Here is a 56,591-nt window from a genome sequence, read left to right on the forward strand (position 1 = left end):
GCTTGCCGCCGCCCGCGGCGTGCGCACCGCCGAGACCGGACGCGAAGTCGCTCAGCACCTTGACGGCTTCGACCTGGCTCGGCTGCTGGGGATCGGGGACGTACGTGTCGAAGCGCACCGCGTCGAAGCGCGGCGGCGGCACCATCTCGGCGACCAGACGGTCGGCGGGGACGTGCGGCTCGCGGGCGCAGAGCGACAGGGGCGCGGCTTCGGTTATCGGGCTGGTCGGCACAGTACCCAACTGTAAGGGCCATGTAAGACTGCACAGCATGCGACGCCTGTTCCCTGTGACCGACCAGACACCGCCCGCCGACATCCGGGAAGACCGGGAGTGGTCGCTCGACGAGTTGGCCGATGCCTACGCGTACCCCACCGGCGAGGAGCGGGAGGGCGCCTGGCTGCGGGCGAACATGGTCTCCTCGCTCGACGGCGCGGCCCAGCACGACGGCCGCTCGCAGCCCATCTCCTCCGACGCGGACATGCGGATCTTCGGCACCCTGCGGGGTCTCGCCGACGCCGTCGTCGTCGGCGCGGAGACCGTACGGCTCGAGGGCTACCGGCCCGCCCGTGCCCGGGAGGCCTTCGCCGACCGCAGGGCCGCGGCCGGCCAGGGGCCCGCGCCCGCGATCGTCGTGGTCAGCGCCTCGCTCGGTCTCGACTTCTCCCTGCCGCTGTTCACGGAACCGCTGGTGCCCACGCTCGTCCTGACCGGCGCCGCCGCTGCCCCGGACCGGGTCAGGGACGCGGAGAAGGCGGGGGCGGAGGTCGTCGTCGCGGGCGACGGGCCGGGTGTCGAGCCCGCGAGGGCCGTGCGGGCACTCGCCGAGCGCGGCCTGGTGCGGCTGCTGACCGAGGGCGGACCCCGGATGCTGGGCCAGTTCGCGGCGGCCGGCGTCCTGGACGAGCTGTGCCTGACGGTGTCGCCGACGATGACGGTGGGCGACGCCCAGCGCATCGCCGGCGGCCCGGCGCTCCCGGACCCGGCCCGCTTCGCCCTGGCGTCGGTCCTGGAGGAGGCGGGCTTCCTCTTCACCCGGTACCGGAAGGTGTAGGGGCCGTTCCGGGGCCGCCCGACCGGTCCGGACTGCGCCGGGCCCCGGGTCGCGCGACGGCAGCGCTGGTCGCGCCGCGCCCGGCGCGCCCGACCGATACGGCGGAGCGCGAGGCCGCGGCGCCGAGGCTGCCGGGTGCGCGAGGACCGCGGGTGTGAGGCCCGCCCCGCGCGGGCAGCCGTAGTCGGCGCAGCCGGTGGCGGACGGGGGCGCGAGGGCGGCCGTCGCGCGCCAGTGGCGCACGCTCGGCGGTGACAATCGCGGAATTTGTCGTTCCGCTTAGCTCCCGAGGGGCACACTTATCTCGCAGACCCCGTGCTGCCACGGGGGAAGGATGGTTTCCGCAGAAGGGCTCCTGAACGTGTTCACAAGCGTATTGATGATCGAGAAGCCCCTGACCTCGGAGGACGTGGAGTTCGTCACCACCCTGCACGGGGACGAGGCCGTCTCTTTCATCGTGCTGATGCAGCCGCGCGGTGACCAGGCCGACGTGCTGCTGCGCGCCATCGACGACGTCGCGCTCGGAGAGCTGAAGGAGGCCGTCCGGGAGGGCGAGGAGCCGGAGGGCGAGGCGGCCAAGGCCCCGGCCCAGCGCGGCCTCGACCACTCCCTGGCCGCCCTGCGCGCCGCGGGCTGCGAGGCCGTGGGCCAGGTCGTCGAGGACCACCCGCTGGACAAGCTGAAGGCCGTCGTCGACGAGGCCGGCGCGGACGAGGTGATCGTGCTGACCGAGCCGCACTACGTGGAGGAGTTCTTCCACCGCGACTGGGCTTCCCGTGCCCGGCACAAGGTCGGCGTGCCGGTGCTCAAGCTCTTCGCGCACAGCAAGTAGCGGACCGGGGGCCCGCCCGCAGGCAATAGGGTGGGCCCCTGCACGTGTACGCACACCACGGGAGACAGACACATGGCACCCGCCGTTCCCAGCGCCATGGAGCGCCCGCACTTCATCGGCATCGGCGGAGCGGGCATGTCGGGGATCGCGAAGATCCTCGCCCAGCGCGGCGCGAAGGTCGCGGGCAGCGACGCCAAGGAGTCCGCGACCGCCGAGTCCCTGCGGGCGCTGGGCGCGACCGTGCACATCGGCCATGCCGCCGAGCACCTGGCCTCCGACGCCAGCTGCGTCGTCGTCTCCAGCGCCATCCGCGCCGACAACCCGGAGCTCGCGCGCGCCGCCGAACTGTCCGTTCCGGTCGTGCACCGCTCCGACGCGCTCGCCTCCCTGATGACCGGGCTGCGCTCGATCGCCGTGGCGGGCACGCACGGCAAGACGACGACCACGTCCATGCTGGCCGTGGCCCTGACCGAGCTGGGCCTGGACCCCTCGTACGCGATCGGCGGCGACCTCGCGGGCCCGGGCACCAACGCCCGGCACGGCGAGGGCGAGATCTTCGTCGCCGAGGCCGACGAGAGCGACCGCAGCTTCCAGAAGTACGACCCCGAGGTCGCGATCGTCCTCAACGTCGAACTCGACCACCACGCCAACTACGCGTCGATGGACGAGATCTACGAGTCCTTCGAGACGTTCGTCGGCAAGGTCGTCCCGGGCGGCACCCTGGTCGTCGCGGCGGACCAGCCCGGCGCCGTCGAGCTGACCGCCCGCGTCCGCGACGCGTCATCGCTGAAGGTCGTCACCTACGGGGAGTCCGAGGGCGCGGACGTCCGCATCCACAAGGTCACCCCGCGCGGTCTGACCAGCGAGGTCACCGTCCTGCTGGAGGGCCGCCTCCTCACCTTCACCGTCTCCGTCCCCGGCCGCCACTACGCGCACAACGCTGTGGCCGCGCTCGCCGCCGGCGTCGCCCTCGGCATCCCGGCGCACAACCTGGCCTCCGCCCTCGGCAAGTACACCGGCGTCAAGCGCCGCCTCCAGCTCAAGGGCGAGGCCGCCGGCGTCCAGGTCATCGACTCCTACGCCCACCACCCGACGGAGATGACCGCCGACCTGGAGGCCATGCGCGGCGCGGCCGCCGACTCCCGCCTGCTCGTCGTCTTCCAGCCCCACCTGTTCTCCCGCACCCAGGAGCTGGGCACGGAGATGGGCCAGGCCCTCGCGCTGGCCGACGCCTCGGTGGTCCTCGACATCTACCCGGCCCGTGAGGACCCGATCCCGGGCATCACCAGCGAGCTGATCATAGACGCCGCGCGCACCGCCGGCGCCGAGGTCACGGCCGTCCACGACAAGGCGGCCGTCCCGGACGTGATCGCGGGAATGGCGAGGCCCGGCGATCTCGTTCTCACGATGGGCGCGGGCGACGTGACGGACCTCGGTCCGAAGATCCTGGCCCGCCTGTCGAACTGAGGGAGCGGTTGATGTCGTACGAGGTCGAGAAGCCGGACGAGCAGTGGCGGGCGGAGCTGAGCCCCGCCGAGTACGCGGTCCTGCGCCAGGCCGGGACCGAGCCCGCGTTCGTCGGTGAGTACACGGACACCAAGACGGTCGGCACCTACTCCTGCCGTGCCTGCGGGGCGGAGCTGTTCCGCTCGGACACGAAGTTCGAGTCCCACTGCGGCTGGCCGTCCTTCTACGACCCCAAGGACACGGACGCGGTCGAACTGATCGAGGACCGCTCCCACGGCATGGTCCGCACGGAGGTCCGCTGCGCCCGCTGCGGCTCGCACCTGGGCCACGTCTTCGAGGGCGAGGGCTACCCGACGCCCACGGACCAGCGGTACTGCATCAACTCGATCTCGCTGCGACTGGAGCCGGACGCGGACTAGCGCCCCTGCCCGGCGAACACTGCCGGTCGCGGCACTGACCGGGAGAAAAATCGGCTGCGCCGACTGCCGGGCCCGCCCAGACTGGGCGGGCCCGTTCCCGTCCCCGCGAACCGAAGGAACACTTCCGCGTGCAGGCCGCCGTCACCGTCACCCCCGCCCAGGTTCCCGAACTGCTGCTCGGGCTCGCCACCGTGCGGCCCGTCTTCCTGTGGGGCGCGCCCGGGATCGGGAAGTCGTCGCTCGTGCGGAGGTTCGCCGAATCGCTCGGGCTGGAGTGCGTGAGTCTGCTCGGGACGCAGCTGGCGCCCGAGGACCTGATCGGGGTGCCGCAGATCCGTGACGGGCGCTCCGTGTTCTGCCCGCCCGAGGCCATCGCCCGCGACGAGCCGTACTGCCTCTTCCTCGACGAGCTCAACGCCGCGTCCCTCGACGTCCAGAAGGCGTTCTACTCCCTGATCCTGGACCGGCGCATCGGGTCCTACGAGCTGCCCGCCGGCTCCATCGTCATCGGCGCGGGGAACCGCGCCACCGACAACGCGCTCGCGCGGCCCATCGCGTCGGCCCTGGTGAACCGCCTCACCCATGTGCATCTCCAGGCGTCGTCGGCGGACTGGCTGGTATGGGCGGGCGAACACGGCATCCACCCCTGGGTGACGGACTACCTCACCGACCGCCCCGACCATCTCTGGTCGCAGCCGCCCAAGACCGAGGAACCGTTCTCCACGCCCCGCTCCTGGCACATGCTCTCCGACGCCCTGCACTCCTTCGGTCCGGGCATCGACGAGGACACCCTCAAGGTCGTCGCCCACGGCACCCTCACGCCCGCACACGCCGTCTCCTTCTGCGGCTACGCCAAGATCGTGCGCCACACCTTCGGCATCGAGGCGATCCTCAAGGGCGACGCCTCCTGGCCGAACCGCCTTCAGGACCGGGACCTGCTCTACTACCTGGCCGAGGCGTTCCGGGGGCGGCTGGTGAAGGAGCTGCCGCGGCAGAAGGAGCACGTGTCGCCGTCGATGCGGCAGACCGCATACCGGGCCAAGTCGCTGCTCGTGCAGCTCGCCGAGATCTCCGTCGAGGTCGCGCAGACCGTCATCGCGGACGACACCGACGGGCAGCCGGTGCTCCCCTCCTGGTTCCTCGTCGAGGCCGCCCGCGACATGCCGCGGCTGGTGGAGGCCCGGCGATGAAGAAGGGCGCCGCGGGACAGCAGGGCGGCAAGCCCGACCCGGCCACCGAGGCGTTCGCCGCCGGGCTCGCCATGGTCAAGCGGAACCCGGCCTTCGCCGCCGTCGAGGCCGAGTTCTGCCGACAGGCCAAGTGCGCCGCCACGCCTGCCGGGGGACTTGCGGCCGTGGACTCCAACGGCGTCGTCCACGTCCACCCCACTCGGCGTGCCGAACCGGACGACTGGGCCTGGACCCTCGCGCACTGCCTGCTGCACCTCGGGTTCGGGCACGTGCCCGCGGCCAAGGACACACGGCGCGAGCAGCCCGACCGCTTCGAGCGGGCCGCACGCTGCACGGTGGTCAACCGCTTCCTGCTCACCTTCCCCGTGGGCCGCCCTCCCGGCCACCTCCCCGAGACGTATCCGGGCGGCGACGAGGCGATGCTCGCCGCCCGCTGGCGTCGCGACGGCATCCCCGCCGCCTACGAGCGGTGCGGCACCGCGGGCGAGCACCCCGACCAGGTCCTGGTGCCCTGGCAGATGTGGAACACCGCCCCGCCCGACTGGGAGACCGCCTTCGCCCACGCGCTCACCCGCAGTGTCTCCGCCGCCATGGACGTGGCGGGCGGCCGTCGCGACCGCGTCACCGGCGAGCGCGTGCCCCAGCGGCCCTGGGACCGTGCCCTGAACTGGTTCGTCTCCTCGTACCCCCTGCTCGGCGGCCTGGCGGCCGGCCTCACGGTCGTCGCCGACGCCGAACTCGCCCGCACCCAGGACATCTCCATCGCCGCCGTCAGCTCCGTCGCGGGCGAGATCTACATCAATCCGCTGCGCACCTTCACCGACGAGGAGTGGCGCTTCATCCTGGCGCACGAGATGCTGCACGCCGCCCTGCGCCACGGCGAACGCCGCGGCACCCGCGACCCGGTGCTCTTCAACGTCGCCGCCGACTTCGTCGTCAACGGCTGGCTGGTCCAGATGCGTGTCGGCGAGATGCCCGAGGGGCTGCTGTACGACCCCGACCTCAAGGACCTGTCGGTGGAGGAGGTCTACGACCGCATCGCCACCGACCTGCGCCGCCGTCGCCGATTGGCGACCCTGCGCGGCAAGGGCACCGGCGACATCCTCGGCGAGCCGCTGCCGCACCCGGACGCCCGCCCCTACGCCGACCTGGACGACTTCTACCGGCGCGGCCTGGTGCAGGGCTTCGACCTGCACCAGTACGGCGAGCGCGGTCTGCTGCCCGCCGGTCTCGTCCAGGAGATCCGCGCCCTGGCCCACCCGCCCGTGCCGTGGGACGCGCGACTGGCCCGCTGGTTCGACGAGTACGTGCCCCGGCCCGAGCCCGTACGGTCCTATGCGCGCCCGGGCCGCCGACAGGCGTCCACCCCCGACATCCCGCGCGCCGGACGGTACTTCCCGTCCGAGGAGACGCCCCGCTGCACCTTCGGTGTCGTCCTCGACACGTCCGGCTCGATGAACAGCGCCCTGCTCGGCAAGGCTCTCGGCGCGATCGCCTCGTACGCCGAGGCCCGTGACGTCCCGGCCGCCCGCGTCGTCTTCTGCGACGCGGCGGCCTACGACGCCGGGTACGTTCCCCCGGCGGAGATCGCCGGCCGGGTACGGGTCCGCGGGCGCGGCGGGACGGTGCTCCAGCCGGGCATCGACCTGATCCACCGCGCCGACGACTTCCCGGCGAACGCCCCGGTCCTGGTCATCACCGACGGATGGTGCGACACGTTGCGCATCCGCCGCGAGCACGCCTTCCTGATCCCGCAGGGCGCGTCACTGCCGTTCACGCCCCGCGGACCGGTCTTCCGGCTGACGTGACGCGGGCGGCCCGTCCGTTCGGTTCGTCTCAACGCGTGCCGCGCCCGGGCGTCAGGCCCGGGCGGCGGCGAACGGGACGAAGGCGGTCCAGGAGGCGGGGGAGAGGGCGAGGTGGGGGCCCTCGGTGTCCTTGGAGTCGCGGACGTGGACGGTGTCGGGGCACGCGGCGACCTCGACGCAGCTGTCGCCGGAGCCGCTGCTGTAGCTGGACTTGTGCCAGGAGAGGGCGACTTCGACGCAGCTGTCGCCCTCGCCGCCGCTGTAGCTGCTCTTGAACCAGGCCAGTTCGGGGGTGCTCATACCGCTCCTCGCATCTGCCGCAACAGGCTCAGGGAGTCCTCCAGGGTAAGAGCCTGTGACCGCATCCTGGCATACCGCATCTGGAGCATGCTGACCACTTTCGGGTCGGAGATGAACTGGCCGCTCTCCTGCCCCTCGCAGTAGCCGAGCCAGCGGTTGTCCGGGGTTTCCAGCAGTTGCATGGGACCGTGCAGACCGGCGTGGTCCTCGCGCACCAGCGGCATGATCTGCACCTCGATGTTGCGCAGTTCGGCGAGGGCGAGGACGTGGTCGACGAGCTCCAGCGTGACCTGCTTCCCGCCCGTGCGCCGCCGGAACAGGTGCTCTTCGAGAATGAAGCTGTACGCCGTGTTCGGCCGCTCCAGCAACCGCTGCCGATCCATCCTCGCCGCCAGCCGAGCCTCGATCTGCTCGTCGCCCAGCGGCGGCAACTGGTTCGTGAACAGCGTCCGCGCGTACGCCTCCGTCTGTAACAGCCCCGGAATCAACCGGCACTCGTACGTGTAGAGGCTCACCGCCTCCGCCTCCAGGCCCGCCCACTGGCGGAACCAGCTCGCCAGCCCGGGCCGCCGTGACAGGTGCCGTGCCGCGCCCCTGATCGTGCCGAACGCGTCCAGTACCTCTTCCGCCCGGTCGACGAAGTCCGCCGGGGGGAACCGCCTGCCCTGTTCGATCGAGGCGACCGTCGGCAGCGAGTACTGCACGCGTGGCGCGAACTCCTCCTGCGTCAGCCTCGCCCGCTTCCGGAAGGACTTGACCACCTCCCCGAAGGACTTCAGGCCGTCCGAGACCTCCGGCTCCCCGCCCGCACCGCCTGAACTGCCGCCTGTCGTCTCCGCCGTCATCTACGGCCCCCTCCCGCGCGTACCTGTGCTGAGCAACCCCGCAACTGCTCCATGGTCACGGTCAGTTACCCGTACTGTCCACCGCGCGTACCCGTACGCTGACTCAGCGTACGGGTTCCTGATCTGGGGGAACTGCATCGCGCCCGACACGGTGAGGGCCATGCACTCACCGCGCACACCGCAACTGCCGGGCACCGTACGTACTTTCGCCCAGCGCTTCAGCTCCACCCCGCTCGGCGCACGCCTCGCTCGTCACCTGACGCTTCACCAGCTGCACGCCTGGGGCTTCCCGCACGGCACGGAGACGTCCGACCACACCGCGCTGATCGTCGCCGAGCTCGCCGCGAACGCCGCGACGCACGGGCGCGTGCCGGGCCGGGACTTCGAGCTGAGGCTCACCTGCTCGCCCGGCACGCTGCGTATCGAGGTCTCGGACACCCGGGGTGAGCGGCGGCCGCCCGTTCCCGGCCGGTTGGCGGCGCCGGGAGCCGTCGCCGACAGCGGGCGCGGGCTGCTGCTGGTGGAGAGCCTGGCCGACCGGTGGGCGGTGCTCGACCGGGTGCCCGTCGGGAAGACCGTCCGGGCCGAGCTGGACCTGCCGTCGCGCTGACCCGCAGGCGGCCCTCAGGTGGGGCGGCAGAGCAGCGGCTTCGCCAGTTCGGCGCAGGGGCGGTGGCCCTGGGCGCGGAGGATGTCCTTGCCGACCTCGTTCGCCAGGTAGCGCAGGAAGCCGGCGGCGATCGAGTCGGCGGGCGGCTCCCCGTAGGTGTAGGCGAACTCGGTCTGCCAGTACGGGTACGCGCCGTCGTCGGCGCCTTCCAGCGTGGCCGCGTAGCCGTCGATCCGTACCCGCCGGAGGTCGTCGCGGGTGAGCGTGGCGCCGACCTCGCTGTGGCCGAGCGCCCCGGGGGTCGCGGCCACGGTGTCCAGGAGGGTGCCGGTGTCACCGACCTCGCAGCGGCCCGCCCTGCTCCCGTCCATGGCCACGCAGTCGCCTTCCGTGACCTCCATCAGTTCCTTGCCGCCGAGGACCTGCTGCACGAGCGTGGAGCGGGTACCGGAGCCGGGGTTGCGGCTCACGAGCTGGACGGGGAGATCGTTGCCGCCGACCTGCCGCCAGTCGGTGACGCGGCCCGTGTAGATCTCCCTGACCTGCTTCAGGGAGAGGTCCTGAACCCCGGCGTCCTTGTTGACCACCAGGGTGAACAGGGACAACGCGACGGGTCTCGGCAGCAGTTGCGGGCGGCGGACGCTCTTGACCCCGTCGGTGAACGCCAGCCGGTCGGGGAGCCCGGCACTGCCCTGCTGTTTCGCGCTCCGGCCGGCCGCGGCGAGCGAGTCGAGTCCGGCGACGCTGCCCTTGAAGGAGTTCTCGGTGATGGGGATGCGGGCGTCGGGACACGTCTTCTCGTACTGCTTCGCGGCCTCGCGGACGACGGGCGCGAACGCGGTGGAGCCGGAGAGGACCAGTGTCCCCTTGGCGCAGTCCAGCGGGGCGGCCCGGACCTCGTCCCTGGTGAACGTGGTCAAGGACTGGGCGGCCGCCACGAGGACCAGCATGGCGATGAACATCATGACGGGCTTCGAGGCGAGGACGTGGCTCGCGGTCTTCCTGATCGACCCGCCGTGCACCCCGCCCTTGATGCCGGCGACGACCACGGGGTCGGGGAACTCCGGAGCGGTGAACTCCGGCTCACGTTCCAGGACCGCGAGGACCTTGTAGTGGTTGCCGCGGTTGAGGGCCACCTTCGGGAGGGTGATGCGGCCGTCGATCACCTCGAGGCCGGGGGCCGCCTCGGCGGGGACACCGTCGCGCGGCGTGTTCACGAAGGACCGGCGCAGGTAGTCGTGGCTCATCTCGGTCACGACCATGCCGACGACCTGACGCCCCGGGAAGCGGACCTCTATGCCGACGTCGGCGGAGCCCTGCGAGACATAGTCGTCGGAGTCGATCAGGGTCCAGCCGCTGTTCTCGATGCGCAGCAGCGCGAACGAGGGATCGCGCAGCGAGGCGTCGTCCCGCTGCATCTGCCGCAGCACCCCGGCGTGCGGGGCCTCGGCCGCGTCCGGCGCGGTGGTGTCCATCTGGATCCGGTAGCCGAGCCGCTTGCGGCCCACGAGCGCGAACTCCCACGCCGCGGCCGCCACCGGGATGGCCAGACCGAGGATGGCGATCGTCGACTCCCAGGGAAAACCGTTCACCGCCGACTCCCGTACTGACCGGATCCAGATGTGCGCCAAAATTACGAGCGCGTCGGCGGGGGCTGCCACGGCTGCCGTGAGTCTTCGGGGCCTGTTCACCGGCCCGACTGCTGCCGTGACGGCTGTTCACCCGGAGTTGGCCGGGACGCGCGGGGGTCCTGTGCCGGGGGGCGCTCGTGGTTAGGCTGCGGAGCATGGGCATGGACAACGTGGCGCATCCCGGCCGGCGTCGTTTCCTCGGAGGGCTGTCCGCCGTCGCCGCGGCGACGGTGCTGCCCGCCTGCGGCACCGCAGAGGACCCGGGCACGCGGACGCGCTCGCAGGTGGCGGTCACACCCACGTCCCGCACCCGCCGGACGCGGCCGCTCTACCTCGGGACGTACACCTCCGTGGAGGGCGGCGGCAGAGGCATCGGCGTCGCCGTGTACGACGACAGGACGGGCCGTATCACCGGGACCGGGGTGGTCGAGGGTGTCGCGGACCCCTCGTATCTGGCCGTGCACCCCTCCGGCCGCACGCTGTACGCCGTCAACGAGCGCGAGGACGGAGCAGTGACCGCCGTACGGCTCGCGGACGACGGCAGGCACCAGGTGCTGGGGAGCCGCTCCACGGGCGGGGCCGCTCCCGCCCATGTGTCCGTGCATCCCTCCGGGCGCTGGCTGCTCAGTGCCAACTACGGGTCGGGCAGTGTCGCCGTCCATCCCATCGACGACTCCGGGGCGCTCGGCGAGCGCACGGACCTCGTCCGGCACGCGGGCCCGTCGCCGCACGCGCACCAGATCATCACCACACCCGACCGCGGCCACGTCCTCGCCGTGGACCTCGGCAACGACACCGTGTACACCTACCGCCTCGACACCAGGGCGGGGACGCTGACGGAGGTGTCCCGCGCGGCCGCGCGCCCGGGAGCCGGACCGCGCCACCTGACGTTCCACCCGTCCGGCCGGTACGCGTACCTCGCGAACGAGCTGGACAACACGGTGACGGTCTGTGCCTACGACCCGGCGAGCGGCACGCTGCGGCCCGGCGAGCCGCAGTCGACCGGCACAGGCCCCGGCACCAGCTACCCCGCCCAGCTCGTGGTCACCCCCGACGGCGCGTACGCCTACCACGCCAACCGCGGCCCCGACACCCTGACCCGCTATGCCGTCGAGGCCCGCGGCTCCCGGCTGCGGCTGCTGGACACGGTGCCGGTCGGCGGCGACTTCCCGCGCCAGATCGCGCTGTCGCCCTCCGGGGGTCTGCTGTTCGCGGCGAACCAGCGCTCCGGCACCGTCACCGTCTTCCACGTGGACGCGGGCACGGGCGAACTGCGGTCTGCGGGCGAGGCGTTCGAGTTCCCCACGGCGGTCTGCGCACTCCCGCTCTAGACGGCGTCCGGATCCGCCGGGGCGTCCCTAGGTTCTGGGCAGGGCCGCGACCGCCCACTTCGCCCGGGTCGACAGCTCGCTCAGGGAGCTGCGGAACTGCCCGGCGATCGTCTTCAGCAGGAGCTCGGCGTGAGCCATCGCCTCCCGTGCGAGGGCGTGGTCGCCCGCCTCGACCGCCGCGAGGACCAGTTCGAGATGCTGCTCCGTGATCTGCCGGCCCAGCCCCCGGCGGTGCCACTCCACGACCGTCTCGTCGGGTGCGGGACCGTCGCCCAGGCCGACGGCGACTCGCGCCCGGCCCAGCGCCCTGCCCGCCGCGGCGAGATCGCCCTTCCGGCGCTCGACGCGGGCCAGGACGTAGGTCTCCGCGGCACGGTCCCAGCCGGTGTCCTGGAGCGAGGCGAGGTCGAACTGCGCGCGGGCCGCCTGCCCGTGGTCCCCGAGGTCCTCCAGAGCCCGGCTGAGGGCACGCAGCCGCTCGCCGTCCGGCCCGGTGCCGTCCAGCATGCGGATCAGCGCCACCCGCGCGTGCTCGGTGCGGCCCTGTCGGCGGGCCAGGCCGATCCAGGTGAACTCGCTCTCGGCCGCGGGCTCAGGGCCGTACCTCTTCGCGTCCTCCTCCCGCGCCCACGCGACGGCACCGGCCGGGTCGTCGGACGCGCACCCGCCGTGCGCCGACCGGACGAGGGCGATGTCCTCGGCCCGCCCGTGCAGGGCCACCAGCACCGCGGCGAGGCGCCGCTCCTCGAACCACGGCGTGCGCTCGGCGTTCTCACGCTCCAGCAGGAAGCGCAGCAGGGGAAGGTCGTCCGCGCGGCGGTCGTACTGCGCCGCGCGCACCACCCCGGCCCGCAGTACCGGATCGGCGCCCGCCTCCGTCCAGGACGCGGGCCCGCCGGACCGCATCCGTTCCAGTGCCGCGCGGCCGGGAGCGAGGACGACGTCCCGCAGCGGGTCGGGCGCCGCCCCCTCCGGCAGCCGGTAGGCGCAGAGCTCGGCGGAGTTGAGCAGCAGGTGCTCCGGCTCCGTGCGCCGGGCGGCCGCGTACGACAGGCCGAGGAGTTCCAGCGGAGGCCGGACGGGCAGGCTCAGGCCGCTGACCAACGCGGCGCGCCGGGCGTCCGGTTCGGGGGCGAACTGCTCCCGCGCCCCGGCGTCGCCCTCGCGCAGTGCCGCGAGCAGCTGCTCCTCGTCGAGACCGGGCTCGATGCCCTCGCAGTACGAGGGAAGTCCGATCAGGATCTCCAGGGCCTCGGTGACACTGCCGCCGACCAGGACCGCCTCGCCCTCGGACGAGGCGTACAGGACCGCGCCGTCCGCGCAGACGAAGTACGTGCCGCCGGTGTCGTCACCGGCGACCGGCTCCAGCGACGCACCGGACGCCAGGTGCACGTCCTCGACGTGGCAGGCGCGACCGATGTCGAAGCCGAAAGGAAACGCGGCCAGTTCGGCCAGATCCGGTCGCTCGCGGAGCAGTCGCAGTACGGGGTCGGTCATGTGGCCGGAGCCTACTGGGGCTCCAGCAGGTCCCACTTGTTGCCGTACAGGTCCTCGAAGACCGCGACCGTGCCATAGGGCTCGTACCGCGGCTCCTCCAGGAAGCGCACCCCCGCCGCCGTCATCCGGGCGTGGTCGCGGGCGAAGTCGTCGGTGTGGAGGAAGAAGCCGACCCGGCCGCCCGTCTGCGCGCCCACGCTCGCGCGCTCGGAGGCGTTCTTCGCCCGGGCGAGCAGGAGGCCCGTGCCGGCCGGGGCGCCGGGCGGGCCACCACCCACCGCGAGGAGTCCCCGCGGTCCGTGTCCTCGACCAGGTCGAAGCCGAGAGCGTCACGGTAGAAAGCGATGGCCTCGTCGTACTCGCGGACGACGAGGGAGACCAGGGCGATGAAGGACATGAAGCGAGGTTATACGTATGACGGCAGTGCGACAATGCACGCCATGAGCCTCCCGCCGCACCTGCTGGACCGCGCCCGTGCCCTCGCCGCCCCCGGGCGGCGCCGCATCCTGGGCCTTGCCGGAGCGCCCGGCGCCGGCAAGTCCACCCTCGCCGACCGTCTCGTCGCCGCCCTGGACGGCCTCGCCGTGCTCGTCCCCATGGACGGCTTCCACCTGGCCCAGAGCGAACTGGAGCGCCTCGGGCTCGCCCATCGCAAGGGCGCACCCGACACCTTCGACGCCGCCGGATACGCCGCGCTGCTCGCCCGTCTGCGGGCGCCGGAACCGGACACCACCGTCTACGCGCCCGCCTTCGACCGGGGGATCGAGGAGCCGGTCGCGGGCAGCATCCCGGTCGGGCCCGACATCCCCCTCGTCGTCACCGAGGGCAACTACCTCCTCCACGACGAAGGGGACTGGGCCCGTGTCCGCCCCTTGATCGACGAGATCTGGTTCCTGGAACTCGACGAGCCGACCCGCGTGCGCCGGCTCGTCGACCGGCATGTGCGCTTTGGCAAGGAGCGGCCGTGCGCCGAGCGCTGGGTCCGCGAGTCGGACGAGGTGAACGCCCGGCTGATCGGCCGGGGACGCGAGCGGGCCGACCTCGTGGTCGCGGTGAGCTGAGCCACGCCCCGGACCCGTCGGTTCCCGGACCTGCCCGCCCCGCCGTTCACCGGTGATCTGTAGGCTCGAACAAGGACACGTGGCGAGTGACGAGCACGAAGGGCGGTCGGCGTGGGGCTGTTCCGGCGAGGGCCGAAGCGCGACGGACGCGATGCGCCCCGGGACCCCGAGTTCGCCTTCCTCTCCGCGGGTGAAGGCACGCGGTTCCGCGGCCTCGTGCGCGAGGCGTTCGCCGAGCGGGGCCTCGAGGTGACCGTCTACGCGGACATGGTGTCCGACAGCGCGGGCCGCCAGTTCGGCCTCGGCAACCTCGCCGCCGTCTGCCACAACGACGAACGCGGGCCGCGCGCCTGGCCCGAACTGGTCCACCAGCACGTCGGCATGGTCCTGCGCACCATGGAGGCGCCGTCCGCCCTGGAGACCCTGCCCAGGGAGCAGATCCGCGCCCAGCTCTACCCTCGCGTCGTCGGCGCCGACGGTCTCGACCCCAAGAACTTCGGCTACGCCCGCCCCCTCGCTCCCGGCCTCTTCGAGATCCTCGCCCTCGACCTCCCCGAGAGCGTCATGATGCTCACCGACGAGGCCCTCGAACCGCTCGGCGACCTGCCCTACCTGCGCGACCAGGCGCTCTACAACCTCCGCGGCCTGCCCGTCGAGGCCCATGAGACCGTCGCAGACGACGAGGGCATGCGCTTCGAGGTCGTGCTCGGGGACTCCTTCTACACCGCGAGCCGGGTGCTCGCGCTGGAGTCCGTCGTACGGCAGGTCACCGGCGAGGAGCTGACGGCCGACGGGGCGCTCGTGGCGATGCCGTTCCGCCACCAGCTCGCCTTCCACGCCATCCACGACACCGGCATGATCGCCGCGCTGAACGCCATGGCGTCCTTCGCGGCCACCGGCTACGAGGACACCCCCGGCGCCATCAGCCCCTACGTCTACTGGTGGCGGGCGGGCACCCTGACCCAGCTCAGCGACCGCGACGAGGACGGGGAGGGGCTGCGGATCACGGTCGGCGAGGAGTTCCACGCGCTGCTGGAGCGGCTGGTCGCCGAGGAGGGCGGACGGACCGGCGACGACGGCTGACCCGCCTCCGGACCGGCCCCGGACCGCACTCGCGCCCGCCGGTGTGCCGAAGGAGGATGGCGGGCAGGACGGTCCGAGGAGACGACCGCAGGCCGGGCAGGAGGCCCCATGACCAGCACGCCGCCCCCGTTCACCGCCGCCGACTACCGCGCGCGGATGACCCGTGCCGCCGAGTCCGCGGCCGACGCCGGGCTCGCCGGGGTGCTGGTCGCGCCCGGACCCGATCTCGTGCACCTGACCGGCTACCGGCCCGTGGGCACCGAGCGGCTCACCGTCCTCGTCCTCACCGCCGGCCAGGACCCGGTCCTGGTCGTCCCCACCCTGGAGGCGCCCGACGCCGAGGCGGCGCCCGGCGCGTCCGCGCTGACCGTGCGCGACTGGACCGACGGCAAGGACCCTTACGCGGCCGTCGCCCCGCTCCTGGACGTGTCCGGCCGCTTCGCCGTCAGCGACAACACGTGGGCCACGCACCTGCTCGGCCTCCAGCGGGAACTGCCCGGCACCTCGTACGTCTCGCTGACGGAGGCGCTGCCCATGCTCCGCGCGGTGAAGGGCGCGCGTGAACTCGCGCGCATCGAGGCGGCGGGCGCCGCCGCCGACGAGGCGTACGCCGAGATCCTCAAGGTGCCGTTCGCGGGCCGCAAGGAGACCGACGTGGCCGCCGATCTGGCCGCGCTGCTGCTGCGGTTCGGGCACTCGCAGGTCGACTTCACCGTCGTCGGCTCGGGCCCCAACGGAGCCAACCCGCACCACGAGGCGGGCGACCGCACGGTCGTCCACGGCGACATGGTCGTGCTCGACTTCGGCGGCCTCAAGCACGGCTACGGCTCCGACACCACCCGCACCGTTCACGTCGGCGAGCCCAGCCCGGCCGAACAGCACGTCCACGACGTCGTGCGCGAGGCGCAGCAGGCCGGAGTCGACGCCGTCCGGCCCGGCGTCGCCTGCCAGGAGGTCGACCGGGCCGCCCGCGAGATCATCGAGGCGGCCGGGTACGGGGACCTGTTCGTCCACCGCACCGGCCACGGCATCGGCGTCACCACCCACGAACCGCCGTACATGATCGAGGGCGAGGACCAGCCGCTCGTCCCCGGCATGTGCTTCTCCGTCGAGCCCGGGATCTACCTCCCCGGCCGGTTCGGCGTCCGCATCGAGGACATCGTCACCGTCACCGAGGACGGGGTCCGCCGCTTCAACAACACCTCGCGCGAGATGGCGATCGTCGAGTAGCGCCAGGGCGCCGGGGATCGTGCGGGACGTCGTGGACAGGACCTAGGACGCGGCGAGCACCACACAGCTCTCCGGCGCCAGGCGCAGCACCCCGTCACTGCCGGGGGCCTCCACCTTGCCCCGGGCCGCGACGACCCGTCCGCCGCCGCCCAGCGGGATCGCGGCGCTGTCCTCGCCGAGGTTCACCGCGATCCGCAGATCGCCGCGCCGGTACGCCAGCCAGCGCTCCTGCTCGTCGTACGCCACCTTCACCGACGCCAGGTCCGGGTCGGTCAGGTCCGGCAGCGTACGGCGCAGGGCGATCAGCTCCCGGTACCAGGCGAGCAGGGCCGCGTGCGGCTCGCGTTCGCGCTCGGAGCGGTCCAGGCACGAGCGCTCCCGGGTGGCCGGTGACTGCGGGTCCGGCACGTCCTCCTCCGCCCAGCCGTGTTCCGCGAACTCCCGGCGCCGGCCCGCCCGTACGGCCTCGGCCAGCTCGGGGTCGGTGTGGTCGGTGAAGTACATCCAGGGGGTACTCGCGCCCCATTCCTCGCCCATGAAGAGCATCGGCGTGAACGGGGAGGTCAGCACCAGGGCCGCCGCGCACGCCAGAAGACCCGGCGTGAGAGTGGCCGAGAGCCGGTCGCCGAGCGCCCTGTTGCCGATCTGGTCATGGGTCTGCGCGTAGCCGAGGAAGCGGTACCCGGGCGTGGTGTTCACGTCGACGGGCCGGCCGTGGGTGCGGCCGCGGAAGGTCGAGAACGTGCCGTCGTGGAAGAAGACGTGGTTCATCGTCTTGGCGAGCGCGGCCATCGGGGCGCGCGCGAAGTCGGCGTAGTAGCCCTGGGACTCGCCGGTCAGCGCGGCGTGCAGAGCGTGGTGGAAGTCGTCGTTCCACTGGGCGTGCAGCCCGAGGCCGCCCTCGGCGCGGGACGACGTGGTGCGCGGGTCGCACCGGTCGGACTCGGCGATCAGGAACAGCGGGCGGCCGAGGTCGGCGGCCAGGGTGTCGACGGCGGCAGACAGCTCCTCCAGGAAGGACAGGGCCCGGGTGTCGGCCAGCGCGTGCACCGCGTCGAGCCGCAGCCCGTCGATCCGGTAGTCCCGGAGCCAGGCCAGCGCGCTGCCCAGCAGGAAGGCGCGCACTTCGTCCGACCCGGGGGCGTCCAGGTTGACCGCCGAGCCCCAGGGCGTGTGGTGGATGTCGGTGAAGTACGGGCCGAAGGCGGGCAGATGGTTGCCGGACGGGCCGAGGTGGTTGTGCACGACGTCCAGCACCACACCCAGTCCCAGCCCGTGCGCCGTGTCGACAAAGCGCTTCAGTGCCGCGGGGCCGCCGTACGGCTCGTGCACCGCCCACAGGTCCACCCCGTCGTAGCCCCAGCCGTGCACGCCGGGGAACGGGCACAGCGGCATCAGCTCGACATGCGTGACGCCCAGATCGGCGAGTTCGCCGAGGCGGGCCGCCGCCGCGTCGAGAGTGCCCTCGCGGGTGAAGGTGCCGATGTGCAGCTCGTAGAGGACCGCGCCCCGCAGGCCCCGGCCGGTCCACTCGTGCCGCCATACGTACGCGTCGTGGTCGACGACCGCGCTCGGGGCGTCCGGGCCGTCCGGCTGACGGCGCGAGCGCGGGTCCGGCCGCAGCGGACCCCCGTCCAGCGCGAAGCCGTACCGGGCGCCGTCGCCCGCCTCGGCCTCCGCGATCCACCAGCCCGCCCGGCCCTGGTCGCGCTCCATCGGGCGCTCGGCGCCCTCCAGCCACAGCGTGACCCGCTCCTCGGCCCGCGGCGCCCACACCTCGAACAACAGCACTGGCGAATCCCCTCGTCGTCGATGCCGGTCCCGTCGATCCCGTATGTCCCGTCCATCCTGACAAGACGAGGGTCTTCAGGCGGGGTGCTTGGGCCATTAAGGTCACGGGCCATGCCGATGCCGACGGAGCCGCTGCCCGCGTTCCCGCCCGGCTTCCTGTGGGGAGCCGCCGCGTCCGCCTTCCAGACCGAGGGCGCCGCCGACGCCGACGGCAAGGGACCCTCCGGCTGGGACGCCTTCGCGGCCGCCGGACGGATCAAGGACGGCGCCGACGCCACCCGCGGCACGGGCTTCCACGACCGCTTTGCCGAGGACGTCGCCCTGCTCGCCGGCCTCGGCGCCGACGTGTTCCGCTTCTCGGTCTCCTGGCCCCGCGTCGTCCCCGGCGGCAGCGGCCCGGTCAACGTCCGCGGACTCGACTTCTACGACCGGCTCGTCGACCAACTCCGCGCCCACGGCATCACCCCCGCACCGACGCTCTACCACTGGGACACGCCGCTTCCGCTCGACGAGGCGGGCGGCTGGCTGCGCCGCGACACCGCCGAACGGTTCGCCGAGTACGCCGCGGCCGTCGCGGCACGCCTCACCGACCGTGTACCCCTGTGGATGACCGTCAACGAACCGGCCGAGGTCACCCTGCTCGGTTACGCCCTCGGCGAGCACGCCCCCGGCCGGCGGCTCCTCTTCGACGCCCTGCCCGCCGCCCACCACCAGCTGCTCGCCCACGGCCTCGCCGTCCAGGCGCTGCGAGCGGCGGGTGCCACGGACATCGGCATCGCCGTCTCCCACTCGCCCGTGTGGACGGCGGGCGACAGCGACGAGGACCGGTTCGCCGCCGAGCTCTACGACACGGTCACCAACCGGCTGTTCGTCGACCCGCTGCTCACCGGCGCCTACCCCGACGGCTTCGCCGAGCTCATGCCCGGCCCCGTCGCCGACGACCTCACCGTGATCGCGGAGCCGCTGGACTTCTACGGCGTGAACTACTACCACCCGATGCTCGTCGGCGCGCCCGCCCCGGACGCCCTCGACGGCTTCGCCGGCGTCGGCATGCCCGCGGAACTCCCGTTCGGGCTGCGGGAGATCGCCGCCGACGAGCGCACCGACTTCGGCTGGCCCGTCGTCCCCGACGGACTGCGCGAGCTGCTGGTCTCGCTGAAGGACCGCTACGGCGACCGGCTGCCTCCCGTCGTCGTCACCGAGAACGGCTGCGCGTACGACGGCATCGACGACCGGCGCCGTATCGCCTTCCTCGACGCCCATCTGCGGTCCCTGCACGAGGCGATGACGTCCGGCGTCGACGTCCGCGGCTACTTCACCTGGTCGCTCACCGACAACATCGAGTGGGCCGAGGGAGCCTCCCAGCGCTTCGGGCTCGTCCATGTCGACTACGAGACCCTCCGCCGCACGCCCAAGGCGTCCTACGCCTGGTACCGGGACGTGATCGCCGAGCAGAAGCGCCGCGGCGGGCAGTGACGCGGGGGTGTCCGGAGCCCTGGCCCCGGACGCCCCCGGCCCACGGTCAGCTCCCCGTGGGGGGAACGAAGTTGATCCGCTCCTTGACCACCGGGTGGCCCGCCTTGGCGAAGTGCGCCGCCATCGGGAAGTTCCCCTGGTCGGTGGCGCCCGCGATGAACTCGGCGCCCCGCTCGGCGAGGAAGTGCGTGCACTCCGCGAGCAGGTCGTACGCGTAGCCGCGGCCGCGCTGCTCGGGGACGACGCCGATGAAGCCGATGCAGGGGCCGCCCGGATTGTGTGCCGGGATGTGGATGCCGGCGAGCTCGCCCTCGGGTGTGTGGGCGATCTGCCACCACTCCCGCGGCGAGGGGCACCAGCGGAAGAAGTCCAGCTCCTCCTGCGCCGCTTGGTCGAGACCGCCTTCGGCGATCGCCCGGAGCGCGTGCGCGTCCAGCGTCACGGAGTGGATGCGCTTGAGCGCCTCGAAGAACACGGAGTCGTCCGGCTCGGGCCGGAACGTGAGGCGGCCCGGCCGCTCGGGCAGACCGTGCGCGGGGGTCCAGCGGTACATGAACCGCTCGACGAGCACCTCGTACCCCGCCGCCTTCGCGGCGCGGACCCGGGCCTCGGCGGCCGGCCGCGCGACCGGGTCGTCCCGCCAGCCGGCGGGCAGGTTGAGCTCCAGCTCGACCTGGAAGGGAGCGGTGCGCAGCAGTTCGGCGCCCGCCTCCTCCTCGCCGGCGGCGACGTCGAACCAATTGATGTTCACGGGCGTTTCGTCACCCGGGCCGCCCCACCAGGCGCCTCGGGCCACGACCTCGCCGTCGCGCAGGGCGATCCGCTTCCAGTCGGGCCGGTGGACGGTGCGGGCATGGCCCTCGGCCGCGCCGAGAGGGTCGGGCAGGGTGTCGAAAAGACGGGCGTCGCTCGCGTCGAGCGCGCGGATGACCAGATCGGTCATGAGGAAGTCCTCCGGGATGCGAGGTAGGTGAGGCGCTCCCGGTCAGACACAGAACGCCGGGCGGACGGGGCGGGAGCGCGGAAATCGTGTGAGGTGCACGGCACTCGCCTCCTTCCGTCGTCACGGGCGTCGGTGCGCACCCTAGACCGGCCCGCGGGCTCGGGTCCAGCCTTTTCCGGCTGCCCGGGTGCGTCCCAATGTGCCGTGTCCGCAGGCCAGTTGGGCCGCACGGTGGGCGGAACGCCACCTTCCGTGCAGGTCAGAGGGGTCGCGTCGAACAGCAGAAGACCTGCTCTTCTGGACACCCCGGGCCCTTCGGCCCGACAATCTGCCATGTGACGTCCTCCTACGAGTCCCCCACGTATCCCGCACGGCTGTCGGACGCCGAGCGCGAGCGTGTCCTCGATGTGCTCAGAGAGGGCGCGGCCCAGGGCAAGCTGTCGCACGAGACGTTCGTGCACCGGATGGAACTGGTCCTGGCCGCCCGCCGTTCGGAGGAGCTGGACGCCCTCACCGCCGACCTCGTCCACGAGAACAGGTGGGCCCGCCGGATCTACAGCGCGGTCGGCCGGGTCTCGGCGTTCTCCGTCCGGCTGCGCAGGGCCTGGCAGGCGGAGAAGCTGCCCCCGCTGCTGCTGCCCGAGCCGGGGCCGTACCCCCTGCGCATCGGCCGGGACCCGGTCAACGGGCTGCGGCTGAGCCACGACACGGTCTCGCGGCTGCACGCCGAACTGAGCCACCAGGGCACTCTGTGGGTCCTGCGCGACCTCGGCTCGACCAACGGCACGACGGTCAACGGCCGCAGGGTGACCGGCGCGATCGTCGTCCAGGACGGCGACATGGTGGGCTTCGGCAGCATGAGCTTCCGCCTCACCGCCCGCTGAACGGCGACCCGTTCGCCGTCGCGGTCAGCGGCATGGTTTTCACGGTCACGTCGAAGCCGTGGGAGCGCCTCCCCGGTCGGGCGGCCGCGGCTTCGGCCCCGCTGTGGCCGGCTCTTTCGCCCGAATGGCGTACCCGTCAGGACTTCACCCGTACGGCCCTGCGCCGACTGCGGTGACGGCGGCCCGGTGGTCACCTGAAGGGAGCAGCGGGGCAAGAGACCCGCGGCCGTGACAGGGGAGCGCACACCATGCACGCGGACATACGCCCCATGCCCGAGCCCTCACCGCCCACCGTCTCCGCGTTGCCCGCCGGGACGGGGCGCCGGGCCGGCGCGCTGCTGCCCGGCCTGCCCACGGGGAACGAGCACGAGCTGTACGAGGGCTACCGCCGGCTGCGTGAGGACCATCCCCTCACCTACGACGCGTCCGTGGGCGCCTGGCTGCTCAGCCGCTACCGCGACGTCGCCACCGCTCTGACCGATCTTCGCTTCACCCACGGCCACCGGCCCGGCGACGCGGGATGCGCCGGGCACCTCGCGCCCGTCCCGCCCGCGCTGCGCGAGATCGTCCAGCGCACCGCGTACGTCCTCGCCCGGCGGCTCGCGGGTCGTGAGCAGGTCGATCTGGTGGAGGAGTTCTGCCGGTGGCTGCCGTCCGGGGCCGTCGCGGTACGGGGCAGGACGGCCGGCCGGGCGCTGCTCGCCGGGCGCTGCGTCTCCCAGGTCTCGGTGCGGGAGAAGGCACTCGCCTCGTTCTTCGCCAATGTGCTCGACCAGTCCGACCGGATGGCCGCGCTGCGGGCCGAGCCGCGGCTGATCGCACGGGCCTGGACCGAGTCCCTGCGACGCGATCCGCCCGTGCTGGTGTTGATCCGCAGGACGGCCGCCGAGGTCACGCTCAGCGGAGGCACGCTGCCGGCGGGCGCGGCCGTCGCCTGCCTGATCGGCTCGGCGGGCCGGGACCCGGAGCGGTTCCGGGAGCCCGACCGGTTCGACATGCTCCGGGGCGATCCCGGCCAGCTCACCTTCGGTCTGGGCGGGTGCCCGGCCGTGGAGCTCGCGGCGATGGAGGCCGAGTACGGCCTGCGCGCGCTGAGCGAGGCGATGCCGAGGATGCGCTGGGCCGACGGATTCCGGCCGGTCGCCAGTGGCCTGATCACCCGGTCCCCCAAGACGCTGCTGGTCCGTCCGCGCGGCTGAGCAGCGCCACAGGCCGCTCCGCGAACAGGTCGGCCACCGGCACGGGCACCTCACCGGTGAACTCGCGCTCCCCGCCCAGCAGATCGGTCCACCGGCCCGGCGGAAGCGTCAGAGCCGTGCCCCGCCAGCCGCCCTCGCCCTCCAGCCGCATCGAGAGCCGCGTGACGGCCGTGACCACCTCTTCACCCCGGCGGAACGCGACGCAGTGCCCGGCCGCCGGACCGGAGGCGGTCAGCGCCTCGTACGCGGCGCGGGCGCCGAACAGGTCCGGGCGCGCCCGGCGGAGTCTGAGCACCGTGGCCGTCAGGGCCTCCTTCTCCGCACTCAGACCGCCCTCCGGATCCGTCGCCGAGCCACCCCCCGCGCCGACGGTCGGCGGCTCGGACAACGGAGGGCCGAAACGGGCCGGGGCCCGGTTGTCCGGGTCGACCAGGGCCAGGAACTCGCGTTCCGAGCCCTGGTACACGTCGGGCACGCCCGGCATCGTCAGATGCAGCAGCGCCGCCCCCAGCACGTTCGCCCGCACGTACGGCGCGAGCTGCCGGACGAAGCGGGCCACCGAATGCTGCGGCGAACCGGCCGGTCCGCTGCCCACGAACGCCGACACCGCCTTCTCGTACGCCGGGTCCGACTCCGTCCAGCTCGTGTGCACCCCCGCCTCGCGCACCGCCTTGAGCAGTGCCGCCTCCAGCCGGTCCGCGTCGGGGATGCCGAACCCGACGGCCGTCTGCCAGGCCACCCACGCCAGCTGCGCATCGGGGGCCCCGCCGCCCCCGGACGGGCTCTCGGCCTCCTCGGTGATCCGCTCCAGGAACCGCGCCCACCGCTCCGGGCACTCGGACAGCACCGCGATGCGCGCCCGCACGTCCGCGCTGCGCTTGGTGTCGTGCGTGGTCAGCACCGTGCCCGTGCCCGCCCAGTCGCGGGCCAGGCGGGCGCAGAAGGCATGGAAGGCCGCGGGCTCCACCGCGGGGCTGCCGGGGTCGCCGCCCACCTCGTTGGCCGAGATCAGCGGCACGTACCGGTAGAACGCGGTGTCCTCCACCGACTTGGCCCGCAGCGCCGAGGCCGTCTGGGCGAAGCGCGCCCGGAACCGGACGTGGTCCGGCCCGTCACCGAGCCGGCCCAGTGCCAGGTCCCGCACCACGTCCACCGCAGCCGCCTCCTCGGGCACGGCGAACGTGTCCCGCGCCGCCCGCGCCGCGTCCTCCGGGAGCGCGGACTCGGCATCGACCCGGTAGGGCCGGTAGACGGGCACGCGGACCAGCAGCTCACGTACGGCCGCACGCAGGGCCCACGGGGCGTGGTCGCGCAGCCGCGTGTCCTCGGCGCAGATCCGCTCGGCGAGGCGGACGAGCGTCGCGGTCTCGGCTGCCAGCTCGTGCGTCACCACCTCGTAGGCCGCGCGCCGCGCCGTCGCCTCCCACCGTCCGCCGAGGCTGTCGTCCACCCCGGTGAAGTCGCGGTAGACGCCGACCAGTTGGCGCACGCCCGCCGGGTCGGTGAACAGGCCGTCGACCCGGCGCAGCGCGTCGTACCCCGTCGTGCCCGCGACGGGCCAGCCGGCCGGAAGCCGCTCGTCGCCGGTGAGGATCTTCTCCACGACGATCCAGCTCCCCCTGCGGCCTGGCGGCCTTGGGAGGGGCCCCCAACCGCCGGTCGCCTCGTCGAGCCTGCGCAGATAACCCTCGGGGTCGGCCACCCCGTCCGGATGGTCCACCCGCAGCCCGTCGACGACGCCGTCCCGCACCAGCTCAAGGATCTTGGCGTGGGTCGCGTCGAAGACCTCGGGGTCCTCCACCCGCACCCCGATGAGGTCGGATACGGTGAAGAACCGCCGGTAGTTGAGCTCGGTACGGGCAAGGCGCCACCACGCGAGGCGGTACCACTGGGCGTCCAGCAGCTCGGGCAGCGGCAGGTGTGCGGTCGACGCGCGCAACGGGAACCGCTGCTCCCCGTGGTGCAGCACCTCCCCTTCGACCCGCAGCTGCGCCAGCTCGCCGCCGATGCGCCCGGGCAGCACCGGCAGCAGCACCTTGCCGTCCCCGGCGGCCCAGTCGATGTCGAACCAGCGGGCGAACGGCGACCGCGGGCCCTCGCGCAGCACCTCCCACAGCGCGCGGTTGTAGCGCGGGACGGCGGCCATGTGGTTCGGCACGATGTCGACGACCAGGCCCAGGCCGTGCTCGCGGGCCGTGTGGGACAGGCGGCGCAGCCCCTCCTCGCCGCCGAGCTCCGCGCGGACACGGCCGTGGTCGACGACGTCGTACCCATGGGTGGACCCAGGCACCGCCTCCAGCACCGGCGACAGGTGCAGGTGGGAGACGCCGAGGTCGGCGAGATACGGAACCGCCGCCTCGGCGGCCGCGAACGGGAAGTCCGGCTGCAGCTGGAGCCGGTAGGTGGCCGTGGGTGTCATGCGAACATACGTACCCGCCCTGAACGCTTCTGTGCCGCCGGTCCCGGCCGTTCGGTCGATCGAGTGATCGTCCGCCCGGCCGGGAACTTCCGCGGGTGCCTCCGGCGGCTGCGGCTACGCGGGCCTGCGCAGCACGGTCAGGCTGCGGCCCACCAGCGGCAGCACGTCCCCCGCCGCCACCATCGGCCCCTTGCCGGGCGGAACGCCCTCGCGCCGTGCGGTGTCCACGACGACCTGCCACTCCTCGCCGTGGTTGACGGGGACGACGAACTCCAGCTCGTCCGCGCTCGCGTTGAACATCAGGAGGAAGGAGTCGTCGGAGATCCGCTCGCCCCGCGGCCCCGGCTCGGAGATGGCGTGACCGTTCAGGAAGACGGACAGCGCCTTGGCGTGCGCGGCCTGCCAGTCGCGCTGGACCATCTCCTCCCCCTTCGGCGTGAACCAGGCGATGTCCGTCAGCTCGTCGTGGGTGCCCTCCACCGGACGGCCGTGGAAGAAGCGGCGCCGCCGGAAGACGGGGTGGTCGCGCCGCAGCCACACCATCGTCTTGGTGAAGGTCAGCAGCGAGCTCTCCTCGTCCTCGCCCGGATCGGGCCAGTGCACCCAGGAGATCTCGTTGTCCTGGCAGTAGGCGTTGTTGTTGCCGCCCTGGGTGCGGGCGAACTCGTCGCCGTGGCTGAGCATCGGCACGCCCTGGGAGAGCATCAGCGTCGCGATGAAGTTGCGCATCTGCCGCTCGCGCAGCTCCAGCACGCCGGGGTCGTCCGTCTCGCCCTCGGCCCCGCAGTTCCAGGACCGGTTGTGGCTCTCCCCGTCGCGGTTGTTCTCGCCGTTGGCCTCGTTGTGCTTGCCGTTGTAGGAGACGAGGTCGTGCAGGGTGAAGCCGTCGTGGCAGGTGGTGAAGTTGATCGAGGCCAGCGGCCGGCGGCCGTCGTCCTGGTAGAGGTCCGACGAGCCGGTCAGCCGGGACGCGAACTCGGCCAGCGTACGCGGCTCGCCGCGCCACAGGTCCCGCACGCAGTCCCGGTACTTTCCGTTCCACTCGGTCCACAGGGGCGGGAAGTTGCCCACCTGGTAGCCGCCCTCGCCGACGTCCCAGGGCTCCGCGATCAGCTTCACCTGGCTGACCACCGGGTCCTGCTGCACCAGGTCGAAGAACGAGGAGAGCCGGTCGACCTCGTGGAACTGGCGTGCGAGCGTCGCCGCGAGGTCGAAGCGGAAACCGTCGACGTGCATCTCCGTCACCCAGTACCGCAGCGAGTCCATGATCAGCTGCAGTACGTGGGGACTGCGCATGAGCAGGGAGTTCCCGGTGCCGGTGGTGTCCATGTAGTACCGGCGGTCGTCCATCAGCCGGTAGTACGAGGCGTTGTCCAGACCGCGGAAGGACAGCGTCGGGCCCAGGTGGTTGCCCTCCGCGGTGTGGTTGTAGACCACGTCCAGGATGACCTCGATGCCGGCCTGGTGCAGCGCGCGCACGGCCTGCTTGAACTCCAGCACCTGCTCGCCGCGGTCGCCCCAGGAGGCGTAGGAGTTGTGCGGGGCGAAGAAGCCGATGGTGTTGTAGCCCCAGTAGTTGTTCAGCCCCGCGTCCACCAGCCGGTGGTCGTTCACGAACTGGTGCACGGGCATCAATTCCAGCGCCGTCACCCCCAGTTCGGTGAGGTGCGAGATGACGGCCGGATGCGCGAGGCCCGCGTACGTGCCGCGCAGCTCCGGGGGCAGCTCGGGGTGGAGCATGGTGAGGCCCTTCACATGGGCCTCGTAGATCACGGTGCGGTGGTAGTCCGTACGCGGCGGGCGGTCGTCGCCCCAGTCGAAGTACGGATTGACCACGACGGACGACATCGTGTGCGGCGCCGAGTCGAGGTCGTTGCGGGAGTCCGGTCTGCCGAAGTGGTAGCCGTAGACCGACTCGTTCCAGTCGATGGACCCGCTGATCGCCCGCGCGTACGGGTCGAGCAGCAGCTTCGCGGAATTGCAGCGCTGCCCGCGGGCGGGCTCGTACGGGCCGTGGACCCGGAAGCCGTAGCGCTGCCCGGGCATCACCCCCGGCAGGTACGCGTGCCGCACGAACGCGTCGGTCTCGCGCAGCTCGACCGCGGTCTCCGAGCCGTCGTCGTGCAGCAGACACAGCTCGATGCGCCGCGCGGCTTCGGAGTGCACCGCGAAATTGGTGCCGGCGCCGTCGTACGTGGCGCCGAGTGGGTACGCCTGTCCCGGCCAGACCTGCATAGATTCGACTCTTCCATTTCTGATCCGGGTGTGGGGGACTACTTGGCGAAGATCCTCCCCCAAAGTGGAGCAACCTCCTAGGACTTCGAACCGTCCTACCGGGTGACCAATGGGGATCCTGGGGGAAAGGGGGGACAAGTGCGCCAATTGGTGCGCCGTCACCTGGGGAAGCTCTTGGCGGGGACCGCCATCGCGGTGACGGGTACGGCCCTGATGGTGGGCATCACCCTGCCGGGCACTGCGGGCGCCGACGACACGAACGGGACGGGCGGCCAGGCCCGGGGCCCGGTCGCGGCAGGCCGGGCGGGCGCGGAGGAGGGCGGTGAGGCCGGGAGAGGCTCGGCCGCCGGGTCACGGCCTCCTGCCGTCGCCGTGCCGCGGGAGGGGGAGCGCGGGGTCGGCAGTGACCCGCTGACGCCGGCCGAGCTGAGCCGCGCGGAACAGATCGCGCTGACACCGGCAGCCCGGTCGGAGGGCGAGAACGCGGCGAGGGGCCGTGGTCCGCAGCACCTCGCGACCAATCTCGCGGAACCGCCGCCCTCCGCTCCGGACGCGGCCGTGCGCCGTGCCGAGGTCAGCTTCTACGACTACCGGGCCGACGAGCTCGTGACCTCGACCGTCAACCTCGACACCGGCAAGGTCGAGCGCACGGGCGTCCAGCGGGGCGTCCAGCCGTCGCCGCACCCGGACGAGCTGCGCGAGGCCGTCGCGCTGATCCTGGCCGACCCGCTCGGCTCGGACCTGAAGGCCGACTACCGGCACGCGACCGGCCGGTCCCTGACCTCACCCGATCAGCTCTGGTTCAACGGCGACGTCTACCGCACCCACCGCGAGAAGGACGTGCCCGACGAGCTCGCCCGCTGCGGTGAGCACCGCTGTGTCCGCCTCGTCACCAAGGTCGTGAACGGTCCCTGGATCGAGATCCGGAATCTGATCGTCGACCTGAGCGCCCGGACCGTCGCGCGCGTCGGCTGACCGGCCGTCGCGCCGTTCCGGCGGCGCACCTTCCCGCACAACCTGTGCCACCCGTTCCTCCTGTCCGCACGTCCCGGTGAGGGAGTACGTCCAGATGCACGTGAACAGTCCTTCGCGCGTCCGCAGGCGCGGCGCGCTGCTGGCGGCGGCCGCGCTGCTCGGCAGCGTCGGCGCCGCCACCGGCCCGGCCTCCGCCGCTCCCGCCGCGGCGGGCGGCGCCCAGACCGCCCCCAGGCCGCCGCAGTCCGACTGCAGCGTCGCCTACCGCATCGAGCAGAAGCTCGACGGCGGCACGACCTGGCGGATGTGCTGGCGCTACGACACCGGCCACGGCCTGATCCTCGACAAGATCACCTATCAGCCCAAGGGTGAACGGCGTCCCATACGGGTGCTGAACAGCGCCAAGCTCGCCCAGATACACGTGCCGTACGACGACGGCAACGCGGAGTACGACGACCTCACCGGCGCCGGGTTCGGCTGGGGCCTGCAGAACCTGGCGCCCGGCGAGTGCCCCGGCGGCACGGTCACCAAGGTCAGGGTGCCGGAGATGGGGACGGTCGACGGGCTGTGCACCACCACCCGTTCCCGCGGCCACGCCTACCGGCTCGCCGACGACGAGGGCACGAAGGTCTGGCAGGCCCAGGGCAAGGACCTGCTGGTCTACACGGTCAACAAGGTCGCCTGGTACGAGTACATCACCGAGTGGCGGTTCTCCTCCGACGGCACCGTCTCCGCCAACGTCGGCGCGACGGGCAGCCTGGCGCCCGACTCCTACAACGCCGCCGACGGCCGCGGCTGGCCCATCGGCAAGGGCGCCCGTGACTACGCCACCAGCCACGCCCACAACGTGTTCTGGCGTCTCGACTTCGGCCTGGACGGCGGCAACACGAACCGGGTGGAGCAGTACGACTCGAAGGTCACCGCCCCCACGGGCGACGGCAGCCCGACCGTGAAGACGACCCGGACCCCCGTCACCAAGGAGCTCGCCGGAGACGTCCGCACCATGCGCTGGTGGCGCGTGGTCAGCGCGCGGGGCAAGAACAGGGACGGCCACGCCCGCTCGTACGAGATCGTGCCCGGCCCGTCCAGCAGGCACGAGGGCCGTCCCTTCACCAAGCACGACGTCTACTTCACCCAGAACAGGGCCTGCGAGCAGTTCGCGAGCGACAACGTCCTCGACTGCGGGAAGAACGCGCCCACGAGCGTGGACAAATGGGTCAATGGTGAGAACCTTGCCAATCCGATCGCCTGGGTCAACATCGGGTTCCACCACATAGCCCGGGACGAGGACCAGCAGCCCATGCCCGTCCACTGGCAGGGCTTCCAGCTCGCCCCACGGGACGTGACGTCTATGAATCCGCTCACTCCGGCCGATCTGGCCGACCAGAACGGGCACCACGATCACGGGAGTTGAGAAACAACCGGCTCATCCTGCTGCACCGCCTCCCGCTCCCGGAGTAGGCTTCCTTGATCGTTGAAGACGGCGTTCCAGGAAAGCAGAAGGCGGTGCGCGGGTGAGCTCGGGAGGGCTGGAGCTGCCCCCAGGTGACGCGGGTCACGAGGGGGGAGACTCTGCCGAGGTCCCGCCGGGAGCGGTTTCGGTCGCGCGGCCCATGGAGATCGGGGCGGAGCTGGACTGGGGCGCGGAGGCCTGGAGCGAGGTGCGCACGCGCGCCCAGCGGGCAGGCCGCGCCTACATCTGGCTGAATCTGGTCGAACAGCGGTTGCGAGCGGTGGTCGCCGCCGTGCTGCGGCCCATCTACGACCCTGTGCACGGCGAGGACTGGGTCGTCGCGGCGGCCGGACCCGCGGGCCACGAGTGGGTGCAGCGGGCGGTCGCCGTGCGGGAGGTCTCGCGCCGCAAGGGCTACCTGCTGGACCCGGCGGACGACAACGTCCTGTCCTTCCTCACCCTGCCGCAGCTGCGTGAGCTGATGGTGCAGCACTGGCCCTGCTTCGAGCCGTACTTCGACGACCGGCGCGACGTCGAACTGGCGCTGGACGAGCTGGAGGTGGCGCGCAACGTCGTCTCCCGCAACCGTGCGCTCAACGAGGCCGTGCTCGCCCAGGCCGAGCGCGCCTCCGCACGCCTGCTGGAGATACTCGGCAGCGGCGCCGGGGTCCCCTCCGCCGACCGCCTCCCCGTCGACGCCGTCGAGGACCTGGTCGGCGACCGGTACGCGGACGTCGTCTCCGTCCACCCCGACCGGGTCAGGCTCCAACGCCAGCTGCCGGCCGAGGATCTCTTCGGCGGGGCGCGTCGCCTCGACGCGATCGGCATAGGCCTGAACCTTCTCGTACAGAACTTCTCCGGCCGCCGCCTCGTGAGGCTGGCCGAGTCCGGTTGCCGGGTCCGGCTCCTCTTCCTCAACCCGGCGAGCAGCGCCGTCAAGCGGCGCGAACGAGAACTCGGCATCAAAAAGGGCGAGTTGAGCCGCACCGTGGAGATGAACATCCTCCACATGCGCCGGGTCCGCTCCCGGCTGCGGGACCCGGGGGCCTTCGAGATCCAGGTCTTCGACGAGACCCCCCGCTTCACCGCCTACCTCGTGGACGGCGACGGCCCCGACGGCCTCGCCGTCGTCCAGTCCTACCTGCGCCGCGCCCGCGGCATGGAGGCCCCCGTGCTCGTCCTGCGGGGCGACAGGCGCTCGGTGGTCCGCTCGGGGCAGGACGGCGAGAGCGGACTCTTCCAGACCTACCGCGAGGAGTTCGAGTCGGTGTGGACCGACTCGCGACCCGTGTCCTGACCCTGCCCGATCACGGTCCCCGCCTCGTTGTCAGTGCTGCGTGGGAAGGTGAGGATCCAACGGGGGAAGCACCATCGCACCATGGAGGAGGGGGCATCATGTCCTGGCACGGGGGGCCACTGGCCGGCTTCGATCTGGAGACCACCGGCACCGATCCGCTCGACGCCCGCATCGTGACGGCCGCCGTCGTCGAACTGCACGCGGGGGAGCCCGTGCTGCGCCGCGGCTGGATGGCCGACCCGGGGATACGGATCCCGGAGCAGGCCTCGGCGATCCACGGCATCAGCAACGAGCGCGCGGCGGCGGAGGGCAGGCCGGCCCGCGAGGTGGCCGAAGAGGTCGCCCAGGTGCTCACGGGCTACTGGCTGCGGGGTGTCCCGGTCGTCGCGTACAACGCGGCCTTCGACCTGACGCTGCTCTCGGCCGAGTTGTGCCGGCACGGGCTCGCCTCGTTGAGCGAGCGGCTTGACGGGCGCCCGATAGGCCCGGTCATCGACCCGTACACGATCGACCGTGCCGTCGACCGCTATCGCAAGGGCAAGCGCAACCTCGAGGCGGTCTGCGTCGAGTACGGCGTCGTCCTCGACCGCGCCCACCGCGCGGACGCGGACGCGCTCGCCGCGGTCCTCGTCGCCCGGGCGATAGCCGAGCGCCATCCGTCGGTGGCGCGCCTCGACCCCGGCCTGCTGCACGAGCGCCAGGTGAGCTGGTACGCGCAGTGGGCGGCCGACTTCCAGAGCTTCCTGCGCCGCAAGGGCAGCCCGGAGGCCGTGGTCGACGCCTCCTGGCCGCTGCGCGCCCTCGCCCCGGTGGCCGGGGCCTGAGCCGCCGGGGCCTGCCTGCGAGGGGGGCCTGGCCGGTCGAGGGTCAGAGTGACTGGGGCATGCGGGGCGAGAGGCCGTGACCGCCCTGGGGCCTGCGCGGCACCGTGGCCTGCCCGGCCCCGGGCGGGGCGGCGGACATCGGGGGCTCGAGTGGCCGGGGCGTTCCGAACGAGGGATCGCTTCGAGGGCAGGGGCGGCAAAGGCGCCCCGTGCCAAGGGCGTTCGCGCGCGGGTCGAACGGGAGGCCGCCGAGCGACGGATGCCACCGCTGCGCCGAAGACGCGTCCGGGCGGCAGCCGGCCCCGCGTCGAAGGCGTTCATGTACTGGGGAGCACGGCCCCCGTGGCGGCGATCGCCCGGGTCAGAAGGGGTACCAGCGCACCTCGAGGTCGTTGTCGCGCAGTGAGGCCACCCGGCGGCGGAACTCGGCGAGCGCCTTGGGGTTCGCCGGGGCGTGCTGGGCCACCCACGCGCAGCTCGCCGTCTCGCGCGCACCGCGCAGGACCGCGCAGCCGTCCCACTCGCGCACGTCCCAGCCGTAGGCGGCCGTGAACGCGTCGTAGGCGGCCGGGTCGAGGCCGTAGCGGTCGCGGGACAGCGCCATGACCACGAGGTCGTGCTCGCGCAGGTCGCAGGAGACCGTCTCCAGGTCGACCAGCACCGGGCCGTCCGGGCCCACATGGACGTTGCGGGGCAGCGCGTCGCCGTGGATGGGGCCGGGTGGCAGATGCGGCGTCAGCGAGGCCGCCGCCTCGGCGAAGCCGTCACGGCGCTCGCGCAGATACGCGGCGTCGGCGGCGTCGATCGCGTCGCCGGCCAGCCGCAGCCACCGTTCGACCCCGGCCAGCAGATCGCGGCGGGGCAGCGCGAAGGAAGGAGAACCGAGCGCATGGACGCGGACCAGCAGGTGTGCCAGATCGGCCGGTTCCGCCGGGCGCACGGCATCGGGCAGCCGGTGCCAGAGCGTCATCGGGTGGCCGTCGACGAGCCGGGCCTTCGGCTCCGCGGCGCGCACCGCGGGGACACCCGCGTCGGTCAGCCAGGCCGCCACCGCCAGCTCCCGCTCGGCACGCGGCAGAAGCTCGGCATCCCGGCCGACCTTGACGACGATGTCGCCCGCCGCGAAGACCGCGTTCTCGCCGAGCGCCAGCAGAGCGGCGTCACGGGCGGCGGCCACAAGCCCGGCCGCCGCCAGTACGCCGCGTGCCCGTGTCTCGTCCATCGGTCTCTCCCAGCACTGTGCCTGTCGTGTATCGGGCAAAGTCTCGCATCCGTGCAGGTTGCCTTGACGAACCGACGACCCGTCAGCACGATGACCAGGCCGCCGGGGCGGCGGATCAGTACCCGGTCAGGGCCGGGCCGCCCGAAGGAGTCGAATACGTGACATCGGCGACCGCAACGGCGCGGTCCGGGAGGGAACCGGCCTTAGGCGCCTGGTTCCTCGTCCTGCCCGCGCTGATCCCCATCCTCGTACTGAGCGTCGGCCCGCTGCTCTACGGCATCGCGCTGGCCCTCACCGACTCGCAGGCGGGCCGCACGGAGCCCACCCAGTGGATCGGGACACTCAACTTCCGGGACCTGCTGCACGACACCCTGTTCTGGGAGTCGTTCCGCATCGGCCTGCTGTGGGCGGTCGGTGTGACCGTCCCGCAGTTCCTCCTCGCCCTCGGTCTCGCCCTGCTGCTCGACCAGCGGCTGCGCCTTCGCTGGCTCGCCCGCGCGCTCGCGATCGTCCCCTGGGCCATGCCCGAGGTCGTCGTCGGCATCATGTGGCGGCTTGCCTACAACCCCGACGCCGGCATCCTCAACGAGACCATCCGCGACCTGGGCCTCGGCGACGGACGCGACTGGCTGACCGGCCTCGCCACCGCGCTGCCCGCCGTGATCGTCGTCGGCGTGTGGGCAGGCATGCCGCAGACCACGGTGGCGCTGCTCGCCGGGCTCCAGAACACCCCGCACGAGCTCCACGAGGCGGCCGCCCTGGACGGAGCGGGCGCCTGGCGCCGGTTCCGCACCGTCACCTGGCCCGCGCTGCGACCCGTCGCGCTCGCCATCACGGCGCTCAACCTCATCTGGAACTTCAACGCATTCGCCCTGGTGTACGTGCTGACCAATGGAGGACCGGGCGGACGGACCCGGCTGCCCATGCTCTTCGCCTACGAAGAGGCCTTCCGCTACGGCCAGTTCGGCTATGCGGCCGCCATGGGCTGCGTCATGGTCGCCGTCATCTCGGTGATGCTCGCCTTCCACCTCGTGGGACGGCTCGAGGGAGGCGACGAGAAATGAGCGCGCTGCGCGCCAGCAGGGCCGGACGTGCCGGGCAGTACGTCGCGCTGGTCTGCTATCTGGTCTTCCTCGCCTTCCCGTTCCTGTGGCTGGTCTCCACCGCGTTCAAGCCGGCGCGGGAACTGGGCTCCCTGCACCCCACCTGGATCCCCGAGCAGCCGACCCTCGACAACTTCCGGCAGGCCTTCGACGAACAGCCCCTGCTCCAGGCGGCGGGCAACAGTCTGCTCGCGGCCCTCGCCGCCGCCCTGACCGCCGTCGTCATCGCGACCCCCATGGCGTACGTGATGGCCCGCCACCGCGGCAGGCTGACCACCGCGGCCACCGGATGGGTCGTGGTCAGCCAGGCGTTCCCGTTCGTCCTGGTGATCATTCCGCTGTTCCTGATCCTCAAGAACCTGCATCTGATCAACACCCTCCTCGGGCTGATCACGGTCTATGTCGTCTGGTCGCTGCCGTTCGCACTGTGGATGCTCGTGGGGTATGTGCGGGCCGTGCCGGCCGAGTTGGAGGAAGCCGCGGCCGTGGACGGCGCCGGCCGGCTGCGGACGCTCGTCTCGGTGACCGCCCCGCTGCTCGCGCCCGGGATCGTCGCCACCGCGCTCTTCGCGTTCATCACCGCGTGGAACGAGTTCTTCTTCGCGCTCGTCCTGCTCAAGACCCCGGAGAAGCAGACCTTGCCGGTCGTCCTCACACACTTCCTCGGCGCGGAGGGCGTCGCCGACCTCGGGCCGCTCGCGGCGGCCGCGTTCCTCGCGACGCTCCCCTCGCTCGTCATCTTCGCGATCATTCAGAAGCGGATCACAGGCGGCATGCTGGCCGGGGCGGTGAAGAACTGATGCGCGCACGACTGTTGCCCGCGGCCGTCGCCGCCCTCGCGCTGCTGCTCACCGGCTGCGGCGGGGACGGAGACCGCGCCGACGGAAAGATCAGGCTCCGTTTCCAGTCCCTGGCGTGGCAGAAGGAGTCCGTCGACGCCAACAAGGAACTGGTGAAGGAGTGGAACGAGGCCCACCCCGACATCCAGGTCGAGTACGTCCAGGGCAGCTGGGACAGCGTGCACGACCAGTTGCTCACCTCGTTCGAGGGAGGCGAGGCGCCGGACATCATCCACGACGCCTCCGACGACCTCGCGGACTTCGCGTACGGCGGCTACCTCGCCGACCTGACCGATCTGCTGCCCGAGCGCCTCAAGACCGGCATCCCGCAGCAGAGCTGGCGGACGACCACCTTCGGCGACGGCGTCTACGGCGTGCCGTTCCTCCAGGAGCCCCGCGTCCTCATCGCCAACAAGAAGATCCTGGACGCATCCGGCGTCCGCGTCCCGACGGCCGGCCGGCCGTGGAGCTGGGAGGAGTTCCGGCAGGTGACGAAGGACCTGACCGAGCACATGGGAGAGGGGAAGTACGGCATGGCCTGGCCGCTCAAGGAGCCGGTGTCCGTGACGCTCAACCTCGGCCTGTCCGCGGGCGGGCAGCTGTTCCACCGCGGGGACGACGGCAAGGTCACCGTCCGGTTCACCGAGGGGGACGCGGTGGTCCCACGGACCGTCCACGACCAGGTCAACGTCGACAGGAGCGCCTCGCGCAGCACGCTGGGCACGGGCGGTTCGGACACCCTGCCCGGCCTTTTCGGCGGCAAGTACGCCATGGTTCCGCTCGGGTTCTCCTACCGGCAGCAGATCGTCCAGCAGGCACCCGAGGGATTCGAGTGGACGGTGCTTCCCCCGCCCGCCGGGCCGGGCGGGCCGGCGCAGGGCGTGAGCCCGCAGACCTTGTCGGTCGCCGAGGACAGTCCGTACAAGAAGGAGGCGGCGCGGTTCATCGACTTCATGCTCCAGCCGCGGAACATGGTGCGGCTGGCCCGGGGCGACTGGATGCTGCCGACGGGGACCGAGGCGCTCGACGACCCGGCCCTGCACACGGACAAGGACGGCTGGGCCACGGGCGCCGAGCTCGCCCGGCATCTCCGGTCGGCCCCGGCGCAGTCGGTGCGCGGGTATCCGGAGTGGAAGGACAAGATCGCGACCCCGGCGTACCAGGAGTACTACAGCGGAGCGATCGACGCCGACGAACTGCGCGAACGGCTGGTCGAGGACGGCAATCTGGTGCTGGCCCGGTATCAGCGCTGAACACGGTGCCGGCCCGGCCGACGGCGCCGGTCCGGCGCCACGTGCCCGCCGCCCGCGGCTCCCGGCGAAATCGCGTTGCCGTCCCGGAGCTGCGGGCGTACGAGATCGACGGGCGGCTGCTGCCGGGGCTGCGCTCCCGGTTCACCGGTCTTCGGCTGCACGAGGTGCTGGTGCGGCGCCTGTGAGTCCGGGGCTCGCACGAGGTTGAACGAGACGTCTCGTCTCGTTACGGTAAGGGCATGACGACACCAGACCGTGCCCATATCGCCATGTTCTCCATCGCGGCCCCCGGGCACGTGAACCCGAGTCTCGAAGTGATCCGGGAGCTCGTGGCCCGGGGACACCGCGTCAGTTACGCGATCCCCGCCTCCTTCGCGGACAAGGTCGCGGCCACCGGTGCCGAGCCCGTCGTCTACACGTCGACGCTGCCGACGGAGGAGGAGCCCGAGGCCTGGGGAACCGAACTCATCGACAACATCGAGCCGTTCCTGAACGACGCGATCCAGGCGCTGCCGCAGCTCGCGGAGGCGTTCGCCGGTGACGAGCCCGATCTCGTCATCCACGACATCACCTCGTACCCGGCGATCGTGCTCGCCCACCGATGGGGCGTCCCCGCGGTCTCCCTCTCGCCCAACCTGGTCGCCTGGGAGGGGTACGAGGAGGAGGTCGCCGAGCCCATGACCGCACAGCTGCGGGCGGGGGAGCGCGGCAAGGCGTACTACGCGCGCTTCGAGGCGTGGCTCGCGGAGAACGGGATCACGACGCATCCGGACCGGTTCGTCGGCCGGCCGCGCCGCAGTGTCGTCCTGATCCCGCGTGCCCTCCAGCCGAACGCCGACCGGGTCGACGAGTCCGTGTACTCCTTCGTCGGCGCGTGCCAGGGGGACCGCCGGGACCAGGGGGAGTGGCAGCGGCCGGCGGACGCGGAGAAGGTGGTGCTGGTGTCGCTGGGGTCGACGTTCACCAAGCAGCCGGCCTTCTACCGCGAATGCGTCAAGGCCTTCGGGGACCTGCCCGGCTGGCACCTGGTGCTGCAGATCGGCCGGTACGTCGACGTGGCGGAGCTCGGCGAGCTGCCGTCGAACGTGGAGGTCCACAGCTGGGTGCCGCAGCTGTCCGTGCTGCGTCAGGCGGACGCGTTCGTCACCCACGCGGGCGCGGGCGGCAGCCAGGAGGGCCTGGCCACCGGGACGCCGATGGTCGCGGTCCCGCAGGCGGTGGACCAGTTCGGCAACGCGGACATGATGGTCGGGCTGGGGGTGGCGCGCCGCCTCTCGACAGAGGAGGCGACGGCGCACGACCTGCGGGAGGCGGTGCTGTCGCTGGTGTCCGACCCGGAGGTGGGGGAGCGCCTGGCGCGGATCCGGGAGGAGATGGCGCAGGAAGGCGGCACGCGAAGGGCCGCGGATCTGATCGAGGCGGAGCTGGTGGGCTGAGGGGGCGTCCCCTCCACACCGCGTGCCGGGCGGCCGAACGGCAGCCCGGCACGCGGGAGATGGGGGCGAGCCGGGGAACTCCCCGTCCCGCTACGCGCCCACCCGATCCGGCTCGCGCCTTCCCGGTGCGGGCGAGTAGACGGCGGCGGGCTCGTCGTGGGTGAGGTCCGGGAGCCAGTGGAGCCACTTCGGGAAGTACCAGTTGCGGTCGCCCAGCAGCGCCATCACGGCCGGCAGCAGCACGCCGCGGATGATCGTCGCGTCGATCAGGACCGCCGCCGCGAGGCCCACACCCATCTGCTTCATCGACTGCATCGACAGCGTTCCGAAGATCGCGAACACCGCCACCATGATGACCGCCGCGCTCGTCACCACGCCCGCCGTCGTCACCACACCGTGCGTGATCGCCTCACGCGTCCCCCGGCCCTGGAACTTCGCCTCCCGGATACGGGAGACGACGAACACGTGGTAGTCCATCGACAGCCCGAACAGGATCACGAACAGGAACAGCGGCAGCCACGCGATGATCGCGCCCACGCCCTCCGCTCCGACCAGTGAGGCGCCCCAGCCGTGCTGGAACACGACCGTCAGGATGCCGTACGCCGCGCCCACCGACAGCAGGTTGAGGAGGATCGAGGTGATCGCGATCGTCAGCGACCGGAACGACAGCAGCATCAGCACGAAGGCGAACACCACCACGAACCCGAACACCGGCGCCACCGCGCCCGTCAACTGGTCGTTGAAGTCCTTCGAGCCCGCGACCTGACCGCTGATGGGAGCCTCGAGCCCGTCGACCTCGCCCAGGGTGGCGGGACGCACCGTGTCGCGCAGCAGTTCCAGGCTCTTCTCGGCCCGGTCCTGGTCGGAGCCGCCCACCAGGGGAACGTAGACGAACGCGATGTTCTGCTCCTTGTGCGTGACGACCTCGACCGGGCCCTGGGACGCACCCGAACTCACCGCCTGCGCACGGAAGTCGGCGATCGCGCGCCGCACCGGTGCGGAGTCGATGTCGTCGGCCTTGACGACGACCTCCGCCGGATCCGCCCCGCCGGGGAACGCCTCGTTGATCCGCTCGTACGTCGCCGCGATCGGCACGGAGTCGCCGAACTCCTGGTCCAGGGTGAAGTTCTGCGTCTTCATCCCGACCGCGGGCAGCGCGACCGCGACCAGTGCACCCGCCGCGACCAGGAACGACACCAGCGGGCGGCGGAGCACCCCGCCGAGCACCGCCGTCCACACCCGGCTGCCGCCGTCTCCCCTCGCGTCCCGCTTCTGACGGCGCAGGAACGGCACGCGGCCCTTCTCCACCCGCTCGCCGAGCAGGGACAGCAGCGCGGGCAGCACGGTCACGGACCCCACCATCGCGACCGCCACCACGATCAGCGACGCCAGGCCCATCGACTCGAACTCGCCGATCCCGGTGAAGAGCATGCCGGCCATCGCGACGCACACGGTCACGCCCGAGACCACCACGGCACGGCCGCTGGTCGCCGCCGCGATCAGGATCGCGGTGCGGCCGTCACGGCCCGCGGCCCGCTCCTCGCGTTCGCGCCGCAGGTAGAACAGGCAGTAGTCGACGCCGACCGCGAGACCGACCAGCAGCATCACGGAGTTCGCCGTGTCGCTCATCGGCATCACCTGGCTCACGACGCCCATCAGGCCCATCGTCGCCATGATCGCCGTGATGGCCAGCAGCACCGGCAGGAGTGCCGCGACCAGGGCGCCGAAGGCGATGAGCAGGATGCCGAGCGCGACCGGCACCGCGGAGAACTCGGCCCGCTGGAAGTCGTCGCCGAACGCCTCGTCGAACGTCTTGTTCATGCTGGCGCCGCCGATCTCCTCGATCCGCAGCTCCTGGTGGCGTTCCTGCACGCCGGCGACGGCCTCGAGGACCGGGTCGATCCGCTCGCTCGCCGTGTCGGGGTCTCCGCGCACGTCGAACTGGACGAGCGCGCTGCGCCCGTCCTTCGAGATGCTTCCGGTGTCGTACGGCGAGGTCACGGCGGTGACTTCACGGGTGCCGTCGACCGACTTCATCACGTCGTCCACGGCGGCGCGGAAGGCCGGGTCCGTCACCTTGACCGATCCGTCCCGCGCCTGGACGAGCACGGTCTCGCCCACGGGCTCGGCGACGCCGGCTTCCTCGGCGATGCGCGCCGCCTGCGTCGTCTCGCCCGACAGCTGCTCACTGTCCTTGAGTTCGGCCCGGCCGGTGGCCGACCCCGCGACCATGGCCAGCAGGACGAACAGCACCCAGATCCCCACGGCGGCCCAGCGGTGCCGAGCGCTCCAGCCGCCGGCCCGCGCGGCGATCCCGCGCGGTCCGCCTCCAGCTCTCCCCATGACCCTTACGCCCCCTTGTGCGTCGTTCACCGCCGGCGGCGGAGCCCGCCGCCGTGTCCGCTTCGAAGCTAAGGGCGCAATCAGGTCGTTTCGTCCTGCCGGCCGACGAGGGAGACCGGCAATGCTCTCCTCCTTCAGAAGGGGGCACATCCCCGACATGGAGGATCGAAGTCCCTTACATCTACCGGGGATTGGGGCAGGAGTCCGACTTGGGAGACCCTGGCCGATTTCTTATTACGAAACCTTGTTGAGTAAGTCACAGGTACATGAAGGTCTTGATCTGCGCGCGTCAATCGGTCAGGGTTTCGAGCCAGCCCCCGGATTTTTTACGGCCGGGGGCCAATCCCCCCACAAATGATGACGAGGAGACCCCTCTTCATGGCAACTCACAAGCGATCCCACCGGATGAAGCTCACCGCGGCCATCACGGCCGTCGCGGCTGCAGCCGGAGTCACGCTTCTCGGCACGTCCTTCGCCGGCGCCGCGGCGCCCGCCGAGGGCAAGATCTACGGCGCGAACGCCGAAGGCGCCGTCGCGGGCAGCTACATCGTGATGCTCGACCAGAAGGCCGACAAGAAGGAGCTGGCCAAGGAGTACGGCGGCACGCTGAAGCGCAACTACAGCTCCGCCATCAACGGCTTCTCGGCCAGCGGCCTATCGGAGACCGAGGCCAAGCGCCTCGCCGCCGACCCGGCCGTCGCCAAGGTCGTGCAGAACAAGAAGTTCACGATCAACGCGGACCAGCAGAACCCGCCGTCCTGGGGCCTGGACCGCGTCGACCAGGCCGACACCGCCGGTGACAGCAAGTACACCTACCCGGACACCGCCGGCGAAGGCGTCACCGCGTACGTGATCGACACCGGAGTCCGCATCTCGCACAAGGACTTCGAGGGCCGCGCCACGCACGGCTTCGACGCCGTCGACAACGACGACAGCGCCGACGACGGCAACGGACACGGCACGCACGTCGCCGGGACCATAGCCGGTGCCGCGCACGGTGTCGCCAAGAAGGCGAAGATCGTCGCCGTCCGCGTCCTCGACGACAACGGCTCCGGCACCACGGAGCAGGTCGTCGCCGGCGTCGACTGGGTCACCCAGAACCACCAGGGCCCCTCTGTCGCCAACATGAGCCTCGGCGGCGGCGCCGACGAGGCCCTCGACGAGGCCGTCCGCAAGGCGATCACCGCAGGTGTCACCTTCGGCGTCGCGGCGGGCAACGAGTCCAGCGACGCGGGCCAGGGCTCCCCGGCCCGCGTCCAGGAGGCCATCACGGTCGCCTCGTCCACGAAGGACGACGCCCAGTCGGACTTCTCCAATTTCGGCGAGATCGTGGACATCTACGCGCCGGGCTCGGACATCACATCCGCCTGGAACGACAGCGACGAGGGCACCAAGACCATCTCCGGCACGTCGATGGCGACCCCGCACGTCGTCGGCGCCGCCGCGGTCTACCTCGCCGGACACCAGGACGCCACCCCGGCGGACGTCGCCAAGGCGCTCACCGACGGTGCCACGCCCGACAAGATCACCAACCCGTCCTCCGGCACGCCGAACAAGCTGCTGAAGGTCGTCGAGTGACCGAGGGCCCGTCCTCCGCTCGCACCTGACGCGGAGGAGGGCCCCTGGGGGGTGTCGTCCGGGCCGGTCTTCCGCCGCAGCCCGGCGGCACCCCTGCGGCGCGTGCGCCGCCGAGCCGGCGGCCCCCGTGCCCTCCCCCACGGGGCGCGGCGGCCGCCTTATCGTTTGGCCATGACGAAGAGGTATGCGGCCCTGCTGCGCGGAATCAACGTGGGCGGCAAGAAGAAGGTCCCCATGCCCGAACTGCGGGCTGTTCTCGCCGAGTTGGGGCACCACGACATCGCCACCTACCTGCAGAGCGGCAACGCGGTCTTCAGCAGCGCGGCGGGCGACGAGCGGACGCTCGCCGCCGGGATCGAGGACGCCGTCGAGCAGACCTTCGGCTTCCGGGTCGACACCCTGGTGCGCGGCGGCGCGTACCTGCGGGCGGTCGCCGACGCCTGCCCCTTCCCCGCTCACACGCTCCAGGGCAGGCAACTGCACGTGACCTTCCTCTCCGAGCAGCTCCCGCCCGAGCGGCTGGCGTCCGTCGACGCCGCGGCCCTCCTGCCGGAGGAGTTCCGGCTCGGCGACCGGGCGATGTACCTGTACACGCCGGAGGGCCTCGGCCGCTCCAGGCTCGCCGAAGTGCTGGGCAGACCGAGCCTGTTCAAGGGCGTCGTCGCGACCAGCCGCAACTGGAACACCGTCGTCAAGCTGGTGGAGATGACCCGTGACTGAACCCGCGACCGATGCCGTGAACGCCGCGATGGAGGCGGAGTTCCGGCTGCTCGACCCGGTGGTGCGGTCCAGCCCCCACCTGCTCGCGCGACTCCTCCACCCCGATTACGAGGAGTTCGGCACCTCGGGCCGGCTCTGGGACCGCGAGTCGATCCTGTCCGCGCTGCGGTCACCGGGCGCGCCCTCGCCCCGGCCGATCACCGCCTCCCGCATGAGAGGCGTGCAGCTCGCGGCCGGCGTCGTGCACCTGACCTTCGACACCGAGTCGGGCGGCCATCGCGCCCACCGCAGCTCGATCTGGCGGCTGACCGGCGGCGACTGGCTGCTCTACTTCCACCAGGGCACACGCTTCGCGGAGACCGGAGCCCCGTCGCCCCTCGCGGCGCAGTGAGCCGCGGCCCCCGCGCCGGAATGGCCCACGGGAACGGATGGCGAATGGCCCGTGGGGGAGTGCCAATCCCTGGCTAGTGTCGTCGGCATGGACACCGCGCAGCACACCGACCGCCCGACCGGCTCCGAGAAGACCGTCGTGGACTTCTACTTCGACCCGGTCTGCCCCTTCGCCTGGATCACCTCCCGCTGGATCCTCGAGGTCGAGCGAGAGCGCGCTCTCGACCTCCGCTTCCGTCTGATGAGCCTGTACCTGCACAACATCGGCAACGAACTGCCCGACTGGTACCGCGATCTCGTGGACCGCTCCGTCGGCCCGGTGCGCGTCCTCGCGGCCGCCGCCCGGCAGCACGGGGGCGGCGGCGTGCTGCGCGACCTCTACACCGCATTCGGCACCCGGATCCACCGGGACCGGAACGAGGACTTCGACGCGGTCGTCGCCGAGTCCCTGGCCGAGGTCGGCCTGCCCGCCGCACTGGCCGAGGCCGCGCACGACCCGTCGTACGACGACGAGGTGCGCGCCAGCCACGACACCGGCAAGGACCCCGCCGCCGACGGGTACGTGGGCACACCCACGCTGCACGTCGACGGCACCGTCTGGTTCGGCCCGGTCCTCAACTCGATTCCGCGGGGCGAGGAGGCCGTCGCGCTCTTCGACAGCTTCCGGGTGCTCGCGGGCCACCCCGACCTCTTCGAACTCAAGCGCGCCCGCACCGGCAGCCTCGTCTTCGACTGACCGCGGCGCCGTCGCCTTTGTTCAAGAACCACGCCGAGGTCTACCGGCAGTACGACGGATTCGCCGCCGCCCGTCCCGGTGGACGTGTCGGCGACGGCGTTCGGACGGGCCCTGGCGGCGGCGGGCCGCGACCCCCGCTGGACCGCGCCCGTCACCGCGTGACCGTTACGCGGTGAACGCCAGTGCCCGCTGCCGCGCCCGTGCCTCGTCGTAGCGGGTCAGCAGCAGACGGGCCAGCTCCGGCCCGGGGCCCAGCACATCGGCCAGCACGTCGGCGTCCCGCGCGCCCTCCGCGATGCGGTCCGGCAGGCGCCCGGGGGCGATGACGTACGGCGCGACCGCCACCCGGCGCACGCCGCGGGCGCGCAGCTCGCGCACGGCGTCCTCGGTACGGGGGAAGCCGCCGGCAGAAACAGCGGAGGCGAACGCAGGTCGCACGGCGCACCAACCGGTGTGCCGCAGCTCCCGCGCTGTCTGGTCGATCACTGCGATCGCCTCCGGGTCCGTGGAGCCCGCCGACGCCAGCACCAGGCCGGTCGAGCTCTTGTCGGCGGGGCCGAGCCCCGCCTCGTACAGCCGCCGCTGGACGGCGGACAGCAGCAGCGGCGAGGGGCCGAGCACCTCGGCCTGCCGTATGCGCAGCGACGCGGGCGCCTCGCGCAGGACGGCGGGGATGTCGGCCTTCGCGTGGAAGGCACGCGTCAGCAGCAGCGGCAGCGCCACCACCTCGCCGGCGTCCTCGGCGGCCAGGCGCTCCAGCACGCCCGTCACCGACGGCAGGTTGAAGTCCAGGAAGCCGACCTCGACGCGCAGCCCCGGCCGCAGCGACCGCACGCGCCGGACGAGGGAGTGCACCGTCGCGGCATGGCGCGGGTCGCGGCTGCCGTGGGCGATCACCAAGAGGACGGGCGCGATGGGGGAACCCCCGGACGGAGTCTCGGGGAGCTTCCTCGAAAGGGCGGCGGCGGGCGACGGGAGGGCGGGGCTGTGCATCGTGGACTCAGCTCCTGACGAGAAGACCGCGGCTGCGCAGCACCCACCGCTCCAGCGGACTGAAGATCAGCAGGTCGATCGCGATACCGACGATCAGGATCAGGAGGATGGCGAGGAACACGCCGGCCATGTCGGCGTTGTTGCGCCCGTTCTCCAGCAACTGGCCGAGACCCAGGCCCAGATCGGGGGAGGACGCGATGATCTCCGCGGCCATCAGCGACCGCCACGAGAACGCCCAGCCCTGCTTCAGGCCCGCCACGTAACCGGGCAGCGCCGCCGGCATCACGATGTGCCAGGTGCCCTTCAGCCCGGTCGCGCCGAGCGTGCGGCCCGCCCGCAGGAACAGCGGCGGCACCTGGTCCACGCCCGACACCAGGCCGTTCGCGATCGAGGGGACCGCGCCCAGCAGGATCACGGCGAACATCATCGAGTCGTTCAGACCCAGCCAGATCACGGCGGGCGGCACCCAGGCCACCGACGGCAGCGACTGCAGCCCGGACAGGATCGGCCCGATCGCGGCGCGGACGAACTTCACCCGGGCGACCAGCAGGCCGAGCGGTGTTCCGATCGCCAGTGCCATCAGGAAGCCCAGCAGGCCGCGGGACACGCTGGTCCAGACGACGTCGAGCAGCGTGCCCTGGAGCCACATCTCGGACACGCTGTCCCAGACCGCGGACGGTGCGGGCAGCTTGTAGGCCTCCGTGACCTCCGCCCAGACCAGCAGCTGCCACACCACGAGCACCAGGGCGACGGCGGTCAGCGGCGGCAACACCTTCCGCAGCAGCACCTCGCGCACCGGCGTACGGCTGACCTGCACCGCGTCCAGCGCGTCGAGACCGGCCTCCAGCCCCGCGAGGTCGTCGTTCTTGACCGTGGCCTTCGCGGTCGTGTCAGTGCTGGCCATGTCGGCGGATCTCCCCACGCAGTTCTTCGGTGATCTCGACGGACAGCTCCGCCACCGCGGAGTCCTCGATGCGCCGCGGCTGATCGATGTCCACGGTCCATTCACGGGCGATGCGCCCCGGCCGCGACGACAGCAGCACCACGCGCTGCGCGAGCCGCACCGCCTCGCGGACGTTGTGCGTCACGAACAGCACCGACACGTTCGTCTCCCGCCAGATGCGGGTCAGCTCGTCGTGCAGCACGTCGCGCGTGATGGCGTCCAGCGCCGCGAACGGCTCGTCCATCAGCAGCAACTGGCTGTCCTGCGCCAGCGCGCGAGCCATCGCGACCCGCTGTCGCATACCGCCCGACAGTTCGTGCACCCGCTTGCCGTACGCGCCGCCGAGCCGTACCAGCTCCAGCAACCGCTCCGCCTCCGGGCGGCGGATCGACTTCGGCACGCCGCGCAGGCGCAGCGCCAGTTCGATGTTCTTGCCCGCGCTCAGCCACGGGAACAGCGCATGCTCCTGGAACATCAGGGCGGGCCGGCCGCCGGGGGTCTCGATGGACCCCGCCGTCGGCCGGTCGAGCCCCGCGACCAGGTTGAGCAGCGTCGACTTGCCGCAGCCCGAGGCCCCCAGGAGGGTGACGAACTCGCCGGGAGCGACATCGAGCGTGATGTCGTCCAGGACGAGCTGGGTGCCGGCGGGCCCGGCGAAGGACTTGGAGACATGTCCGATCCGGGCCGCGTACTCGGTGCGCACGCGGTCGTCGGCCTTGGCGATGGCAGTGGCCATGGTCGTCACCTCCTGGGAACTCGGCTGGTTGCGGTGGTTACTTGACGCCGAGCCCGGCGTCGGCGACCTCGGGCTTGCCCTCGGCCCGAAGGACCTTGTTCAGCGGCCGCAGGTCGTAGATGCCGGCGAGGTCGGGCTGCTCCAGCAGACCGGCCTTCACCGCGTGGCGGGCCTGCGTGTCGAGCGTCGCGGCCAGCGGGTCGTCGGTGAACCGGATCGACGGCCACGCGGGGTCGATCACCTTCGGGGGCAGCGCCTTGCCGGTGAGCTCCTGGAGCTTGGCGTTGGCGGACGCCTTCGCCTTGTCCGGGTTGGCGTTGATCCACTCGTTGGTCCTCACCGTGCCGCGCAGCACGGCCTCGACGACGTCCGGGTGCTTCGCGAGAAACCTCTGCGACACGATCACGTTCGTGATGACGAACTTCTTGTCGGGCCACAGCGTCGACTCGTCGAGCAGCACCTTCGCCCCGTCGCTGACCAGTTTCGACGCGGTCGGTTCCGGTACCCACGCGCCGTCGATGGAGCCGGACAGATAGGCGTTCGGCGTGACCTTGTTCTCCGTGCGGACCACGGAGACGTCGCCCTCGCCGCTCTGCGGGTCGACCTTCCAGCCCTTCTCGGAGATCCAGTTGAGGAACGCCACGTCCTGGGTGTTGCCGTGCTGCGGGGTGGCGATCCTCTTGCCCTTGACGTCGTCCAGGGTCTTGATCTTCTTCGGGTTCACGACCAGCTTGACGCCGCCGGAGGCAGAGCCGCCGACGATCCGCAGGCTCTTGCCCTGGGACTTCACGTAGCCGTTGACCGCGGGCGAGGGGCCGATGAAGCCGATGTCGATCGAGCCGGCGTTGAGCGCCTCGATCTCGGACGGACCGGCGTTGAAGGTCGCCGTCGACAGCTTCGTTCCGCCGAGCTCCTTCTGGATGATGCCCTCCTGGTCGCCGACCAGGGCGGTCGCGTGCGTCAGGTTCGGGAAGTACCCGACCTTGACGGTGTCCAGACCGTCGATCTTCTCTCCCTTGGCGGCGGGAGCGACCTTGTCGTCCTTGGCCTGGGAGCCGTAGCCGCAGGCGGTGAGGGCGACGGCGAGGAGCGGCAGGGCGGCCGCGGTGGCGAGGCTGCGGCGGACTGTGGTGCGGGTGGCTGGCACGGGAGGCTGTCCTCTCGTTGGCCCGGTCGGCGCGTCGGTTCAGGTGGGACGCGGCCGGGACGTCGGCGGTCTTCGTCGGTGCTGGGTGCGGGGGGTGCGGGCGCGCGAGCGGTGCGCGTACGTCATCGCGCACATCGCGCCACCCCTCCCGTGCCCGCGCCGAGGGCGCCGCTGCCGACGCGGCCGCCCTCCTTGGCGAAGGTCCCGAAGGCGTCGGTCATGTCAGAAGTCCCAGCCGTCGTCGTCGGCCGGGTCCCGGACGGGCTCCGGCGAGGCGAACGACTCGCCGACCATGCCCGCGGTGAGCGTGGTGCCGTCGGCAGGGTCGATCAGGATGAAGGCGCCGGTGCGGCGGGAGTCCGCGTACGAGTCGAGCGGCAGCGGCTCGGCCGTACGGATCTTGACGCGCCCGATGTCGTTGGCGACCAGCTGACCCGGGTGCGGGTGCAGGGAGAGGTCGTCGAGCGTCAGCCGGGACGGGATGTCCTTGACGATCGCCTTGACCGTGCGGGTGCCGTGCTTGAGCAGCACGCGGTGGCCGACGGTGAGCGACTGGTCGGCGACGTGGCAGACGGTCGCCTCGACGTCCTGGGTGGTCGGGGGCGCGTCCTTGCTCGGCACGATCAGGTCGCCGCGCGAGACGTCGATGTCGTCCTCCAGCAGGAGGGTCACCGACTGGGTCGTCCAGGCCACGTCGACCGGCTTGCCCAGCAGGTCGATGCCGGAGATGCGCGAGGTACGGCCCGAGGGCAGCACGGTGACCGCCTCGCCGACCCGGAAGGTGCCGGCGGCGATCTGGCCCGCGTAGCCCCGGTAGTCCGGGTGCTCGGCGGTCTGCGGCCGGATCACGTACTGCACGGGCAGCCGGGCGTGGCAGTGGCTCAGGTCGTGGCTGACCGGCACCGTCTCCAGGTGCTCCAGCACGGTCGGGCCGCCGTACCAGTCCATGTTCGCGGACGGGTCCACGACGTTGTCCCCGGTCAGCGCCGAGATCGGGATCGCGGTGACCTCCGGGACGCCCAGCTCGGTCGCGTACGCCGTGAACTCCTCGGCGATCGCGGCGAACACGGACTCCGCGTAGTCGACGAGGTCCATCTTGTTGACGGCGAGGACCACGTGCGGAACGCGCAGCAGCGCGGCGATCGCCGCGTGGCGGCGGGTCTGCTCGACGACTCCGTTGCGGGCGTCGACCAGGATCACCGTGAGCTCGGCCGTGGACGCGCCGGTGACCATGTTGCGCGTGTACTGCACGTGGCCCGGCGTGTCGGCGAGGATGAACCGGCGGCGCGCGGTGGCGAAGTAGCGGTACGCCACGTCGATCGTGATGCCCTGCTCGCGCTCGGCCCGCAGACCGTCGGTGAGCAGTGCGAGGTCCGGCGCCTCCTGGCCGCGGTTGCGGGAGGCGTGCTCGACGGCCTCCAGCTGGTCGGCGAGGACCGACTTGGAGTCGTGCAGCAGCCGGCCCACCAGCGTGGACTTGCCGTCGTCGACGGACCCGGCGGTGGCGAAGCGCAGCAGGGTGGTGGCCGAAAGCTGCTCGGTCAGCTGCTCGGTGGTGCTGGTCATGTCTAGAAGTACCCTTCGCGCTTGCGGTCTTCCATCGCGGCCTCGGACAGCTTGTCGTCGGCACGGGTCGCGCCCCGCTCGGTCAGGCGGGAGGCGGCGATCTCGGCGATCACGGCGTCCAGCGTGGTGGCGTCGGAGTCGACGGCACCGGTGCAGGACATGTCGCCGACGGTGCGGTAGCGGATGAGCCGCTTCTCGACCGTCTCCGACTCCTTCGGGCCGCCCCACTCGCCCGCGGTCAGCCACATGCCGGCACGCTTGAACACCTCGCGCTCGTGGGCGAAGTAGATGTCCGGCAGCTCGATCCGCTCGCGCTGGATGTACTGCCACACGTCCAGCTCGGTCCAGTTGGAGAGCGGGAAGACGCGGACGTGCTCGCCGGGGGCGTGGCGGCCGTTGTAGAGCTGCCACAGCTCGGGGCGCTGCCGGCGCGGGTCCCACTGCGAGAACTCGTCGCGGAGGCTGAACACCCGCTCCTTGGCGCGGGCCTTCTCCTCGTCGCGGCGGCCGCCGCCGAACACCGCGTCGAAGCGGTGCTGCTGGATGGCCTCGGTCAGCGGCACGGTCTGCAGCGGGTTGCGCGTGCCGTCGGGGCGCTCGCGCAGCTTGCCGGCGTCGATGTATTCCTGCACGGACGCGACATGGAGGCGCAGGCCGTGCTTCTCGACCGTGCGGTCGCGGTACTCGATGACCTCCGGGAAGTTGTGCCCGGTGTCCACGTGCAGCAGCGTGAAGGGGATCGCGGCGGGCCGGAAGGCCTTCAGCGCGAGGTGCAGCATGACGATGGAGTCCTTGCCGCCGGAGAACAGGATCACCGGCCGCTCGAACTCGCCCGCCACCTCACGGAAGATGTGCACCGCCTCGGACTCGAGCGCGTCCAGGTGGGAGAGGGCGTACGGGCTGGCGGAATTGTCTGCAGCCTCGCTCACGACGTTGACACTCGTGGTCACAGGAGACCCCTTTCGGTCAGCAGCGCGTGGACCGCCGCGGCGGACTCCTGCACGGTCTGGTTCTGGGACTCGATCCGCAGATCGGGCGACTCGGGCTCCTCGTACGGGTCGTCGACCCCCGTCAGCCCGCTGATCTCGCCGGCCGCCTGCCTGGCGTACAGCCCCTTCACGTCGCGCACCGAGCACACCTCCACCGGAGTGGCGACATGCACCTCGACGTACGCGGTGCCCTCCTGCTGGTGGCGCTTGCGCACGGACTCGCGGCTGTCGGCGTACGGGGCGATGACCGGGACCAGCACCTTCACACCGTTGGACGCGAGCAGTTCGGCGACGAAGCCGATCCGCTGCACGTTGGTGTGCCGGTCCTCGCGGCTGAAGCCGAGGCCCGCCGAGAGGAACTCGCGGATCTCGTCGCCGTCGAGCAGCTCGACCCGGTGGCCTTCCTCGCGCAGCCTGCCCGCGAGCTCGTACGCGATGGTGGTCTTGCCGGCGCTCGGCAGACCCGTGAGCCAGATGGTGGCTCCGGTCACGTCGTTCTCCTGGTCCTTCTGAGTGTTCGTCATCAGCCGTGCAGCCCGCATTCCGTCTTGCCCCGCCCGGCCCAGCGGCCGGCGCGCGCGTCCTCGCCCTCCAGCACCCGGCGGGTGCAGGGGGCGCAGCCGACGGACGTGTAACCGTCCATGAGCAGGGGGTTCGTCAGGACACCGTGCTCGGCGACGTAGGCGTCCACGTCGTCCTGGGTCCAGCGGGCGATCGGCGAGATCTTGACCTTCTGCCGCTTCTCGTCCCACCCGACGACCGGGGTGTTCGCCCGGGTCGGGGACTCGTCGCGGCGCAGGCCGGTGGCCCATGCGGCGTAGGCGGTCAGGCCCTCTTCGAGGGGCTTGACCTTGCGCAGGGCGCAGCACAGGTCGGGGTCGCGGTCGTGCAGCTTCGGGCCGTACTCGGCGTCCTGCTCGGCCACAGTCCGGCGCGGGGTGAGCGTGATGACGTTGACGTCCATCACGGCGTCCACGGCGTCCCGCGTGCCGATCGTCTCCTCGAAGTGGTAGCCGGTGTCGAGGAAGACGACGTCCACACCGGGGAAGACGCGCGAGGCGAGGTGGGCGACGACCGCGTCCTCCATGGAGGAGGTGACGCAGAAGCGCTTGCCGAAGGTGTCGGCGGCCCACTTCAGGATGTCGAGCGCCGAGGCGTCCTCCAGGTCGCGGCCCGCCTGCTCGGCCAGCGACTTGAGGTCCTGATCGGACTGCGTCGTCGTCATATCGTTTCCCCTCCACCGTCGTTGAGCTGAAGTCCGCGGGACAGGAGCCCGAGGAACTTCAGCTGGAAGGCTCGATTGCAGGCCGCGCATTCCCAGGTGCCGTGGCTGCCTTCGGCGGCTTCACTCGGCCGAAGGTCCTCGTCCCCGCAGTAGGGGCAGTAGAAGGGGGCGGCGCGCTCGCTCACGACAACGCCTCCTCGCTCGCGCGCGCCGCCCACGTGGCGAAGCGCTCGCCGTCCTCGCGCTCCGCCTCGAAGCGCTTGAGGACCCGCTCCACGTAGTCGGGCAGCTCGGCGGAGGTGACCTTCAGGCCGCGCACCTTGCGGCCGAAGGCGGGCTCCAGACCCAGCGCGCCGCCCAGGTGCACCTGGTAGCCCTCGACCTGCTTGCCCTCGTCGTCGAGGACCAGCTGGCCCTTGAGACCGATGTCCGCGACCTGGATACGCGCGCAGGCGTTGGGGCATCCGTTGATGTTGATGGTGATGGGCTGGTCGAACTCGGGGAGGCGCCGCTCCAGTTCGTCGATGAGCGCGGAGCCGCGGCCCTTCGTCTCGACGATCGCCAGCTTGCAGAACTCGATGCCGGTGCAGGCCATGGTGCCCCGCCGGAACGGCGACGGCTTGACCTGGAGGTCCAGTGCTTCGAGGCCGGAGACGAGCGAGTCGACCTGGTCCTCGGCGACGTCGAGCACGATCATCTTCTGCTCGACGGTGGTGCGCAGCCGGCCGGATCCGTGCGCCGCCGCGAGATCGGCGATCTTGGTGAGGGTGGTGCCGTCGACGCGGCCCACCCTCGGGGCGAAGCCGACGTAGAACCGGCCGTCCTGCTGTCGGTGGACGCCGACGTGGTCGCGCCAGTGCTCGACCGGCTGCTCGGGAGCGGGGCCGTCGACCAGCTTGCGCTTCAGGTACTCGTCCTCGAGCACCTGGCGGAACCTCTCGGCGCCCCAGTCGGCGACGAGGAACTTCAGGCGGGCGCGGTTGCGCAGGCGGCGGTAGCCGTAGTCCCGGAAGATCGAGATGACGCCTTCCCAGGCGTCCGGGACCTCGTCCAGGGGAACCCAGGCACCGAGGCGCACACCCAGCTTCGGGTTGGTGGACAGGCCGCCGCCCACCCACAGGTCGAAGCCCGGACCGTGCTCGGGGTGGTTCACCCCGACGAAGGCGACGTCGTTGATCTCGTGCGCCACGTCCAGCAGCGGGGAGCCGGAGATCGCGGTCTTGAACTTGCGCGGCAGGTTGGAGAAGTCCTTGTTGCCGATGAACCGGCGGTGGATCTCGTCGATGGCCGGGCTGCCGTCGACGATCTCGTCCTCGGCGATGCCGGCCACCGGAGAACCGAGGATCGTCCGCGGGGTGTCGCCGCACGCCTCGGTCGTCGACAGGCCGACGGCCTCCAGGCGGCGCCAGATCTCGGGGACGTCCTCGATGCGGATCCAGTGGTACTGGACGTTCTGCCGGTCGGTGAGGTCGGCGGTGCCGCGCGCGAACTCCTGCGAGATCTCGCCGATGACACGCAGCTGCTCGGTGGTCAGCCGGCCACCGTCGATGCGCACCCGCAGCATGAAGAACTCGTCGTCCAGCTCCTCCGGCTCCAGGATCGCGGTCTTGCCGCCGTCGATTCCGGGCTTGCGCTGGGTGTACAGGCCCCACCAGCGCATACGTCCGCGCAGGTCGGCGCCGTCGATGGAGTCGAAGCCGCGGTGGGCGTAGATCGTCTCAATGCGTGTCCGCACGTTGAGACCGTCGTCGTCCTTCTTGGTCTGCTCGTTGCCGTTGAGCGGCGTGTGGTGCCCCATGGCCCACTGGCCCTCGCCGCGGTGGCGTCCGGCCTTGCGTCGCGACGTGGCGGAGACGGGCTTTTCAGGGGTGGCGGCCATGGCGGTATGTCCTTCGAGACTGCAGGAGGGCGGCTCTGAGCTGCACACTCGCGGCGAGGGCGCGACAGTGCGCAGGGCGGGTCAAGCAGGGGGAAAGCGCGGCTGTGCTGGGCTGTCAGCAGGCCGGACAGATGGCGCTGGACATGCGGCCGAGGTCGACGTGCCGCCGACTCACCAAGGCAATTCCAGTGCTAGACATGACGGAAGCGTGTCATGGGACTTTGGACCCAGTCCACCGCTATCCAAGATGTGGACAACACTGTCCCGCATCGCGAGACAGTGTGGCATGGGTCACCGTGCGGCGGCTGCCGGGCCGGTGCCGGGGAGCCGTTGCCGGCGGACACCGCATGGGGGCGGTCAGAAGAGCAGGGCGCTTCAGAGGCCCGCGCCGGGCCAGGGGCCGGGAGCCGCCGCCGGGTCCCCTTCTTCCTCCTCGACCTTGGTGTCGAAGACCGTGAAGCCGCGGCGCAGATAGTTGTCCATCGCGTGCGGGCCGTCCTTGGAGCAGGTGTGCAGCCACACCCGCTTGGTCTGCGCAAGCCCCGGCCAGCGGTCGGCCAGGTCCCAGGCCCGGGCGACGCCGTACGACAGCAGGTGCCCGCCGATCCGCCGGCCCCGGAAGGCCGGGACCAGCCCGAAGTAGACGATCTCCACCGCGCCCTCGTCCTGGGCCTGGAGCTCGACGTAGCCGGCCGGCGTCCCCTTGTCGTACGCCACCCACGTCTCGACGCCCGGACGCTCCAGCCACTCCTGCCAGTCGGCGTAGGTCATGCCCAGGCGGTCCGTCCAGTGGATGTCCCCGCCGACGGCCGTGTAGAGGAAGCGGCTGAACTCGGGCGAGGGGACCTCGGCCCGGACGATCCGTATGTCTCCGTCGGGCACCGACGCCGGCCGCTGGTCGGCGGGCGACGTCTGCTCCAGGGACCAGGTGGTCACAGTGATGCTCATGCGCGCCAGACAATCACGACGGCGAGTTCCGGCCAAGCGCCGGTCAGGCCGCGGACCGGCGGACCCGGTCAGGCCGCCCGGGCCCGCCGGACCGCCGGAGCCGTCGAGTGCGGCAGCAGGTCGCCGGGCCGGTCCGGCGCCACCACCTCCACCTCCAGCTCCTCGGTGAACCGGTACGGGCGGTGCGCCAGCACCTGGGCGAGATGGCGCCGCAGCCGCGACATCTCCGCCCGCACCGTCACCGTCCGCGTCCGGTCCCCGAAGAGGTCCTCCGCCAGCTGCGCCGCGCTGCGCCCGTCCCGGTGCAGCGCCAGCAGGTACAGCAGCTCGGCATGGCGGGGACTGAGCTCGTACGTCCAGCTTCCGCAGCCGCCCGACACCCGTACCGAGGGACGCCGGGGCCTGCTCAGATCCAGCACCACCCGGCCCGGCGCCACCGGCCCGGCGTCGTCCTCGTCCACCCGCACCAGCCAGCCGCTGGGCAGCGGTTCCACCGAACACATTCCCAGCGACGGCAGCCACAGCCGCCCGGCGCGCACCGCCTTCGGCAGCGCCAGCCTGCCCGGCGGAGCCATTCCGGTCACCGCGGCGGGCCAGCCGTTGCCGTCCACCGCCAGCGCCCGGCCGCCGATCCGGCCCAGCAGCGGCGCCGCCGCACTGCGCAGCCGGTCCAGCGCCTCGTGGTGGCGGTTGCGCAACTCGGCCTCGGCGAGCTTGGTGACCGAGGTGACGAGGGCGAGCGTGGCCGGATGCATCGTGGACAGCGGTCCGCTGATGTCGACGACGCCGATCAGTTTCCCGTCGCGCGGATCGGTGACCGGGGCGCCCGCGCAGGTCCAGGTGTGGTGGGTGGCGACGAAGTGCTCGGCCGAGTGCACCTGGACGGGGCGGCGGGTCACGAGGGCGGTGCCGACGCCGTTCGTGCCGACCAGACCCTCGGACCAGTCCGCGCCCAGGACGAAGCCGTGCCCGTCGCCCTTGCGCAGCACGGGCGAGCTGCCCTCCCGCCACAGCAGCCGGCCCTCCGCGTCCGAGACGACCATGATGTGCTGCGCCGCATCAGCGATGGACACGAGACCGTCGCGGAGCACCGGCAGTACGTCCAGCAGCGGCGAGGACAGCCTGCGGCGTTCGATCTCCTCCAGCGGCAGCACCCCGGCCCTGCGGTCCTTGTCCGGGTCCACCCCGCCCCGCAGCATCCGCTGCCACGACTCGTCGATGTCCGTGCGCGGGCCCACCTGCGGCCGGCGCCCGGAGAGCGCCGCGTCCCGTACGCCCTTCAGCAGCCGTAGGGCCTCCGCGGTGTCCATGGCCGCGAGCCTCGCCAGGTCGAGCGATGTGTTGTGCACTGGGTCCTCCTCGATGACGCCAGCGTCCGGAGCGGGGGGTGGCAGGGGCGTGCCCGGCCATCCTGCCTCGCTTCCGGGCACAGTGCGCCGCCATATGCCACACAAGGATGCAACCCTTTGCAACCGTCGCGAACGGGCGTGCGCATGTACGAAGGTGACGCAACACCGGTCCGCCGGTGTGGGTGGTGCCGTGTCGGCGCAGCACCACCCAACAAACGTCACGGGCGCGGGCCGTCGCACCACGGCCCGCGCCCGTTCGACGTCACACCGAGGCGCGCGCCCGCTCCACCACCGAGGCCAGGTCCAGCGAGTGCGGCAGCGTCCCGAACGCCGCTCCCCAGTCACCGCCCAGCCGCGAGGCGCAGAACGCGTCGGCCACCTCCGGGGGCGCCCAACGCACCAGCAGCGACCCCTGCAGCACCAGCGCCATGCGCTCGACGAGCCGCCGCGCCCGCGCCTCGATGCCGTCCAGGTCGGCGAGCTCCGTCAGCAGATCCTTGATCGCCGCGTCCAGCCGGTGGTCCGCGCCCCGCGCCGTGCCGACCTCCTGGAGGAAGGCGTTCAGCGCCTGCGGCTCCCTCTGCAGCGCGCGCAGCACGTCCAGGGCCTGGACGTTGCCCGAGCCCTCCCAGATCGAGTTGAGCGGCGACTCGCGCAGCAGCCGGGGCATGCCCGACTCCTCCACGTAGCCGTTGCCGCCCAGGCACTCCAGGGCCTCGGCCGCGACCGGCGTGCACCGCTTGGTCACCCAGTACTTGGCCGCGGGCACCGCGAGGCGCAGGAACGCCCGCTCCTCCTCGGTGTCCGCGTCGTACGCCGCGGCCAGCCGCAGTCCCAGCGTCGTCGCCGCCTCCGACTCGAGCGCCAGATCGGCCAGCACGTTGCGCATCAGCGGCTTGTCGACGAGCAGCCCGCCGAAGGCGCTGCGGTACGTCGCGTGGTGCACCGCCTGCGCCACTCCCTGCCGCATCAGGGCGGCCGAGCCGAGGACGCAGTCGAGCCGGGTCGCGGCCACCATCTCGATGATGGTGCGCACTCCGCGGCCCTCGTCGCCGACCCGCCTGCCCCACGTGCCGTCGAACTCCACCTCGCTGGACGCGTTGGACCGGTTGCCGAGCTTGTCCTTGAGCCGCTGGATCCTGAAGACGTTGCGCGTCCCGTCCTCCAGCACCCGGGGCACCAGGAAGCAGGTCAGTCCCCCAGCCGCCTGCGCGAGGACCAGGAAACCGTCGCTCATCGGCGCGGAGCAGAACCACTTGTGACCGGTCAGCACGTACTCGCCGTCGGCGGCCAGCGGCTCGGCGCGCGTGGTGTTCGCGCGCACGTCGCTGCCGCCCTGCTTCT

The 56,591-nt window shown here is 72.0% G+C and carries 51 protein-coding genes and 2 pseudogenes (2 of these 53 running past the window's edge); 27 read left to right on the forward strand and 26 right to left on the reverse strand.

The features are described from left to right. Positions 1-271, reverse strand: the start of a protein-coding gene (gene zapE, locus ACWD0A_RS15525; RefSeq protein WP_451298293.1) for a cell division protein ZapE. Its footprint begins 845 nt before the window's first position; the window shows 271 of its 1,116 coding nt (coding positions 1-271); the start codon lies at positions 269-271; the stop codon falls past the left edge of the window. On the opposite strand from zapE, the gene ACWD0A_RS15530 reads away from it, so the two are divergent. The 6 genes from ACWD0A_RS15530 (at position 270) to ACWD0A_RS15555 (ending at position 6,768) form a co-directional block, all read left to right on the forward strand. Further along, positions 270-1,052 carry a pyrimidine reductase family protein gene (locus ACWD0A_RS15530; protein ID WP_451298295.1) on the forward strand — a complete coding sequence of 261 codons (783 nt, stop codon included), beginning with the start codon at positions 270-272 and terminating at the stop codon, positions 1,050-1,052. The genes zapE and ACWD0A_RS15530 overlap by 2 nt on opposite strands. 361 nt (positions 1,053-1,413) lie before the next feature. Then, the gene (locus ACWD0A_RS15535; RefSeq protein ID WP_451298297.1) at positions 1,414-1,884 is read left to right on the forward strand and encodes an indole-3-glycerol phosphate synthase; all 471 of its coding nucleotides are present in this window, start codon (positions 1,414-1,416) and stop codon (positions 1,882-1,884) included. A gap of 72 nt (positions 1,885-1,956) precedes the next feature. After that, positions 1,957-3,351: a UDP-N-acetylmuramate--L-alanine ligase gene (murC, locus tag ACWD0A_RS15540; protein WP_451298299.1), complete on the forward strand. Its 1,395-nt coding sequence runs from the start codon at positions 1,957-1,959 to the stop codon at positions 3,349-3,351. An 11-nt stretch (positions 3,352-3,362) separates the two neighbouring features. Then, on the forward strand, positions 3,363-3,770 hold the full coding sequence (gene msrB / locus ACWD0A_RS15545) for a peptide-methionine (R)-S-oxide reductase MsrB (RefSeq protein WP_451298301.1): 408 nt from the start codon (positions 3,363-3,365) through the stop codon (positions 3,768-3,770). 128 nt (positions 3,771-3,898) lie between these two features. After that, positions 3,899-4,960 (forward strand): ATP-binding protein, encoded by a 1,062-nt coding sequence (locus ACWD0A_RS15550; protein WP_451298303.1) that lies wholly within the window; start codon positions 3,899-3,901, stop codon positions 4,958-4,960. Further along, positions 4,957-6,768 carry a vWA domain-containing protein gene (locus ACWD0A_RS15555; RefSeq protein ID WP_451298305.1) on the forward strand — a complete coding sequence of 604 codons (1,812 nt, stop codon included), beginning with the start codon at positions 4,957-4,959 and terminating at the stop codon, positions 6,766-6,768. Before ACWD0A_RS15550 ends, ACWD0A_RS15555 begins: the two co-directional genes overlap by 4 nt. A gap of 51 nt (positions 6,769-6,819) precedes the next feature. Here the strand turns inward: ACWD0A_RS15555 and ACWD0A_RS15560 are convergent, their stop codons facing one another. Together ACWD0A_RS15560 and ACWD0A_RS15565 are read right to left on the reverse strand one after the other, a co-directional pair. After that, positions 6,820-7,068 (reverse strand): DUF397 domain-containing protein, encoded by a 249-nt coding sequence (locus ACWD0A_RS15560; protein WP_451298307.1) that lies wholly within the window; start codon positions 7,066-7,068, stop codon positions 6,820-6,822. Continuing rightward, positions 7,065-7,913, reverse strand: a complete 849-nt coding sequence (locus ACWD0A_RS15565) for a helix-turn-helix domain-containing protein (protein WP_451298309.1) — start codon at positions 7,911-7,913, stop codon at positions 7,065-7,067. The genes ACWD0A_RS15560 and ACWD0A_RS15565 overlap by 4 nt, the downstream gene beginning before the upstream one ends. 160 nt (positions 7,914-8,073) lie before the next feature. On the opposite strand from ACWD0A_RS15565, the gene ACWD0A_RS15570 reads away from it, so the two are divergent. Continuing rightward, positions 8,074-8,523 (forward strand): ATP-binding protein, encoded by a 450-nt coding sequence (locus ACWD0A_RS15570; RefSeq protein WP_451298311.1) that lies wholly within the window; start codon positions 8,074-8,076, stop codon positions 8,521-8,523. 14 nt (positions 8,524-8,537) lie between these two features. Here the strand turns inward: ACWD0A_RS15570 and ACWD0A_RS15575 are convergent, their stop codons facing one another. Further along, a complete protein-coding gene (locus ACWD0A_RS15575; RefSeq protein ID WP_451298313.1) occupies positions 8,538-10,115 on the reverse strand; it encodes a substrate-binding domain-containing protein in 1,578 nt (525 codons plus the stop codon). Positions 10,116-10,309: 194 nt separating this feature from the next. Between ACWD0A_RS15575 and ACWD0A_RS15580 the strand changes: the two genes are divergently transcribed. Next, positions 10,310-11,485 (forward strand): lactonase family protein, encoded by a 1,176-nt coding sequence (locus ACWD0A_RS15580; RefSeq protein WP_451298315.1) that lies wholly within the window; start codon positions 10,310-10,312, stop codon positions 11,483-11,485. A 27-nt stretch (positions 11,486-11,512) separates the two neighbouring features. Here the strand turns inward: ACWD0A_RS15580 and ACWD0A_RS15585 are convergent, their stop codons facing one another. Together ACWD0A_RS15585 and ACWD0A_RS15590 are read right to left on the reverse strand one after the other, a co-directional pair. After that, entirely contained in the window at positions 11,513-12,982 is a 1,470-nt protein-coding gene (locus ACWD0A_RS15585; RefSeq protein ID WP_451298317.1) for a hypothetical protein, read from the reverse strand. 11 nt (positions 12,983-12,993) lie between these two features. Next, a pseudogene (locus ACWD0A_RS15590) lies at positions 12,994-13,379 on the reverse strand (VOC family protein). A 43-nt stretch (positions 13,380-13,422) separates the two neighbouring features. Between ACWD0A_RS15590 and ACWD0A_RS15595 the strand changes: the two are divergent. From ACWD0A_RS15595 to ACWD0A_RS15605, 3 genes are all read left to right on the forward strand, one after another. Beyond that, on the forward strand, positions 13,423-14,043 hold the full coding sequence (locus ACWD0A_RS15595; protein ID WP_451298319.1) for a nucleoside/nucleotide kinase family protein: 621 nt from the start codon (positions 13,423-13,425) through the stop codon (positions 14,041-14,043). Positions 14,044-14,154: 111 nt separating this feature from the next. Continuing rightward, a complete protein-coding gene (locus ACWD0A_RS15600; RefSeq protein WP_177151768.1) occupies positions 14,155-15,126 on the forward strand; it encodes a hypothetical protein in 972 nt (323 codons plus the stop codon). 108 nt (positions 15,127-15,234) lie between these two features. Next, entirely contained in the window at positions 15,235-16,356 is a 1,122-nt protein-coding gene (locus tag ACWD0A_RS15605) for an aminopeptidase P family protein (protein ID WP_451298321.1), read from the forward strand. A gap of 42 nt (positions 16,357-16,398) precedes the next feature. Here ACWD0A_RS15605 and treZ read toward each other — a convergent pair whose 3' ends face one another. Then, entirely contained in the window at positions 16,399-18,144 is a 1,746-nt protein-coding gene (gene treZ, locus ACWD0A_RS15610) for a malto-oligosyltrehalose trehalohydrolase (protein WP_451298392.1), read from the reverse strand. Between the two features lie 114 nt (positions 18,145-18,258). Between treZ and ACWD0A_RS15615 the strand changes: the two genes are divergently transcribed. Beyond that, on the forward strand, positions 18,259-19,623 hold the full coding sequence (locus ACWD0A_RS15615) for a GH1 family beta-glucosidase (protein WP_451298323.1): 1,365 nt from the start codon (positions 18,259-18,261) through the stop codon (positions 19,621-19,623). Positions 19,624-19,669: 46 nt separating this feature from the next. On the opposite strand, the gene ACWD0A_RS15620 is transcribed toward ACWD0A_RS15615, so the two are convergent. Continuing rightward, complete coding sequence (locus ACWD0A_RS15620; RefSeq protein WP_451298325.1) at positions 19,670-20,566, reverse strand: GNAT family N-acetyltransferase; 897 nt, start codon at positions 20,564-20,566, stop codon at positions 19,670-19,672. A gap of 335 nt (positions 20,567-20,901) precedes the next feature. On the opposite strand from ACWD0A_RS15620, the gene ACWD0A_RS15625 reads away from it, so the two are divergent. Continuing rightward, the gene (locus ACWD0A_RS15625) at positions 20,902-21,450 is read left to right on the forward strand and encodes an FHA domain-containing protein (RefSeq protein ID WP_451298327.1); all 549 of its coding nucleotides are present in this window, start codon (positions 20,902-20,904) and stop codon (positions 21,448-21,450) included. Between the two features lie 248 nt (positions 21,451-21,698). Next, the gene (locus tag ACWD0A_RS15630) at positions 21,699-22,649 is read left to right on the forward strand and encodes a cytochrome P450 (protein WP_451298329.1); all 951 of its coding nucleotides are present in this window, start codon (positions 21,699-21,701) and stop codon (positions 22,647-22,649) included. On the opposite strand, the gene treY is transcribed toward ACWD0A_RS15630, so the two are convergent. Both treY and glgX read right to left on the reverse strand, forming a co-directional pair. After that, complete coding sequence (gene treY / locus ACWD0A_RS15635; protein ID WP_451298331.1) at positions 22,606-25,068, reverse strand: malto-oligosyltrehalose synthase; 2,463 nt, start codon at positions 25,066-25,068, stop codon at positions 22,606-22,608. The two genes, ACWD0A_RS15630 and treY, sit on opposite strands and share 44 nt — an antisense overlap. Before the next feature lie 114 nt (positions 25,069-25,182). Further along, complete coding sequence (gene glgX, locus ACWD0A_RS15640) at positions 25,183-27,303, reverse strand: glycogen debranching protein GlgX (protein ID WP_451298333.1); 2,121 nt, start codon at positions 27,301-27,303, stop codon at positions 25,183-25,185. Between the two features lie 138 nt (positions 27,304-27,441). Between glgX and ACWD0A_RS15645 the strand changes: the two genes are divergently transcribed. The 4 genes from ACWD0A_RS15645 to ACWD0A_RS15660 all read left to right on the forward strand — a co-directional run bounded on the left by ACWD0A_RS15645 (position 27,442) and on the right by ACWD0A_RS15660 (position 31,852). After that, entirely contained in the window at positions 27,442-28,278 is an 837-nt protein-coding gene (locus tag ACWD0A_RS15645) for a Tat pathway signal sequence domain protein (RefSeq protein WP_451298335.1), read from the forward strand. A 94-nt stretch (positions 28,279-28,372) separates the two neighbouring features. After that, entirely contained in the window at positions 28,373-29,692 is a 1,320-nt protein-coding gene (locus ACWD0A_RS15650) for a copper amine oxidase (RefSeq protein ID WP_451298337.1), read from the forward strand. A 100-nt stretch (positions 29,693-29,792) separates the two neighbouring features. Continuing rightward, positions 29,793-31,028 (forward strand): SAV2148 family HEPN domain-containing protein, encoded by a 1,236-nt coding sequence (locus ACWD0A_RS15655; RefSeq protein ID WP_307712845.1) that lies wholly within the window; start codon positions 29,793-29,795, stop codon positions 31,026-31,028. 98 nt (positions 31,029-31,126) lie between these two features. Then, complete coding sequence (locus ACWD0A_RS15660; protein WP_451298340.1) at positions 31,127-31,852, forward strand: exonuclease domain-containing protein; 726 nt, start codon at positions 31,127-31,129, stop codon at positions 31,850-31,852. A gap of 361 nt (positions 31,853-32,213) precedes the next feature. Here the strand turns inward: ACWD0A_RS15660 and ACWD0A_RS15665 are convergent, their stop codons facing one another. Further along, positions 32,214-33,074 (reverse strand): phosphotransferase enzyme family protein, encoded by an 861-nt coding sequence (locus tag ACWD0A_RS15665; RefSeq protein WP_451298342.1) that lies wholly within the window; start codon positions 33,072-33,074, stop codon positions 32,214-32,216. A gap of 158 nt (positions 33,075-33,232) precedes the next feature. Here ACWD0A_RS15665 and ACWD0A_RS15670 point away from each other — a divergent pair, with 158 nt between their 5' ends. The 5 genes and pseudogenes from ACWD0A_RS15670 (at position 33,233) to mgt (ending at position 37,705) form a co-directional block, all read left to right on the forward strand. Next, positions 33,233-34,138, forward strand: a complete 906-nt coding sequence (locus ACWD0A_RS15670) for a carbohydrate ABC transporter permease (protein WP_451298344.1) — start codon at positions 33,233-33,235, stop codon at positions 34,136-34,138. Continuing rightward, positions 34,135-34,977, forward strand: a complete 843-nt coding sequence (locus tag ACWD0A_RS15675; protein ID WP_451298346.1) for a carbohydrate ABC transporter permease — start codon at positions 34,135-34,137, stop codon at positions 34,975-34,977. The genes ACWD0A_RS15670 and ACWD0A_RS15675 overlap by 4 nt, the downstream gene beginning before the upstream one ends. Then, complete coding sequence (locus ACWD0A_RS15680; protein ID WP_451298348.1) at positions 34,977-36,269, forward strand: ABC transporter substrate-binding protein; 1,293 nt, start codon at positions 34,977-34,979, stop codon at positions 36,267-36,269. The genes ACWD0A_RS15675 and ACWD0A_RS15680 overlap by 1 nt, the downstream gene beginning before the upstream one ends. A 41-nt stretch (positions 36,270-36,310) precedes the next feature. Further along, complete coding sequence (locus ACWD0A_RS15685; RefSeq protein ID WP_451298350.1) at positions 36,311-36,454, forward strand: hypothetical protein; 144 nt, start codon at positions 36,311-36,313, stop codon at positions 36,452-36,454. 19 nt (positions 36,455-36,473) lie between these two features. After that, positions 36,474-37,705, forward strand: a pseudogene (gene mgt / locus ACWD0A_RS15690) (macrolide-inactivating glycosyltransferase). Between the two features lie 90 nt (positions 37,706-37,795). On the opposite strand, the gene ACWD0A_RS15695 reads toward mgt, so the two are convergent. Further along, positions 37,796-40,048, reverse strand: a complete 2,253-nt coding sequence (locus ACWD0A_RS15695) for an MMPL family transporter (RefSeq protein ID WP_451298352.1) — start codon at positions 40,046-40,048, stop codon at positions 37,796-37,798. A 378-nt stretch (positions 40,049-40,426) separates the two neighbouring features. Between ACWD0A_RS15695 and ACWD0A_RS15700 the strand changes: the two genes are divergently transcribed. The 4 genes from ACWD0A_RS15700 (at position 40,427) to ACWD0A_RS15715 (ending at position 43,472) form a co-directional block, all read left to right on the forward strand. Continuing rightward, entirely contained in the window at positions 40,427-41,626 is a 1,200-nt protein-coding gene (locus ACWD0A_RS15700; RefSeq protein ID WP_451298354.1) for a S8 family peptidase, read from the forward strand. A gap of 171 nt (positions 41,627-41,797) precedes the next feature. Continuing rightward, positions 41,798-42,346: a DUF1697 domain-containing protein gene (locus tag ACWD0A_RS15705; protein WP_451298356.1), complete on the forward strand. Its 549-nt coding sequence runs from the start codon at positions 41,798-41,800 to the stop codon at positions 42,344-42,346. After that, complete coding sequence (locus ACWD0A_RS15710) at positions 42,339-42,737, forward strand: nuclear transport factor 2 family protein (protein ID WP_451298358.1); 399 nt, start codon at positions 42,339-42,341, stop codon at positions 42,735-42,737. The genes ACWD0A_RS15705 and ACWD0A_RS15710 overlap by 8 nt, the downstream gene beginning before the upstream one ends. Before the next feature lie 87 nt (positions 42,738-42,824). Continuing rightward, positions 42,825-43,472, forward strand: a complete 648-nt coding sequence (locus tag ACWD0A_RS15715) for a mycothiol-dependent nitroreductase Rv2466c family protein (protein ID WP_451298359.1) — start codon at positions 42,825-42,827, stop codon at positions 43,470-43,472. 165 nt (positions 43,473-43,637) lie between these two features. Here the strand turns inward: ACWD0A_RS15715 and ACWD0A_RS15720 are convergent, their stop codons facing one another. The 14 genes from ACWD0A_RS15720 to ACWD0A_RS15785 all read right to left on the reverse strand — a co-directional run. Next, positions 43,638-44,387, reverse strand: coding sequence for a sirohydrochlorin chelatase (locus ACWD0A_RS15720; RefSeq protein WP_451298394.1), 750 nt, complete (start codon positions 44,385-44,387; stop codon positions 43,638-43,640). Between the two features lie 85 nt (positions 44,388-44,472). Beyond that, on the reverse strand, positions 44,473-45,369 hold the full coding sequence (locus ACWD0A_RS15725) for an ABC transporter permease (protein ID WP_451298361.1): 897 nt from the start codon (positions 45,367-45,369) through the stop codon (positions 44,473-44,475). Further along, positions 45,356-46,144, reverse strand: coding sequence for an ABC transporter ATP-binding protein (locus ACWD0A_RS15730; RefSeq protein ID WP_451298363.1), 789 nt, complete (start codon positions 46,142-46,144; stop codon positions 45,356-45,358). Before ACWD0A_RS15730 ends, ACWD0A_RS15725 begins: the two co-directional genes overlap by 14 nt. A 37-nt stretch (positions 46,145-46,181) precedes the next feature. Further along, positions 46,182-47,291, reverse strand: a complete 1,110-nt coding sequence (locus ACWD0A_RS15735; RefSeq protein WP_451298365.1) for an aliphatic sulfonate ABC transporter substrate-binding protein — start codon at positions 47,289-47,291, stop codon at positions 46,182-46,184. Between the two features lie 222 nt (positions 47,292-47,513). Then, positions 47,514-48,857 (reverse strand): sulfate adenylyltransferase subunit 1, encoded by a 1,344-nt coding sequence (locus ACWD0A_RS15740; protein ID WP_451298367.1) that lies wholly within the window; start codon positions 48,855-48,857, stop codon positions 47,514-47,516. Between the two features lie 2 nt (positions 48,858-48,859). Then, a complete protein-coding gene (cysD, locus tag ACWD0A_RS15745) occupies positions 48,860-49,786 on the reverse strand; it encodes a sulfate adenylyltransferase subunit CysD (RefSeq protein ID WP_451298396.1) in 927 nt (308 codons plus the stop codon). Positions 49,787-49,803: 17 nt separating this feature from the next. Beyond that, the gene (gene cysC, locus ACWD0A_RS15750) at positions 49,804-50,370 is read right to left on the reverse strand and encodes an adenylyl-sulfate kinase (RefSeq protein ID WP_177151739.1); all 567 of its coding nucleotides are present in this window, start codon (positions 50,368-50,370) and stop codon (positions 49,804-49,806) included. Then, on the reverse strand, positions 50,370-51,071 hold the full coding sequence (locus ACWD0A_RS15755; protein ID WP_451298369.1) for a phosphoadenylyl-sulfate reductase: 702 nt from the start codon (positions 51,069-51,071) through the stop codon (positions 50,370-50,372). The genes cysC and ACWD0A_RS15755 overlap by 1 nt, the downstream gene beginning before the upstream one ends. After that, positions 51,068-51,256 (reverse strand): hypothetical protein, encoded by a 189-nt coding sequence (locus tag ACWD0A_RS15760; RefSeq protein ID WP_451298371.1) that lies wholly within the window; start codon positions 51,254-51,256, stop codon positions 51,068-51,070. Before ACWD0A_RS15760 ends, ACWD0A_RS15755 begins: the two co-directional genes overlap by 4 nt. Continuing rightward, positions 51,253-52,950: a nitrite/sulfite reductase gene (locus tag ACWD0A_RS15765; RefSeq protein ID WP_451298373.1), complete on the reverse strand. Its 1,698-nt coding sequence runs from the start codon at positions 52,948-52,950 to the stop codon at positions 51,253-51,255. Before ACWD0A_RS15765 ends, ACWD0A_RS15760 begins: the two co-directional genes overlap by 4 nt. Positions 52,951-53,065: 115 nt before the next feature. Further along, positions 53,066-53,149: a putative leader peptide gene (locus ACWD0A_RS15770; RefSeq protein ID WP_310650533.1), complete on the reverse strand. Its 84-nt coding sequence runs from the start codon at positions 53,147-53,149 to the stop codon at positions 53,066-53,068. A gap of 176 nt (positions 53,150-53,325) precedes the next feature. Continuing rightward, complete coding sequence (locus ACWD0A_RS15775; protein ID WP_307712825.1) at positions 53,326-53,898, reverse strand: GNAT family N-acetyltransferase; 573 nt, start codon at positions 53,896-53,898, stop codon at positions 53,326-53,328. A gap of 68 nt (positions 53,899-53,966) precedes the next feature. After that, positions 53,967-55,208 carry a GAF domain-containing protein gene (locus ACWD0A_RS15780; protein ID WP_451298398.1) on the reverse strand — a complete coding sequence of 414 codons (1,242 nt, stop codon included), beginning with the start codon at positions 55,206-55,208 and terminating at the stop codon, positions 53,967-53,969. A 301-nt stretch (positions 55,209-55,509) separates the two neighbouring features. Further along, positions 55,510-56,591, reverse strand: partial view of an acyl-CoA dehydrogenase family protein gene (locus tag ACWD0A_RS15785; RefSeq protein ID WP_451298375.1) — the 3' portion only. 553 nt of this gene lie beyond the right edge of the window; 1,082 of the gene's 1,635 nt are visible here — the last part of the coding sequence; its start codon lies beyond the right edge, outside the window; its stop codon occupies positions 55,510-55,512.

It is taken from the genome of Streptomyces sp. NPDC002867, assembly GCF_053591895.1.

Bases quoted from the DNA above. Each gene is read 5' to 3' on its own strand.
- ACWD0A_RS15530 (WP_451298295.1), top strand. From the start codon at position 270: ATGCGACGCCTGTTCCCTGTGACCGACCAGACACCGCCCGCCGACATC.
- murC (WP_451298299.1), top strand. From the start codon at position 1,957: ATGGCACCCGCCGTTCCCAGCGCCATGGAGCGCCCGCACTTCATCGGC.
- msrB (WP_451298301.1), top strand. From the start codon at position 3,363: ATGTCGTACGAGGTCGAGAAGCCGGACGAGCAGTGGCGGGCGGAGCTG.
- ACWD0A_RS15555 (WP_451298305.1), top strand. From the start codon at position 4,957: ATGAAGAAGGGCGCCGCGGGACAGCAGGGCGGCAAGCCCGACCCGGCC.
- ACWD0A_RS15560 (WP_451298307.1), bottom strand. From the start codon at position 7,068: ATGAGCACCCCCGAACTGGCCTGGTTCAAGAGCAGCTACAGCGGCGGC.
- ACWD0A_RS15565 (WP_451298309.1), bottom strand. From the start codon at position 7,913: ATGACGGCGGAGACGACAGGCGGCAGTTCAGGCGGTGCGGGCGGGGAG.
- ACWD0A_RS15570 (WP_451298311.1), top strand. From the start codon at position 8,074: ATGCACTCACCGCGCACACCGCAACTGCCGGGCACCGTACGTACTTTC.
- ACWD0A_RS15580 (WP_451298315.1), top strand. From the start codon at position 10,310: ATGGGCATGGACAACGTGGCGCATCCCGGCCGGCGTCGTTTCCTCGGA.
- ACWD0A_RS15585 (WP_451298317.1), bottom strand. From the start codon at position 12,982: ATGACCGACCCCGTACTGCGACTGCTCCGCGAGCGACCGGATCTGGCC.
- ACWD0A_RS15595 (WP_451298319.1), top strand. From the start codon at position 13,423: ATGAGCCTCCCGCCGCACCTGCTGGACCGCGCCCGTGCCCTCGCCGCC.
- ACWD0A_RS15605 (WP_451298321.1), top strand. From the start codon at position 15,235: ATGACCAGCACGCCGCCCCCGTTCACCGCCGCCGACTACCGCGCGCGG.
- ACWD0A_RS15615 (WP_451298323.1), top strand. From the start codon at position 18,259: ATGCCGATGCCGACGGAGCCGCTGCCCGCGTTCCCGCCCGGCTTCCTG.
- ACWD0A_RS15620 (WP_451298325.1), bottom strand. From the start codon at position 20,566: ATGACCGATCTGGTCATCCGCGCGCTCGACGCGAGCGACGCCCGTCTT.
- ACWD0A_RS15630 (WP_451298329.1), top strand. From the start codon at position 21,699: ATGCACGCGGACATACGCCCCATGCCCGAGCCCTCACCGCCCACCGTC.
- treY (WP_451298331.1), bottom strand. From the start codon at position 25,068: ATGACACCCACGGCCACCTACCGGCTCCAGCTGCAGCCGGACTTCCCG.
- glgX (WP_451298333.1), bottom strand. From the start codon at position 27,303: ATGCAGGTCTGGCCGGGACAGGCGTACCCACTCGGCGCCACGTACGAC.
- ACWD0A_RS15650 (WP_451298337.1), top strand. From the start codon at position 28,373: ATGCACGTGAACAGTCCTTCGCGCGTCCGCAGGCGCGGCGCGCTGCTG.
- ACWD0A_RS15660 (WP_451298340.1), top strand. From the start codon at position 31,127: ATGTCCTGGCACGGGGGGCCACTGGCCGGCTTCGATCTGGAGACCACC.
- ACWD0A_RS15665 (WP_451298342.1), bottom strand. From the start codon at position 33,074: ATGGACGAGACACGGGCACGCGGCGTACTGGCGGCGGCCGGGCTTGTG.
- ACWD0A_RS15675 (WP_451298346.1), top strand. From the start codon at position 34,135: ATGAGCGCGCTGCGCGCCAGCAGGGCCGGACGTGCCGGGCAGTACGTC.
- ACWD0A_RS15680 (WP_451298348.1), top strand. From the start codon at position 34,977: ATGCGCGCACGACTGTTGCCCGCGGCCGTCGCCGCCCTCGCGCTGCTG.
- ACWD0A_RS15695 (WP_451298352.1), bottom strand. From the start codon at position 40,048: ATGGGGAGAGCTGGAGGCGGACCGCGCGGGATCGCCGCGCGGGCCGGC.
- ACWD0A_RS15700 (WP_451298354.1), top strand. From the start codon at position 40,427: ATGGCAACTCACAAGCGATCCCACCGGATGAAGCTCACCGCGGCCATC.
- ACWD0A_RS15705 (WP_451298356.1), top strand. From the start codon at position 41,798: ATGACGAAGAGGTATGCGGCCCTGCTGCGCGGAATCAACGTGGGCGGC.
- ACWD0A_RS15715 (WP_451298359.1), top strand. From the start codon at position 42,825: ATGGACACCGCGCAGCACACCGACCGCCCGACCGGCTCCGAGAAGACC.
- ACWD0A_RS15725 (WP_451298361.1), bottom strand. From the start codon at position 45,369: ATGGCCAGCACTGACACGACCGCGAAGGCCACGGTCAAGAACGACGAC.
- ACWD0A_RS15730 (WP_451298363.1), bottom strand. From the start codon at position 46,144: ATGGCCACTGCCATCGCCAAGGCCGACGACCGCGTGCGCACCGAGTAC.
- ACWD0A_RS15740 (WP_451298367.1), bottom strand. From the start codon at position 48,857: ATGACCAGCACCACCGAGCAGCTGACCGAGCAGCTTTCGGCCACCACC.
- cysC (WP_177151739.1), bottom strand. From the start codon at position 50,370: ATGACGAACACTCAGAAGGACCAGGAGAACGACGTGACCGGAGCCACC.
- ACWD0A_RS15755 (WP_451298369.1), bottom strand. From the start codon at position 51,071: ATGACGACGACGCAGTCCGATCAGGACCTCAAGTCGCTGGCCGAGCAG.
- ACWD0A_RS15765 (WP_451298373.1), bottom strand. From the start codon at position 52,950: ATGGCCGCCACCCCTGAAAAGCCCGTCTCCGCCACGTCGCGACGCAAG.
- ACWD0A_RS15770 (WP_310650533.1), bottom strand. From the start codon at position 53,149: ATGTCTAGCACTGGAATTGCCTTGGTGAGTCGGCGGCACGTCGACCTC.
- ACWD0A_RS15775 (WP_307712825.1), bottom strand. From the start codon at position 53,898: ATGAGCATCACTGTGACCACCTGGTCCCTGGAGCAGACGTCGCCCGCC.
- ACWD0A_RS15780 (WP_451298398.1), bottom strand. From the start codon at position 55,208: ATGGACACCGCGGAGGCCCTACGGCTGCTGAAGGGCGTACGGGACGCG.